This window comes from Zophobihabitans entericus (genome assembly GCF_011745665.1).
GTDB classification, from domain to species: Bacteria; Pseudomonadota; Gammaproteobacteria; order Enterobacterales; family Orbaceae; genus Zophobihabitans; species Zophobihabitans entericus.
Genome location: NZ_CP050253.1, coordinates 461,374 through 519,044 on the forward strand (window position 1 = coordinate 461,374; position 57,671 = coordinate 519,044).

The window sequence follows — 57,671 nt, forward strand, 5'->3', positions numbered from 1 at the left end:
ATTTTTCTTTTTGATTAAATTGATATGGCGATCAATGTGCAGGCTGGTCTCTATATGGAAGCTGATGCTTTGTACACCAATGCTTAACATCTCATTAATAAAATACTCGTTGTTCAAAGACATAATATGCACGTCTAATTCCATATTGGTGAGATCGCGAATTTTTTTAATGGTATCCACACCCAGCGGCATACTCGGACTGAAGGCTCCATCGATCACATCAACATGTAATGTTTTGATTCCAACGTTTTCCAACTCTTGAATACTGGCTTTTAATGCAGAAATATCTGCACACATAATGGATGGAGATAAGGTTATTGCACGACTGTTCATGATTTTTGCCCCTTACTTAAAATTCTTAAATAGCGATTTTGATAAAACCAGATATGCTAATTAAAAATTAAATCGCAACTTATCGCAATATAAATTGTTTATTATTTCGAATTTTGTGATAAGTTTCACAATTCATTTAAAATGGAAATTATGATATTATTGGAGCCATTGTTAATATACATAAGGAAGAACAGAGGTATATTATGGAATCAATTACCGAATATAGACGAAATAAAATAGCCCAACTTATCGCATCAAGAGAAAATATTAAAGTTGGGGAATTGGCAAAAATCTTTCAGGTCTCAACTGAAACCATCAGAAAAGACTTAATCTTTTTAGATAGTAAAGGGATTGTGAAAAAGAGTCATGGTGGTGCCATCATCAATGAAGCGAACTTAAAAAGTTCCGTTGAAAAGCCGTTATCGATAAAAGAACTTGAAAATAAAGAGTATAAAAAGCGTATTGCGATGCACGCTTTGAGTTTAATCCCTCCTAATGCGTCATTCTTTATTGATTCAGGGACAACTAATAACTTTCTGGCAGAGTTGCTTGCTCATGAAAAGGGTATGAATATTTTTACCAACTCTATTCCGGTTGTGAATATGTTGGCTGATAGTGATAACAATATCTATATTCTGGGTGGAAAGCTGAAAGAGCAGAGCCACTGTATTGTAGGTAACTGGACGTTACAACTACTGGAAAACATTCAGCCGGATATTGCGTTTTTGGGATCAGATGCGTTCAAGAATTCCCTTGGGCCTTGTACTGCCTCGTTTGAAGAGTCTGGTATTAAATCGAAGATTGTAGAGAAATCAGAAAAGGTGATCGTCCTTGCTGATAGCAGTAAGTTTAATAATTCTGGTCTGTTCACCTTCTGTGACTGGAGTAAGATTGACTTGCTGATTACGGATAACCGTGTGAGTAAAAAAGATCTTAAACAACTTAATCAGGTTACCACTGTTGTGACAGTTTAAACATGATGGCGTTTTATGAATCGTTTATTTCAGTTATTTGTTAGTACTGTTTGCCTGCTGGTCTTTCCTGTTGCTGCTGAGCAAATAGCTCATTCCTCGCTTTCATTACAAAGTGTGGCTGCGATTGCGGAACAAGCAGAAGTTGCTCATCTGGAGGAAAACCCGGCAGACTATACTCAGATTATCTTTCGTGTTGAATCAGAAGATGAAACACAGTTTAGTAGTGAAATGGTGATTAATCGCATAAAGCAGGAAAATATCTATTTCTTTGTCGGAGAGATGAAATTAAGTATTGATCCCAACCATTCGTATTTAATTAACTCACTCACTGAATCAGAGTTTATTTACTCTTTTACTATTAAAAATGGCGATTTATTGTTACCCGATGGGCTTGATCCGCAAATTGCGGTTATTCATCGGGCACTTTTTGAGCGTTTAAGTGAATCAATTAAAGCTGCAATGCTGGATATGTCTGAAGATACGGACTGGTACGCATGGCAGCCGGTCTATCTGAATATGAGTGTGAATATCTCTGATGTTGTTATTGATGATTTTGATTGCTCAGTTATGACTCTTGAGGAGTCAGGATTTACGCCAGCAACAATTAAACGTTATTTTGAACTGAGTACAGACTATTCTTATGTAGATACTTATCATATCAATGATTTTGATGTCTATGGTTGCTGGGTGATTGGTACTTTACATAATCATGGGCAGGAAATGATGTTCTCGATTGACACTGGCGGAATTGGCTCAATTGGAGGACGCAGGGTTGGTTGTGCTGAACATCGTTGTGACGTATTAAATATCGATTTAGGTACTGATGGAATGTTATCTCAATAAAAAGGCGGATTCTCCGCCTTTTTCGTTACTGTTATTCTTCTCTGTTTTTTATTAATAACAAATATTCATCGATCTCTTCTGCAGAGTGTTCTTTCTCCCGATACTCTGAAGGTGGGCAACCTTTTTGCAATTTAAATGCCCGGTTAAAGGCTTTCATATTGTTGTAACCCACTTCAATCGCAATCTGCGTGATCGGATTATCTGTTGCGATCAAAAGTCCACAGCTATAAGAGATCCGGATTTCCCGCAGGGCGTCAGTAAATGATTCCATTAAATTATATTTGATAATTTTATGCAGATTAGACACACTCATGCCCAGCTGCTGGGCGACCTCTTCTGGCGTAATATCATTCATAAAGTTTTTATGCAGATAATAGAGAATTGGCCAGACCTGATTACTTTGCATTAAGTAACCTGCTTTACCTTCTGACTCTGCCCAGTGTTGTTTGCGGTACTCGTCAGGCGTAATTCCTTTAATATTTTTAAAGGTTCGGTAAAAATTCTGCACAGAATTAAAACCAGTATTTGAGACAATATATTTAATCGTTGGTGCTTTAAGTGCCAGTAAAATACAGGCGTTACGAATACGAATATTAGTGAGTAAAGAGGTAAAATTCTGTCCGGTATAGCCGATCAATTGCTCGTTCAGGCTTCTGGTATTGACTCCAACATCTTTACTAACCTTATCGATAGAAATGTCATCGGCAAAATGCTTATGAATATAACGAATCGACTCAAGTACTGCTTTATTGGTTTTGTTACCTGTGATTTTTTTAGCAGACTTTTTATTAGCATGACGAGTCTGAATCTCAGAAAAGTACATCATAAACTCAAGGAGTTTTAGATATAACTTAGTTTGTTTATTAACACCTTCTGAGGTAAAGACTTTATACATTTGATTGAAAATATTACAGACCTCATCAAATTGTTCATCATTGAGTGTCAGGCAAGGTTGAAAGTTTGGATGTAGTAGCATCTCTTTAGACTTTTCCCAGACGGAGGCAAACTGAAGATAGTCTTCCATTGAAAACTCACAAATAAAGCGAGTAATCTCTTTTTTCATCGGGGTATAAATAGTATGAAAGTGCCAGGGAGCAGTGACGGAGATATGTCCTTTCTTAATGGGATATTGCTGCCCATTAATAATTTCCACACCTTCCCCGTCAAGGATCAGGCTGATTTCAATGAAATCGTGTCGATACAATGGAAAGTTATCAACCATTTTTTCATAATTAATGTAACAGCTGGTACCAAACTCATTAAAGAACTCATCATCTTTATAGTACAAAGGGATTTTTGACATCTTAATGTACCTTATAATAATTATTGTTAATAAAAGTATAGAATATGTCCCATTAAAGTAAATATAAATATGAAAAATATTACCTCGATTGTTAAAAACTAACGATAAAGTAATCATGATAATCACTCAGTTTTATGCGATCTTGTCCAATCTCAGTAAGTCAGCTGTGTTATTGTTACTCTCAATATAAAGACTTGAAAATACCTATAATAAACTTGTTCTATTTTTTACATCGTAAATGATGTCACAAACTCATTGTATTTGTGTGGTGTGATCTGATACCAAAAAGATAAGGCCTCCCCATAGATGTATTTTCCCAAGTTTTAGTGCTTTTTCGTTGCGCAATGATGACAAATTACAGTCACTTGTAACTAGTTATATCAGTCTATAAGACAAATCGGATACTTTTGAATGTAAGGTATCTGCCAATGAAAAGATAGCAAATATACCAGTTTAAAAATTACAAAAATTTTAATTTAAGAGGTAGATTATGCGAAGAACTAAAGACGGTGTTATACAGGCGATCACGTCAGGGATACTGTGGGCATCTTACTCCATCACACTATTTAGTGTACTTAGTCCGTTCAATGGTGATACCGGCACGCTTGATAGCGCTAAAGGGATTATGTTTATTATCCTTTCGGCAATTGGTATTGCCTGGATTGATGCACTGATTACTGGTGTATTTGAAATTGGCTATTGTTATCAACAAGGCAAATTTAAAACATTCTTAAAAGAGCTCAAAAGCCCTTCATTATTTAAAATCATGCCGGCAGCGTTATTTGCTGGTCCTCTTGGTTTAGTACCTTTTGCTATTGCCAGCCGCTATTCTGTGAGTGTGGCGATGTCAATTACTGCGTTTTATCCGGTACTTGGTTCGATTATTGCCTTGTTCTGGTTTAAAGATCGCCTGTCTCCAGTTAAGTTCTTAGGTATCTTATTTGCGGTATCAGGGATTGTGGTTATTTCCGGATTCTCTGGTCTGCATATTATTGGTATTGTGCTGGCGATTGTTGCTTCTGTGGGCTACTCACTGGAACTGGTGTTTGGTTATCGCTTGATGGCAGAAGATGTTGACCCGGTTGTTTCTTTAGCCTTGAAACAAGTATCGGCGATTATAATTTATACCATCATGATGATTATTCTGCTGGTGATTCCAGGTAACTTTGAATTCTTCACAAACCTTGTTTCCATGATCGATTTCAATACTGAGTTTGATTTCACTCATGGCGTGCTAGGTAATACTACATTTATTATTTTAGTGTTCATTCTGGCTTCATTCTTTAATGCTGCTGCTTACGTGTTCTACTTCAGAGGTATGAATAATGCCGGTGTAAGTACTGCAAGTAGTTTAAATATCGCTTACGGAATCTGGACTATTATTATTTTAGCTTTACCTCCGTTCTTTATGACTCCGGCTATTTCAAGTGTGATTGGTGCGGTTTTAACTTTCACCGGCTCGGTTATCGTGATCATCGAATCCAATCGACTTGAGAAGAAATATAAAAGTTAATGAGTTTTATTTAATTTGAATCTATAAATTTTTAATCTATAAATATAGGGGTATTAAAAATGGGAAGACTTACGAATAAAGTAGCAATTATTACCGGTGCAGCACAAGGTATTGGTGAATGTACAGCGCGTATCTTCATTAAAGAAGGGGCAAAAGTTGTTATTGCTGATTTAAATGAAGAAGCTGGCAAGAAAGTAGCAGCAGATTTAGGTGCTAACGCAGCATACTTTAAGTTAGACGTATCTAACTATCAAAACTGGGTTGATTGTGTCGCATTTACTAAAAAAACGTTCGGTAAATTAACCACATTAATCAATAATGCGGGTATTTCTTATCGTAAAGATATCGCAGAAACGACTATTCAGGAATGGGATCGTACTGTTGCGATTAACCAAACTGGTGTGTTTTATGGTATGCAAGTTGCGATCGCTGAAATGCGTACTAATGGTGAAAAATGTTCAATCGCTAACGCATCTTCAATTGAAGGTTTAGTCGCTGAAGCAGCATTCTTCGCTTATTGTGGCGCTAAAGGTGCAGTAACGCTAATGACTAAAGCTGCGGCACTTTACTGTGGTGAACAACGTCTGAAAATTCGTGTGAACTCAGTTCACCCGGGCTATATCATTACGCCAATGGCTTATGATGATGCAAAACAAAATGGCCAAACAATTGATGAATATAATGCTGAATTCATCAAAAAACATCCAATTGGTTATTTAGGTGAGCCGGAAGATATCGCTTATGGTTATGTTTACCTGTCTTCAGATGAAGCAAACTTCATTTCAGGTACTGCATTATCAATCGATGGTGCTTATACAGCACAATAAGAGTTATTTTATAAAATCTATAATTAATGTTTCTTTTTATTTCATCCTTTTGTGCCAGCTTGCTGGCACTTTTTTTGGCTTTCAGAATAAAATAATGTGTAGGTTTAAGAGTATTCAACTAATCTTGTTTTGCTTTCATGGCATGTTCTTTGGCTGTTAAAGAGATCACTTCAATTGTAATCACAGTAACTGGTCTGACATCACTTTCTGATAGGGTAAAAGTCTTATCCGGAACATTCTTACGCATGAGTTGTAGTAAGGTCGAAATCTTCTCTTGCGGATCAGTAATGAGTGTCGCTTGGCCCTGACCGATAATACTGGAATAAGAATAAGAGTACATGCAGGCTTTGTCTGCGGTAATAAGCTGGTGATTGGTATCTACTTCAAATCCAATCGATGGGTTTTGTTGAATCAGGTTGAGCTTTTTGCCTTGATTGGCCCCATGAGCATAGAGTGTAATATGTTGATTTTCATCCTGCTGATACCAGAAATTAACCGGCACAATATAAGGATATTGGCCATCATGCAGCGCTAAACGTAAAACATCAGCCTGATTTAAGATATCAGTAATCTTATTAATGTCTTTAATTTCACGGTCTCGTCTGCGCATAATGATTATCTTTTTAATTCATTTAAATAGTCTTTATTTATACTCCTTTTACAACTGAACCGCAAAACATCTGTTTATTATTTTATTTAACTGAATTTGGGTAAAACAGCTATCCGAATTATCTATTTATGATATGATGTGCCGGCTTTTAACTTTTTGATTTTTCTGAGTAAATTTTTTGTTTTGTTCAATAGATAAAACTATCATTAAAAGTGAAGAAATACATTAAAAGGTTTAATTAATTAGTCTGTTTTATTGTCTGCAGCTCAATCAGATTTTATGTTGGGATTACATTGAATTGCAGATAACTTAGTTAACATATTGATATAACAAGGTTATCTTTATATGCAGAATCAATCATCATCTATTTTCATCAATAGTAAATTCGTTTTTTTTGGTGCTACCTTATGTTGTATTTTGTGGGGCAGTGCTTATCCTGCGATCAAAAACGGGTATGAACTATTTCATATTGCAGCAGATGATATTCCGGGTAAATTAGTTTTTGCTGGTTATCGTTTTCTGTTTGCCGGCCTTTTGCTATTACTCTTTGCTAAAATTGTGAATAAAAGTTCACTGAGCCTGCCACGTAGTATGTATCCACGAGTTGCCTTACTTGGCTTAACACAAACCGCTCTACAATATACTTTCTTTTATCTTGGGCTGGCTTATACAACTGGTACGAAAGGCTCCATTTTAAATGCGACAACGACCTTTTTTAGTGTTTTGCTCGCACACTATTTATATAAAAACGACCGTTTGAGTATGAATAAAACAGTCGGTTGTCTGATCGGTTTCCTTGGTGTGATGATTGTGAATATCGATCCTGCACATTTTGATTTTAGTTTCACCTTAATTGGAGAAGGTTCTGTTATTCTGGCAGCCTTTATCTTATCTGCGGCAGCAATTTATGGTAAAAAGCTCTCTCAGTCTGTTGATTCAGTGGTATTAACTGGTTATCAGCTTGGTTTGGGAGGTTTGATTTTAGGTGTTGTGGGTTACTTATTTGGTGGCACATTAGCTGGCTTAACGATGACCTCTTTCCTGCTGATGGTGTATTTGGTGTTATTGTCTTCCGTCGCTTTTGCACTCTGGACTGTATTATTAAAATATAACCGTGTTAGCGTTATTGCTCCATTTAACTTTTTAGTGCCAATTTCAGGAGTAGTATTATCAGCCATGTTCTTGAACGAAAATATTTTTGCCTGGAAAAACTTAATCGCCTTAGTTTGTGTTTGTGCAGGTATTTGGTTGGCAAATAAGGTGTCTGATAAAGCAACGAAGTAAAGCAAAAAGCGCCATTTTAGCTAAGATTAAGATTTTTGTGCGGATTCTTGTTTATCTGTGGATTGGTCTATGATAAATTGTGCGTCTGTAGAATTTAATGATTTAACATAGAGAGCACAGGAGAATAAAACTCATGTTACAAGAAAAAATGGTTGTTAAAAACAGCACTGGGCTTCATGCTCGTCCGGCAACAATGCTTGCAAAACTAGCTGGCCGTTATGAGTCTGCAATTTCACTTGTTTATAACGAAAAAACAATCAAGCTAAAAAGCATGATGGGTTTACTTGGCGCTGGTATCAAAGGTGGTTCTGAAGTTGAAATCATCTGTGATGGCGCAGACGAAGCTGCAGCAATGGCTGAAATCAGAGAATTATTTGCAACAGGTTTTGGTGAGTAATTAATTCCTATAAATCTTTGCATTTTGAGATAGATAAATAGGTCGAAGTTTTCTTCGGCCTATTTTTTTATTGACCGTAATCAATCCCTTGTGATTTTCTGTAAACATAATATAATCGCGATTGACCCCATTCCCATAAAAATTGATACTTATAAGGGCTATTATGAAACGCTTTGTAACTTATTTCTCTTTCTTTTTTCTCAGTTTGCTCATGGTTGGATGCCAAAATATTACCCAATATGCACTTTCAGAACAGTTGGTAAATCACTATCTGCAAAGCGCGGCCAGTCAAAATGTACAAAAATTTAGTGCTGCTAATATGCTGGATATTGATTTGTCTTTTGATAAATTAAATATCGATATTGGTCGTAACGAAGCTAACGTTGTTGAATTATCTGGTACAGCTAAAACACTAATTACTTCTCTGATTGGTTCACAAAATGCTGATCTTTCTTTAGAACTGAAAGGACTTCCAAACTTTGATCAACAAACCGGTGCGGTTTATTTGAAAAATCTTGAACTGGTAAGTTATAAATTGAATTCAAGTTTAGGGACTATTAATACTTCAACATTTTTACCTTATTTAAATCAGGCGCTGCAACTCTATTTCAATGAGAATCCGGTGTATGTGCTGGATAAGAGCAACCCAATGGAAAGACTAGCTCTGGCGACATCTTCAAAAATGTCAGTTGAGAAAGGGCAGTTTGTTTTCTCCTGGTTATAAATCTTAATTTTCATTAAAAAAGCGTGGCTAATGACCACGCTTTTTTTATTTTCATAAAAATATTAAAAATAAATCTTTATTTATTTCAAATGACTAGATGATTTTTTTAAATTATTTAGTATTTATTTTTCTCTTTAATATTTGCTTAATTATTTTCCTGTTAAATGTAAATCATCAAAGCACAAGAGACTGATATTAAACAGGAGATATAAATTATGAAAAAAATCGTCGCATTAGTAACTGTATTAGCTTTAGTCGGCACCGGAACGGCTTATGCAAGATCGCATAACGGTCCAATGAATCACAATGGTTATAATCAAGGCTACTGCTCAAATAACATGAATCACTCAGGTATGAATCATCGCGGAATGAACCATCAGGGTATGATGAACCAAGGTGGTGGTTTTATGAATCCAAATGGTGGTAGTCCGATGGGTGGTTTTAATGGTCAATCAGCAGCTGTTAAGACAGTTGAAGCAGCCAAACAGCTTAGTGATAATTCCCGAGTGTTATTACGTGGCTATATCACGCAAGCATTAGGTGATGAGATGTACACGTTTAAAGATGACTCAGGCACAATTAGTGTTGAGATCGATAACCGTGTATGGCGTGGACAAAATGTTGCAGCAACAGATTTAATTGAGATCTACGGTAAAGTGGATGTGAACAAATCATCAACTGATATTGAAGTAAAACGTCTGATTAAATTACCACCAGTAGCACAGCCAAAATAAGTTGTATGCTGAAAAGTAATGCAGATTGGTAAGATAAGAAAATAAAAGGGCTCATTTATGAGCCCTTTTAGATTATGTATAAAACTTGTTTTAGTGAGTCTTTTTTCTAAAACGAATAAATTTTAGGTAACTGATTAAAGTTTGGTTGAACCAAATGCACCTTTCCAGTCACTTTCAAATTTTTCAATCGCGGCATTTACTGCCGGATCAGCAATAAATAGTTCTGCTACGTCAACAGGTAGTGTCACTGACTCACAACCAGCAAGTAAGCAGTCAAGTGCCTGACGTGGAGTACGGAAACTTGCAGCGAGCACCATTGAGTCCGGAGCGTGTAGTTCAAGTAGTTGTTGTAATTCACATACCATACCAATACCATCACCACCTTGTGCGTCAACACGGTTCACGTATGGTGCAACATATTTAGCACCAGCTAAAGCTGAAAGTAAGCCTTGCCCTGCACCATAAACAGCAGTACCAAGTGTTGGAATACCGAGTTTAGTTAACTCTTTGATAGCGACTAAGCCTTCTCCAGTTACGGGTACTTTAACAACGATAGTTTTAATATGGTTACGTAGTTTTTGCGCATCTTCGATCATTTGCTCTGCGGTATTTCCCATTGTTTGGGCAAATAGCTGACCTTTGTCACCCAAAATATCCTGTAGTTCAGACAATACATCAAACACCGGACGACGCTCTTTAGCGACAATACTTGGGTTGGTAGTGACTCCTTGAATAGGAAGAATACGGTTTAAACGCTTAACAGCAGCAATATCAGCGGTATCTAAATAGAGTTCCATAACAAGCCTCATGTTTTGATTAAAAATTAAAATTCTTTCGTTCGAAAGTAATTCTATATAAATAAAAAAATAAATAGACAAATTAGATGCAATTCTGTGATCTGTTTCACAAAAAATTTTTATTATTGGGAATAAGGATAATTGAGATATTAAGAATATTTAGTATATATAAAATTTCTTCAAATAAATCAAAGGGTTATAAGATAGTGAATTATTTATAACCCTTTGATTTTATTGTATTATTTCTGTTCTCTGGCAATCGCACGATAACCAATATCATGACGATAGAAGCAATCCTGCCAGTGAATTGATTTTATTTGCTGATAGGCTTTTTGCTGTGCTTCAAGCACTGAGTGGCCCAGCGCAGTGACACACAGTACACGCCCACCGTTGGTACAGACCTTACCATTTTTAAGTACAGTACCAGCCTGAAATACTTTACAGTCAGAGCTTTCCTGAGCATTCAGACCGGTTATCTCATCACCACTGCGATAATCGCCCGGATAACCACCGGCAGCCATAACAACCCCAATCGCAGGGCGTGGATCCCAGATCGATTTTTGAGTATTGAGCTTACCGTCCACGGCGGCCAGACAGAGTTCTACCAGATCAGATTCCAGACGCATCATAATTGGCTGCGTTTCTGGATCACCAAAGCGACAATTAAATTCAATCACTTTTGGGTTACCAGATTCATCGATCATCAGACCAGCATATAAGAAGCCGGTGTAAACGTGACCTTCTGCTGCCATACCATTGACGGTTGGATAGATAACCTGTTGCATCACTTTATCAAATACAGCATCAGTCACCACGGGAGCTGGGGAATAAGCACCCATACCGCCGGTATTTAAACCGGTATCGCCATCACCAACACGTTTATGATCCTGACTGGTTGCCATTGGTTCAACGTTTTTACCGTCAACCATGACAATAAAGCTGGCTTCTTCACCGGTTAAAAACTCTTCAATCACAACGCGGTGACCTGCTTCACCAAAAGCATTGCCTGCCAGCATATCGTGGATAGCGTCTTCTGCTTCTTTGAGTGTCATTGCAACAATGACGCCTTTACCGGCAGCTAAGCCATCAGCTTTAATCACAATTGGTGCACCTTTTTGACGCAGATAAGTCAGCGCAGGTTCAATCTCAGTAAAGTTTTGATATTCAGCCGTTGGAATTTTATGACGGGCTAAAAAGTCTTTAGCAAAGGCTTTAGAGCCTTCAAGCTGCGCTGCTGCCTGAGTCGGTCCAAAGATTTTTAGTCCGGCCTGACGGAATTTATCCACCACGCCAATAACCAGAGGCGCCTCTGGCCCGACAATCGTTAAATCAATTTTTTCTTTTTGCGCAAAACTGAGCAAAGCGTCAATATCAGTGACCTGAATATCAATATTCGTTAAGCCGGGTTCTGTTGCTGTACCTGCATTGCCTGGCGCGACAAACACGTGTGACACACGCGGTGATTGTGCTACTTTCCAGCCCAGCGCGTGCTCACGTCCACCATTACCAATAATTAAGATTTTCATTTAAGACCTCTTTGAGTAATTAGTGACGGAAGTGGCGCATATTAGTGAAAATCATCGCGATGTTATGTTCATCCGCTGCCTGAATCACTTCATCATCACGAATTGAACCGCCCGGCTGAATCACACAAGTAATGCCAACCGCAGCTGCTGCATCAATACCGTCACGGAACGGGAAAAATGCATCAGATGCCATAACCGAGCCGGCCACTTGTAGATTTTCGTCCTGTGCTTTGATACCGGCGATTTTAGCCGAGTAAACGCGGCTCATTTGGCCGGCGCCAATCCCAATTGTCATGTTATTTTTAGCGTAAACAATAGCGTTGGATTTAACAAATTTAGCGACTTTCCAGCAGAACAGGGCATCAGCCAGTTCTTTCTCTGTTGGCTGGCGTTTACTTACAATTTTAAAATCACCCTGAGTGACCATGCCTAAATCACGATCCTGAACAAGCAGTCCACCATTGACGCGTTTAAAATCCAGCCCGGCAACACGCCCGTGCCAGTAGCCACAGGCCAGAACGCGGATATTCTTTTTCGTGGATAGCAGTTCAAGGGCATCTGCGGCAATTTCTGGTGCGATAATCACTTCAACAAACTGACGATCGATAATAGCTTGTGCTGTTTTAACATCCAGCTTGTGATTAAAGGCGATGATGCCACCAAAAGCGGAAGTTGGATCGGTTTGATAAGCTCTCAGGTAAGCATTTAAGATAGAATCACTGGTTGCCACGCCGCATGGATTGGCATGTTTAACAATCACACAAGCTGGTTCTTTGAACTCTTTGACACATTCAAGTGCTGCGTCGGTATCGGCGATATTGTTATAAGACAGTTCTTTACCTTGCAATTGTATTGCTGTTGCTACTGAAGCTTCATTAATGTTCTCTTCCACATAGAAGGCTGCTTGTTGGTGGCTGTTTTCACCGTAGCGCATATCTTGTTTTTTGATAAGTTGCAGATTGAAAGTACGTGGGAAGTGGCCAGAAGGTTTGTCAGTTTCGCCAAAGTAAGGAGGCACTAACTTACCAAAGTAATTGGCAATCATACCATCGTATTGAGCCGTGTGTTCAAAGGCTTTGATTGCCAGATTAAAACGATAATCAAGCGTGAGTGAGCCTTGATTTTGGTCCATCATATCGATGATAAGTGAGTAGTCACTACTGTTTACTACAATCGCCACGTCTTTATGGTTTTTCGCGGCTGAGCGTACCATCGTTGGACCGCCAATATCGATGTTTTCTACCGCATCGGCCAAAGTACAATCAGGTTTAGCTACCGTTGCAGCAAATGGATAGAGATTAACAACCACCATATCGATAGGCTTAATTGTGTGTTGTTCCATAATGGCATCGTCCTGACCGCGACGACCTAAAATTCCACCATGAACTTTTGGATGTAACGTTTTAACACGCCCGTCCATCATTTCAGGAAAACCGGTATAGTCAGATACTTCAGTGACAGGGACATGATTGTCCATAAGTAACTTAGCGGTACCGCCGGTTGAAAGTAACTCAACATTTCTTTGTACAAGTGCTTTGGCAAATTCAAGAATGCCCGTTTTATCCGACACACTGAGTAGTGCACGGCGAATAGGACGATGCTGTGACATGTGGAATATCTCCAAAATAGAGTATAAGAGCAGAGTGGGTTAGGTCACATTATACTTAAACTTCATGGAAATGTTTAGAATTTTATCTAAGGTAAATATTTAACTATATGAATAAAAATGAGAAATTTTAATTTAAAGTAATAATAAAAGTAGGGGTATTACTAAAGATTGAAAAATTTAATAACGATCGTAAGCTGATTAGCTATACCGATCATTATTAAATATCAAATAGTTACTGCTATTAATGTTTCAGTGATATACCGATTTTTATGGTCGCTGCTACATTTCTGGCACATAGACGTAAGTTATCTGCTGCTGTTTTTGGATCAAGGGCTTCTTTTAATGTGGTAATTTTATTTAACACACTATAGACCGCGGTAATACCGTAAGGATACACAATTTCAACTTTATCACCTAAGCTACCGGCAATCGCAATCACTGGTTTTTGGTGACGTTGTGCTAGCTTAGCAACGCCAACCGGTACTTTGCCATTAACACTTTGATTATCAACTCGACCTTCGCCAGTAATCACCAGATCAGCGTTTTTAATTAGCTCTTCAAGCCCCAGCATACCTGTGATGATTTCAATGCCCGGTTTTAAGGTTGCATTTAAAAAAGCCAGTAATGCAATACCCATACCGCCTGCTGCACCAGTGCCCGGAACAGTTGCGACATCAAGACCTAAATCGCGTTTAATAATGTCAGCAAAATGTGACAAGTTTTGATCAAGTTCTTTGATCATGTCAGGCGTTGCCCCTTTTTGTGGACCAAAGATAGCTGAAGCGCCATTTGGGCCAGTAAGAGGATTAGTGACATCACAAGCTGTATCAATCTGGCACTCTTTAACACGTGGATCTAAACCTGAAATATCAATTCTGTCTAAATCTGCCAGTGCTGCGCCACCAAAGCCTATTTGCTTACCTTGCTTGTTGAGTAATTTCACGCCTAATGCTTGCAGCATACCGGCGCCACCGTCGTTAGTTGCACTACCACCGATACCAATAATACAATGCGTAACACCTTTACTCAGTGCATCTTTAATCAGTTCGCCAGTACCATATGAGGTTGTTATTCTGGGATCTCTTTTTTCTACAGGTACACGTTCCAGCCCACTTGCTGCTGCCATTTCAATAATAGCACGGTCTTTATCACCTGAAAGGCCATAAAACGCTTGTCCTTTTTGACCTAGTGGATCAGTAATTTCAATAGTAATTTTAGTGCCTTTAAGGGCATCCACCATTGCATCTACTGTACCTTCACCGCCATCAGCGACAGGGAGCAAAATGTACTCAGCAGAATCAAAAACTTCAGCAAACCCTTTTTTAACTTCCTTAGCTACTTCTAATGCACTCAGGCTTTCTTTAAAAGAGTCTGGAGCGATAACAATTTTCATATCTAACCCGCTAAAATTAAGTTGAGCATAGTGGCGCTATGCCCAACATGTTTTTATTATTTGATTTCAGTTTTAGCTAACTTCTCGTAGTAACAAGCAAGAGCACTGTGGTCTGATGTACCGTGACCATCAGCACGTAATGCCTGCATCATTTCCATAACAGCGGCTGTTAATGGCAGTGATGTACCGATTTCATGAGAGGTATCTAACGCATTTTGTAGATCTTTGATATGTAGATCAATACGGAAACCTGGTTTGAAGTTACGGTTTAAAACCATTGGTGCTTTAGCGTCAAGGACAGTACTTCCTGCCAGACCGCCACGGATTGCTTGATATACAAGCTCAGGGTTTACGCCCGCTTTAGTTGCAAGAATCAATGCTTCTGACATTGCAGCAATGTTTAGAGCAACAATAACCTGGTTAGCAAGTTTAGTTACGTTACCCGCACCGATTTCACCAGTATAAACAACAGAACCTGCCATTGCTTTCATAATGTCATAGTATTTATCAAATACTGCTTTCTTACCACCAACCATGACAGATAATGTACCGTCGATAGCTTTTGGTTCACCACCACTTACCGGAGCATCTAGCATATCTACGCCTTTTTTCTCGACTTCAGCATAGATTTCACGGCTTGCCAGTGGAGCGATTGAGCTCATATCGATAATAACAGTACCTGCTTTAGCACCTTCCATCACACCATCTTTACCAAGTACGGCTTCTTTTACGTTAGGTGAGTTTGGAAGCATAGTGATGATAACATCACACTCTGCCGCTACTGCTTTAGCTGTTGCTGCACTTTTAGCGCCAGCTGCAACAACGTCATCAACAGCTGCTTGATTTCTGTCACAAACAACCAGTGAGTAACCTGCTTTCATCAGGTTTTTACTCATTGGTTTACCCATAATACCCAGACCGATAAATCCGATTTTCATTTACATATTCCTCTTTGTTTATGGTGATAAATAATATATCGCTATATTATTTTAAATATTTATCCGCTAATGCTTGCGTGCCTGAGCGGAAGACACCTAGATCACTACCTACACCAACAAAGGTAGCACCCATTTCTAAATAACGACGCGCATCGGCTTCAACCGGCGCTAAAATACCACACGCTTTACCTTGTTTTTTACATACATCAAATACGTGCTGGATAGCTTTTTGTACTTCAGGATGACCTGGTTGACCAAAATAGCCAAGACCTGCAGATAAGTCACTTGGACCAACAAACAGTAGGTCAACACCATCAACAGCGGCAATTTTTTCCACATTTTCAATCGCTTTTTTGCTTTCGATTTGTACCATTACTGCGATGTTGTCATTAATTTTGCTGAAATAATCGGTAATTGTGCCGTATTGGTTACTACGGTGAGAAACAGATACACCACGAATACCTTGTGGTGGGTAACGTGTTGCGGCAACTGCTTTTTTAGCTTCTTCTTCTGTTTCAACAAACGGAATTAAGAAGTTGTAGAAACCAATATCTAAAAGACGCTTGATCAGGACCGGATCGTTCCAGGCAGGACGAACAACTGGCGCACTTTTGCTATCTTTTAGAGCCATAAGTTGTGGAGCAAATGTTAATACATCATTTGGTGCATGTTCACCATCTAGTAATAACCAGTCAAAGCCTGCACAACCTAGCACCTCAGTTGTGATCGGGCTGCCAAGAGCTGCCCAGCATCCGAATAACGTTTTTCTATTCAGAATGTCCTGACGGAGCTGGTTATGGCATGTTGTTGATTTCATAAGAAGTTACCCTTAAGTGTGAGAGATAAACCCCAAAATGAGGTTTATCGATTTTTCCTAAATTAACGAACTAAACACGGTTTTTTGTTATCAAATGTCCAGTTTGGAATTAGGTATTGCATCGCCATTGCGTCATTACGTGCACCTAGGCCCATATTTTTGTAAAGCTCATTAGCTTTCATTATCTGATCCATATCGATTTCAACACCAAGACCTGGTTTTTTAGGAACCTGCACCATACCTTTAACGATTTGCAGAGGCTCTTTAGTCAGACGTTGATTACCTTCCTGCCAGATCCAGTGAGTATCAATTGCAGTGATGTTACCTGGTGCAGCAGCTGCTACATGAGTAAACATTGCTAAAGAAATATCAAAGTGGTTGTTAGAGTGAGAACCCCATGTTAAGCCCCACTCATGACACATTTGTGCAACACGAACAGAACCGTTCATAGTCCAGAAATGTGGGTCAGCCAGTGGAATATCTACTGATTGTAGAGAGATAGTATGGCCCATTTGACGCCAGTCAGTTGCAATCATGTTAGTTGCAGTTGGAAGACCAGTCGCGCGGCGGAATTCAGCCATGATTTCACGACCAGAATAACCTTGCTCTGCACCACACGGATCTTCTGCATACGCTAATGTGTCTTTTAAGTATTTACCAATACGGATAGCTTCATCAAGCATCCAGCCACCGTTTGGATCCAGTGTTACACGCGCTTTAGGGAACGCTTTTTTGATCGCGATAACTGCTTCAGCTTCGTCTTCAGCGCTTAGTACGCCACCTTTTAATTTAAAGTCATTAAAGCCATATTTTTCATAAGTCACTTCTGCCAGACGAGCAATCGTGGCTGGTGTAAGTGCTTCTTCATGACGCAGACGATACCAATCACATGGATCGTTTGGCTGGCTTTGATATGGAAGATCAGTTTTCTTACGATCCCCTACATAGAATAGGTAGCCTAACATTTCTACTTCGTCACGTTGCTGACCGTCACCAAGTAATGAAGCAACTGTTACGTTTAAGTGTTTACCAAGCAGGTCAAGCATTGCTGCTTCAATACCTGTTACAACGTGAATTGTGGTACGCAGGTCAAATGTTTGTAATCCACGACCACCGGCATCACGATCAGCGAACTGATTACGTACTGCGTTCATGATGTTTTTGTATTCACCGATTTGTTTACCAATAATTAGCGGCTTAGCATCTTCTAATGTCTTAGTGATTTTCTCACCGCCCGGGACTTCACCCACACCAACATTACCAGCATTATCTTTCATGATAACGATGTTACGTGTGAAGTAAGGGGCATGAGCACCACTCAGGTTTAGTAGCATACTATCGTGACCAGCTACAGGAATTACTTGCATCTCTTTAATGATAGGGGTAGTCATATTGTAAATCTCCCAAATTTAACTTTATTTTAATTGTAATATATCGAATAAATAAATCTTAACGAACCATTGCCGGGCGTTTACGATCAAATTTCCAACCTGGTATTAAATATTGCATTGCAACACCGTCATTACGAGCACCGGTCGGTAAGCGTTTATAGAGTTCGTGAGCTTTCTCAACTTGTTGCATGTCCAGCTCAATTCCAAGTCCTGGTTTACCATTTAAGGCAATTTTACCGTTCTTGATTTGTAATGGTTCTTTAGTCAGGCGGTCAGTGCCTTCCTGCCAAATCCAGTGTGTATCAAGTGCGGTTGGATTACCCGGTGCAGAGGCACCAACGTGAGTAAACATTGCTAAGGAAATATCAAAATGGTTGTTAGAGTGACAGCCCCAGGTTAAGCCCCATTCATCACAAAGTTGAGCAACACGGCTGGCACCAGTTAGTGTCCAGAAGTGTGGGTCAGCCAGTGGAATGTCGACAGCTTGTAACATGATAGAGTGACACATCTCTCGCCAGTTTGTAGCAACCATGTTTGTTGCTGTTGGCAGACCTGTAGCACGGCGGAATTCTGCCATAATTTCACGGCCAGAATAACCATTTTCTGCACCACATGGATCTTCTGCGTAAGTGAGTACGTCATGCATGTTCTTACATAGATCAATGGCTTCGTTTAATGACCATGCACCATTTGGATCAAGAGTAATACGTGCATCCGGGAAGCGTTTTTTAAGCTGAGTTACGGTATCAATCTCTGATTCACCTGCCAGTACGCCGCCTTTCATTTTAAAATCTTTAAAGCCATAACGATCTTTGGCGGCTTCTGCTAAACGCACTACAGATTCAGATGTCATTGCTTGTTCACGACGGATGCGATACCAGTCATGTGAACCTGTCATTGGTTGTTGATAACCAAGGTCAGTCTTTTTATCGTCACCGATATAGAATAAGTAACCAAGAACAGTCACTTCATCACGTTGTTTACCTGGTCCAAGTAGTTCTGCTACCGGAACATTTAATAGTTGACCCATTAAATCAAGAAGTGCTGCCTCAAGTGCTGCTACAGCATTAACACGTAGTTCAAAAGTCCATGCGCCACCGCCAAAAGTATCATAGTCGGCATTGATGTAGCCTTGGTGCATGTTATTAACCAAACGGTTAAGAATGGCAACAGGTTGACCAACCACATGTGGAATTGCTTCTTTTAAGGCGTTTTCAATTGTAGTACCACCGGGAGCTTCACCTACACCGGTATGGCCAGCGTTATCTTTTAAAATGACGATGTTACGAGTGAAGTAGGGGCCATGAGCCCCTCCAACGTTCATAAGCATACTGTCAAAACCTGCTACAGGGATAACTTGCATCGATGTAATTACAGGAACTGATTGTGTACTCATTACTTACTCCCCAAATTAACTGAATTAATTCGCTATCGTAAAATCAAATTAGCCTTTAAGTTCCATACGTTTGATAGGTCCAACGATGAATAAGTAGCTAAATGCAGCGATAAATGCGTGAACCGCAACAAATACAAGTGCCCATTCAAAACGGCCAGTCGCTTGTACGATATAACCGATAGCAACAGGAGAAATAATACTTGAAGCATTACCACACATGTTGAACAGACCACCCGCTAAACCACTGATTTGTTTTGGAGCAGTATCAGCCATTACAGCCCAACCAAGTGCACCAACACCTTTACCAAAGAACGCCATACCCATGAAGACGATGATCATAGTAATTGAGTCAACATAGTTACAGAACACCATACTCATCGAGAATAACATACCAAGTACGATTGGCGTTTTACGAGCAATAGATAGTGAGTTTGTTTTTCTCATTAAGAAGTCAGAGAATACACCACCAGTAAGGCCACCTATGAAACCACAAATTGCAGGGATTGCCGCTAAGAAACCAACTGTTTTAATATCAATACCACGTTCTGTTGCTAAGTAGATTGGGAACCAGGTAATGAAGAAGAAGGTTAATACGTTGATACAATATTGACCAAGATATACACCAAGTAACATTCTGTTTGTTAATAATTGACCTAAATAACCAATTTTTGGCCCCTGATTTTTGCCATCAGCTTTCTTCTGATCCATGTCAACTAAGCCACCACCATCAGTGATGTACTGAACTTCTGCTTCGTTAGCAAGAGGGTGATCTTTAGGGTTGTGAAGCATGTATAGCGCAAAGAAGCTGATAATAATACCAATACCACCCATGAAGAAGAACACTGATTGCCAGCCATATTCATGTGTTAACCAGCCCATGATCGGTGCAAAGATTACTGTTGCAAAGTATTGTGCTGAGTTAAAGATGGATACTGCTGTCGCACGTTCTTTAGCCGGGAACCAGGCAGCGGTAATACGGCTGTTACCCGGGAATGAAGGTGCTTCTGCTAGTCCCATTAAGAAACGGAAGGTGAAAAGCATGATAAGTGCCCATGCACCAATGAAGAAATGTACTGTACCTTGTAATAAGGTAAATACTGACCAGAAGAAAATACTTAAGAAGTAAATTTTCTTTGAACCAAAGCGGTCAAGTAACCAACCACCCGGTAACTGACCAATTACGTAAGCGATACCAAATGATGACATTACCCAGCCCATCGCAGCAGCGTCGAAGCCGAGTTCACCACTCATGCTTTTACCAGCGATACCAAGCGTTGCACGGTCCCCGTAGTTGATTGCTGTCACGATAAATAGGAAAACAACCATCATCCAGCGAACATTAGTCCGCTTCTGTTTTTGTATTGTGTTTTGGGTCTCAATACTCATAACTGTGTTACTCCAAGATAAATTTATTAATGTTTAATTTTTTTTATTTCAAATTATATATATTTAGTTTTGTACTTTTGTTCTTCGTTGTAAATTGCTGTAAACCTTAAGCCTGTTAGCTTAGTCAAACAGTTTAGTAAAAACAGATGCACTAACTTGATAAGCTGATTAAGAGTATAAGGGATGGCAAAATAAAACATCATTGTGCATAGTTACAAAAATATCGTAAGAAGATGATTAATTATTTAGGCGATTGTCGATAATGGTGAAACCTGTATCACATTCTGAGTCAATTTTTGAAATTATCGATTTATTAATTTTTGGGGACATGGTTTGATACGTTCAAGAAGTTATATTAGGCACTATTTATAATAATTAAAAATTGTAATTAATCATTGGAGTAAGTGTAGATGACAAAGCAAAACGAAGAAAAGCCTCTGTATATCAAAGTGCATAATTCAGATAATGTCGCCATTGTTGTCAATGAAGGTGGTCTGTCTGCAGGTACGGTATTTTCTGATGGCCTCACTTTAATCGAACATGTACCACAAGGCCATAAAGTGGCTTTAGTGGACATCCCAAATGGCAAAGAATTTGTACGTTATGGTGAAATCGTTGGTTATGCCATTGGTGATGTTAAACAAGGTAGTTGGGTGCATGAGGGCGTAACGAGTATGCCAAAGGCACCAGAACTACATGAGTTGCCTATTGCGACTAAAGTTCCGGCACCATTGCCACCACTTGAAGGCTATACTTTTGAAGGTTATCGTAATGAAGATGGCTCTGTAGGAACACGTAACTTGCTTGGTATCACGATGAGCGTAAACTGTGTTTCTGGTGTGGTTGAATATGTGACTAAAATCATCGAGCGCGATTTACTGCCAAAATATCCAAATGTTGATGGTGTTGTGCCGTTAACTCACTTGTATGGTTGTGGCGTGGCAATTGATGCACCGGCTGCTGTAGTACCAATTCGTTCTATTCATAATCTGGCTAAAAACCCTAACTTTGGTGGAGAAGTGATGGTGGTTGGTTTGGGTTGTGAAAAGTTACAACCAGAACGTTTACTGAAAGGCACACCAGATACGATTCCAATTAAGTTACTTGAAGAAGATGATGTTGTTATTTTGCAGGATGAAAATCATCGTGGCTTTAAGTCAATGGTTGATCATATTTTGCGTGTGGCAGAACGCCATTTAGAGCGTCTGAATAAGAGAAAACGTGAAACTGTACCTGTATCTGAACTTGTGGTTGGTATGCAGTGTGGCGGTAGTGATGCGTTCTCTGGTGTGACGTCTAATCCGTCAGTCGGTTTTGCTTCTGACTTGCTGGTTCGTTGCGGTGCAACGGTGATGTTCTCAGAAGTAACAGAAGTTCGTGATGGTATTCATTTATTGACGCCACGCGCGGCAAATCAAGAAGTTGGACAAGCACTGATTCGCGAAATGAAGTGGTATGACGACTATCTTGGTTCAGGTAAAGTTGACCGCAGCGCCAATACCACGCCGGGTAATAAGAAAGGTGGTTTGAACAATATCGTTGAAAAAGCGATGGGTTCAATTGCTAAGTCAGGTACGAGTGCAATTGTTGAGGTGTTATCACCAGGTCAGCGCCCGACAAAACGTGGTCTAATTTTTGCCGCAACACCGGCGAGTGACTTTGTATGTGGTACACAGCAAGTCGCTTCAGGTATTACTGTTCAGGTATTTACCTCTGGTCGTGGTACACCTTATGGGCTCGCAATGGTTCCGGTGATTAAAATGGCAAGTCGCAATACGATTGCTGATCGCTGGTTTGACCTTATGGATATCAGCGCTGGTGATATCGCACTTGGCAAGAAAACGATCGATGATGTGGGCTGGGAATTATTCCATATGATTCTTGATGTGGCCAGTGGTAAGAAAATTCCATGGTCAGATCATTGGGGTCTGCATAATCCTCTGTCAGTATTCAATCCGGCGCCTATTACCTGATTATTACTTTCTATATGTGAGAAAATAGCCGATGTTGTCGGCTATTTTTTTGTTTGTTGGTATTAGCAGGGTTTTAGGGCGGGGAGCACGCCCCGCTAGCGTGTTTTTTTGGTGTGGCTGCTTATTCTGTGAGACTTGATGGCCTACCGCACCCCATAGGCACCCGCTCGAGGACTCGCTAAGACCTATGAGGTACGCTCTCCATCAAGTCAGTATGCGTTTTATTAATCTAAAGAAAAGACGCGTGCTGTTTCCGTCAACGGTACCTTGATTGATGGAGACCCTATTCCAGAGGTCTTAGCGAGTCCTCGAGCGGGCGCCTCTGGTGTAGGGTAGGCCATCAAACCCACTAAGCCTGCCACCTCACCCAAAAGATCACGTATGCGGGGCGTGCTCCCCGCCCCAACACCATGTTGATAACCTGCCCTCCTTAAAAATAAAACTTCAATCCTCGTCATTTTTAATAAATTCCGTTAACATAGCTGCCAAAATAATAAGTCTGAAAAAATACTGTAACTAATTATGATAGTTTTCTCTTCAATACAGATTCGTCGTGGTGTGAATCTGTTACTCGATAATGCGACAGCAACCATTAATCCCGGTCAAAAAGTTGGACTAGTGGGTAAAAATGGTTGTGGTAAATCGACGCTATTTTCCCTGATTAAAGGTGAACTGACTGCTGATGCGGGTAGCTTTTCTGTTCCGCAAAACTGGCAAATGGCTTGGGTAAATCAGGAAACTCCCGCACTTGATATACCTGCGATTGAATATGTGATCGATGGTGACAGAGAGTACCGTCAGCTGGAAGCCCAGCTTGCAAAAGCCAATGAACAAAATGATGGTAACAAGATTGCTACTGTGCACGCACAGTTTGATACGATTGATGCATGGACTATTCGTTCCCGCGCTGCCACGTTATTGCATGGCTTAGGCTTTTCAAACGAACAGCTGGAACAACCAGTCAAATCATTCTCTGGTGGCTGGCGGATGCGTTTAAATCTGGCACAGGCATTACTTTGTCGTTCAGATTTATTATTACTGGATGAACCAACGAACCACCTTGATTTGGATGCAGTAATCTGGCTGGAAAAGTGGCTAAAAGGTTATACCGGAACGTTGATGCTTATTTCCCATGACAGAGATTTTCTTGATCCATTAGTGAATAAAATTGTTCATATCGAACAACAGACTCTATTTGAATATAGCGGTAACTACAGTTCGTTTGAGCAACAGCGTGTGACTAAACTGGCTCAGCAGCAATCTTTATTTGAACATCAACAACTTAAAGTTGCTCATTTACAAAGTTATATCGATCGCTTCAGAGCAAAAGCGACCAAAGCGAAGCAAGCGCAAAGCCGCATTAAAATGCTTGAACGTATGGAGCTGATTGCACCGGCGCATGTAGATAACCCATTCCACTTTAGCTTCAGAGCACCGGATAGTCTGCCAAGTCCGTTACTGATGATGGAAAAAGTGGTTGCGGGTTATGGTGATAAAATTATTCTGGAACAGATTAAACTGAATTTGGTTCCAGGTTCCCGTATTGGTTTACTGGGTCGTAATGGTGCTGGTAAGTCAACTCTGATTAAACTACTGGCTAGTGAACTTGAGCCCAAAAATGGTGTGATTAATCTGGCTAAAGGGATTAAGCTTGGTTACTTTGCACAGCATCAACTGGAAACTCTCAGAGCTGATGAATCCCCGTTATGGCACTTAGCTAAACTGGCACCGACTAATACTGAACAAGAACTACGTAATTATTTAGGTGGCTTTGATTTCCGTGGTGATAAAGTCACAGAGCCAACTAAAACATTCTCTGGTGGTGAAAAAGCCCGTTTAGTGTTAGCACTGATCGTCTGGCAAAGACCAAATCTCTTGCTGCTGGATGAACCGACCAACCATCTGGATTTAGATATGCGTCAGGCATTAACGGAAGCCTTGATTGATTTTGAAGGGGCTATGGTCGTTGTATCCCATGATCGTCACTTATTGCGCTCCACAACAGATGAGTTTTATTTAGTTCATAATCATCGTGTAGAACAATTTGAAGGTGATTTAGAGGATTACCAGAAGTGGCTGGCTGAGGAGCAAAAAGCGGAGCAGGTATCTGATTCTGATGACTCGACATCACAAGCTGAAACGGTACGTTTTAGTGCTCAGGACAGAAAAGAACAAAAACGTCGTGAGGCTGAACTGAGAACTCAGAGTCAGCCTTTACGTAAAAAGCTGACTCAGTATGAAACACAGATGGCAAAACTTAATCAAACTCTGTCTGATTTTGAAAAAAAACTGGGTGATAGTGAGCTTTATGATGTTTCCAGAAAAGAGGAATTAACGGCGTTATTGCTGCAGCAAAGTCAACTTAAGACCGAACTGGAAGATGTTGAATATGCTTGGTTTGAGGTGCAGCAGCAGTTAGAGGATTTGTTGCAGGAATAAAGAGGGTTTTAGGCGGGGAGCACACCCCGCTGGCGTGTTTTTGGGGTGAGGTGGTAGGTTCTGTGGGTTTGATGGCCTACCATACACCAGAGGCGCCCGCTCGAGGACTCGCTAAGACCTCTGGAATATGGTCTCCATCAAATTCAACAATGGTATTTAAGACCAAACTGTTATTTGTCTTTTAAATTATTTATTCTTTAATTTTTTCTTAAAAGCGCGACTCTGTCGCGCAACTAAAGATATTGTAATGTTAATAACACACTGAGCACTCTAATTCCCCAAGAAAACCATCTACCAACTCACCCCAAACCCAAGCCCATAACTGGTATTACTTGAGTTTCCCTCTTTAGTCCTGTCTTTATCTTTAGTAAATGTTGAATGTAGTGAAAACCAATCTGTCACTTTATACGTTAGCCCCAGCGTGGCACTAAAATCGAGAGAAACCTCATCATTAAATGTTCGACCAATTTCCCCATTGGTGAAGAAACTAATTGATTTGCCATCTAAGAAGCGTTGATAGTTCCAGCGAACAGAACCCAGTGGGTGGGTTGAACTCTCGTCATTGCGGTAAGTCATTTCCTGATAATTAATAAGCAGCGCCAGTGAGAACGCACCTAACTCATCATCCCAAAGCTGATAACCCGGACCTGTACCGATGCTTCTTTTAGCAGCGATGTCTTCAATCCAGTCATGCTTATATTGAGCCGTTGCCTGCCAGAAGAAGTAAGGATTGATAAATTTATCCAGACTGTAATTAACTGAATAATAGTGCGTACTAACGTTATCATCTTTAATACTTTGCCGGTAATTACCTAAAAAGTTATGACGCCAGCGCTCATATTTACCGGTTAGGCCCACATCAAGCACATATTGTTCCGTAGTCTTGGTACCTTTGTCGTAAAAGAATCCACCTTTGATATAACCATCAAATTCAACTTCTTTGAGGATTGGTAGCTCTTTTTCTCTAAACAAAATCAGGTCATCATTAATCTGTAGCGGGGTATTTTCAATACCGTTTGATGTGATCACCATTCCCTCATTTTCAGACGGAAGGATTTTCTCTGCCGGGCGCTTATCAGCAAAAAAATCCAGTTTAACAAAGCTGGGAGCATCAATAGAAAAGGTTTTAATATGTTTAATATCCAGCGTAATTTCACCAGCATATTTAGTATCGATGACCAGTTTACTGTTATCGACTATCTGGATTTTACCTGAAAGAATATCGCCATTTTTTACCCATACGGTATCCGCAGCAGCATAACCAGCAGCTAAAAGAAGCAGGTAAACAATTTTATTTAGTTTCATTTAAGCGCAATTTTAGATTTTAATTTCGGTATCATTTTGAATGTTGTACGGACACAATTTTCGCAGAATATTTAAAAAAGATAGTAGCGCAAGCGAGTGAGATCAAGGCTATTTACAGAAATGTCATGCTCCTGTTAGCTTTTTATCATTTGCTCAATAAAATGACTGACTATATAGAAGAGATAAAATTAAAGGGCTTGACGCCCCTTAATACTAATTTGTTTTGAATAAACGCTCAATATCGCTGACATATTTACGATCAGCCAGAAAGATAATCAGATGGTCATTGTCTTCCACCACAATGTCTTTATTGGCAATCAATACGTCATCATCACGTACAACGGCACCAATAGTTCCACCAGGAGGTAAACGAATTTCAGAGATTGGACGACCGACAACACGTGATGTATCTTTATCACCATGCGCGATAATTTCAATAGTTTCGGCAATACCCTGACGCAGAGAAACTACATTCACAATATCTGACTGGCGAACGTGGCTGAGAAGAGCCGAGATCGTGGCATGTTGAGGCGAAATAGTAATATCGATCATACTTTCCCGGATCAGCTGTAAATAGGCATTACGCTGAATCAATACAATCACTTTTTTGGCACCCATTTGTTTGGCAAGCATGGATGACATGATATTACTTTCGTCATCGCTAGTGACAGCAATAAACAGGTCAGTCTGCTCAACCTGTTCTTGTGACAACAGTTCCTGATCGGAAGCCTCGCCGTGCAGAACAATAGTATTGGTGAGCTGGTCAGCGATAAATTCGGCTTTTTGAGAATTACGCTCGATCAGCTTAACCTGATAATCATTTTCAAGGCGTTTAGCCAGTGACACTGCGATACTACCACCGCCAATGATCATGACTCGTTTATAGGGTTTTTCCAGACGTTGTAATTCGTTTGTAACTGCTTTGATGTTGTCAGGTACTGTAACAAAATAGATTTCATCACCGGCTTCAACAACTGTTGAGCTGATCGGTCTGATAAATTTACCCTGACGATAGATACCAACAATTTTAGCATCTGCATGTGGTAGATGTTCTTTTAAAGCTGAGAGTTCATCACCAACCAGAGCACCGCCATAGTAAGCAGTCACAACCACTAACGCTACTTTGTTGTCACTAAACATAGCGACTTGCAAAGCTCCTGGATATTGGATTAAACGACAGATCTGATTAGTAATGAGTTTTTCCGGAGAAATAATATGATCAATGGGAATAATGTCTGGTGAAAATAGCGGATAATCATCATCATTATATTCTGCAGAACGAATACGGGCGACACGCTTGGGAATATTGAATAATGAGTGTGCTAGTTGGCAAGCGAGCATATTGGTCTCATCAGAGTTGGTCACTGCCACCAACATGTCAGCATCTTTAGCGCCAGCATTGTTGAGAATATTAGGGTAGGAGCCCTTACCGTAAATCGTTTGTAAGTCAAAACGATCTTGTAGAGCTTGAAGGGCTTCTTGCTCCTCATCAACAATCGTAATCGCGTTTTCACTATCTGTTACCAGATATTCAGCTAAAGTACTGCCAGTTTGTCCTGCGCCCAGAATAATAATCTTCATGGTTATGCTACTTTTCCAATTGATTCACAAGATACTTGGTTAGGGTTGTACGAAACCAATCGCATAATAGACTTTATTTAGTGTTGCTTGTGCCCGGTTACGTGCTTTTTCTGCACCTTCACGCATCACTTGTTGTAGGTATTTTTCATCACTACGGAACTGATGATAACGCGCTTGTAACTCAGTTAGCATACCTGCAACTTGTGAAGCCACTTCCGTTTTTAAGTGACCGTACATTTTGCCTTCAAACTCTTGTTCTAACTGAGCAATTGTTTTACCAGTTACACCAGAAAGAATATCCAGTAAGTTAGACACACCGGCTTTGTTTTCTAAATCATAACGCACCATTGGTGGTTCATCAGAGTCAGTCACTGCGCGTTTAAGCTTCTTCTCTACTGACTTAGGATCTTCCAATAAACCGATGACGTTGTTGCGGTTATCATCAGATTTTGACATTTTCTTAGTTGGATCCTGCAGAGCCATCACGCGTGCGCCTGATTTTGGAATAAATGGTTCAGGGACGGTAAAAATATTGCCATACAGTGCATTAAAGCGTGCAGCAACATCACGGGATAATTCAAGATGTTGTTTTTGGTCTTCCCCAACCGGAACCTGATTGGCCTGATAAAGTAAAATATCTGCCGCCATCAGAACCGGGTAGCTAAATAAACCGGCATTGATGTTTTCTGAGTGACGAGCTGATTTATCTTTAAATTGTGTCATACGGCTCAGTTCACCAAAATAGGTGTAGCAGTTGAGTACCCAGCTAAGCTGAGTATGCTCAGGCACATGTGACTGAACAAAAATAGTGCTTTTCTTCGGGTCGATACCGCAGGCTAAATACAGCGCTAAAGTGTCTAGCGTGGCTTTGTGTAGTGCAACAGGATCTTGTCTTACAGTAATGGCGTGTTGGTTAACAATACAGTAAATGCAATCATACTCATCCTGCATTTTTACCCATTGACGTAAAGCACCCATATAGTTACCAATCGTCAATTCACCTGAAGGTTGTGCACCACTAAATACAATAGGTTTACTCATAAAACGTGCCTTTTAAAATTAATTAGGTTATTCGTTGCGTTATTTTGTTGGTTCTGCTCTTGGCAACGGTAAAATAGATAAAATTTCATCAAAACGGTCAAATAGAAAATCAGGTTCACTACTGGCTATCGATTCGCCATAGTTATAGCCATATGATAGCCCAACTGTCGGGCAATGTGCATTTTTAGCAGCTGAAATATCATTACGGGAATCGCCCACAAATAGCAATTGGTCATGATAGAGACCAAATGTTGCCATGACCTGATAAAGTGGTGCCGGGTGTGGTTTTAATTTAATGACGTCACCACCGCCAAGGCAAAGCGAAAAGTAAGATTTAATTCCTAAAGATTCCAGTAAAGAGGGCAAAAACTGTGCCGGCTTATTGGTCACTAACGCTAATGGGTAGCCATTTTCTTGCAGAGTACGTAATGTCTCTGTGACATGCGGGAAGAGCTTGGTACCTTCATCAATCGTTTGGTCATAGTATTTATCAAACAGAGCCCGAGCTTTAGTAAATAACTCGTCAGGCGCATTAACTTGTTTGAATACTCTTTGCACCAGAACATCGACACCATTACCGACCCAGTTTTTAACTTGTTCATCAGTCACGGTCGGAAGATTAAGTTCTTTTAGCATTAACTGAACAGCAAGCGCAAGTCCGGGGGCACTATCAACCAGCGTACCGTCTAAATCAAATGCGATTGCCTGAATCTGATTAAGTGAATGAGATTTTTGCATCGTTTTGCGCCTGTTTTTTGACTACTTCTGATCGACTGAACGTAGTTCAGCGCGCATTTTATCAATGACTTGTTTGTAGTCATGACCAAAAATAGCTGAACCGGCTACAAACATATCAGCCCCTGCGGCGGCAATTTCTGCAATGTTCTCAGCTTTAACGCCACCGTCTACTTCTAAACGAATATCACGGCCACTCTGGTCGATTAACTTTCTGACTTGCTTTAGTTTATCAAGCGTTGATCGAATAAACGATTGACCGCCAAAGCCCGGATTAACACTCATAAGTAGAATTAAGTCTACTTTATCCATGACGTAATCAAGGTAGCTGAGCGGTGTCGCGGGATTAAAGACAATGCCCGCAGTACAACCGTTATCTCTGATTAGCTGTAATGAGCGATCTAAATGAATGGTGGACTCCGGATGAATAGAAATATTATTTGCTCCGGCTTTGGCAAAGGCTGGAATCAGCTCATCAACTGGTGTGACCATTAAATGCACATCAATTGGTGCTGTAATACCATAATCACGTAGCGCTTTACAAAACATTGGGCCCATGGTCAGATTTGGGACATAGTGATTATCCATCACATCAAAATGAACCACATCAGCGCCAGCTGCGAGTACTTTTGCTGTATCTTCGCCTAAACGGGCAAAATCAGCAGAGAGAATTGATGGAGCAATTAAATAGTTTTTCATCAGTGACCTCTATCTAAGGTGACGATATATCACTTAGCGATATAGCGCCAAAAGTTCATCTATTTTATTTCTTCCGTCTCCGTTACGACTGATTGAACGTCTTGTCTCTACGCTAAAAATAGTCGCATTTTTATACCAGACGCGGGTATTTTCAGTATCGTTATTGGAAATTAAAACAGGTACTTGATATTTTGCGGCAATTTTTTCAGCTAATAAAGCTAAATTTTTCTGCTGCACATTACTAAATCCATTGGCGTAATAAGCGGTAAAATTAGCACTATCAGAAAGTGGTTCGTAAGGAGGGTCGCAGTAAACGACAGATCCTGTACGCGCTTTTTTCATCGCCTTTTCATAAGATGTACAAATAAACTGAGCGTTCTTGGCTTTTTCAGCAAAATAGTGAATTTCACTTTCCGGAAAATAGATCTTTTTGTACTGGCCAAAAGGAACGTTAAATTCCCCGCTGCTGTTATAACGACAAAGTCCATTGTAACAATGACGATTCAGATAGAGAAATAGCAGAGAACGCTGATATTCACTGTCACTTTGATTAAATAAATCACGTAGTTCATAAAAAGCCGGAGCGGTATTATTCTGTTCTGTAAACAGGAGCTTTGCATCCTGAATAAATTTTTGCGGTGAACGCTTAATAATCTTAAACAGAGAAATTAAGTCCTGATTAATATCAGAAAGAATGTAGCTCTCATAATTGGTATTGAGGAATACAGAACCGGCACCAACAAAAGGCTCAATGAGTTGCTCGCCTTCCGGTAGACATTTAGTAATTTTTTCAACTAATGTGTATTTCCCACCGGCCCATTTTAGAAAAGCGCGATGTTTTTTCAAATTTTGCTCCTAAAGCGAAGCACTACGGTGCAGAAATGCAGAGTATTAATCATCATTTGGCCTGTTTATCCTTTTGTACCGCCAGGCCAGATTTAATCCATGGAGAGTTCGCTTTTAATGCATCTGGCAACGCTTGTATCGCTGCTTTAGCATCATTTTGATTAGCAAAATCACCCTTGATTAAGACAAACCAAGGGTCTTGCCCTTTACGGGTTTCATAAACTTGATAGTTAGAAATCTGATATTTCTTAGCAAAGTCGAGTAGGTTTTGCAAAGAAGATGAAGCACTCAACTGAATAGTGTAGTGAGTGGTTGATAAATTGGTCGTTAATGGTTTTTCGTTATGCTCATAATTAATGTCAGTTGGTTTACTGCCTAACTGAATACGAGCAGGTGTATCAGACGTCCCGGTCTTATTGAGCTCTAATATTTTTTGTTCTATTTGGTCAGTAATCTCACCCGGAATTTCTAAACGTTCCTGATGATTACTGCTCTCTTGTGGTTTACTCTGGGTTGGATCACGAGAGATTGGTGCAGGCTCAATGGCTGTATAATTGCCATTTGAGTTGGTAGCGGTATTTGTTTCACCTGATTCAGTTGTGCCGTCTGTTACCTGTTCTGTATTTTCACCGGTGAGTAGATTATCTGATGGTGATGTATTTTCTGGTGCCGGAGAGCGGAAAACAAAATAACTTGCCAGTAATAGTAAGATAAAGGCAATCAGAATAATAATGATGATGCGCTTACTGAAATGGATGGAAGAGAGCCGTTCAGCCATAGGATTGTGTGATTTTGATTCAGTAACGGTGTAGCGGTCTTCTTTCTCCGCCCGCATAGAATCTGTATCGTGCTCACTCATCATGCTCTCCTACATATAAAAAGCCCAAAAAATTCAGTAATATCAGAACTGTAAATAGAATTATATCTGTTCTATTTGTTCGATGATATAGCTAGCAACACCTTTTGCGCTTTGTTCGTCCGTTTTAATTGTGATATCAGCGATCTCATCATACAAGGGATTACGTTCCTTGGCGAGTTCTTCATAACGAGAACGAGGTGTATTCGCACCTTGTAACAGCGGGCGACGTTTATCTTTTTGCGTTCTGGACATCTGCTTTTCAATGGTCGTTTCAAGATAAACCACGATGCCACGTGCAGACAGACGGTTACGCGTCTCTTTAGACAGAATAGAACCACCACCTGTAGCAAGAACCACGCCTTGTTTTTCGGTCAGTTCGTTGATGACTTTTTCTTCCCGAACTCTAAAGCCTTCTTCACCTTCCAGATCAAAAATCCACGCAATATCTGCACCGGTGCGTTTTTCAATTTCCTGATCTGAATCGAAAAATTCCATGCCCAATTGTTGTGCTATTTGTCGACCAATAGTGCTTTTACCTGCCCCCATTGGGCCAATAAGAAAGATGTTTCGCTTCTCTGCCATTGTAATATCGTCAATATGTTGGTTAATTAATGCTTATAAAACAATACTATAAGCTTCTTTTTCTGATCCTCGTCAAAAGAACAAAAATTTAAGAGAGCAATTATCGCAAGACTTCAAGCCTTTTGTAAAGCCCTTTGGTTGTAAATCAACTAATACCTGCCTGATGCAAATCATGTATATTTAGTGCCCCAACCAGTTCACCATGAGCATTTACTACCGGTGCAGCACTAATATTGTGATCATGTAGTGATTTAATTGCTTCAGCTGCTTTCCAGTCTGCCGGTAATCGATAACCTGGTGAGGTCATCACTTGTTTAATTGGATCCTGCAATGTGCCATTTTTGAGTAATAAACGACGCAGGTCACCATCAGTGAAAACACCAATAATCTTATGTGCACTATCACAAACTGCTACCAGGCCAAGACCCGTTCTGCTCAGTTCCAGCATCGCTTCAAATACGGTAGCTGTTTCGGGTATGTAAGGCACTCGATCGCCAGTACGCATGATATCTCTGACGTGGTTAAGCAGTCTTGCCCCAAGGCTCCCAGCTGGGTGAGAGCGAGCAAAATCCTCTTCGCTAAACTCACGAGCACGCATTAAAGTGATTGCTAAGGCATCACCCATTAGCAAGGTATTCGTTGAACTCGACGTTGGTGCCAGGCCCATTGGACAGGCTTCTTTTTCAATATTAATATCCAGTACGCTGTAAGCAGCTTCAGCAAGTGGTGAATCTTTACCGCCGGTAATGGCAATAACGGGTACATTCATCGATTTTAAGGTTGGCAGAATCATATTAAATTCTTTAGCCCGACCAGAGTAAGAGATTAGCAGTGCAATATCATTAGGTTCGATCATCCCCAGATCACCGTGTAGCGCTTCAGATGGATGCATAAAGAAAGACGGTGTTCCTGTACTGGCAAGTGATGCAGCAATTTTTTTACCGATATGACCTGATTTACCAATTCCTGAAACCACTACTTTACCTTTGGTAGACAGGATTAATTCACAGGCTCGAACAAAGTCATCACCTAAACGGCCCGGCAGCTTTTGTGCTTCATAGAGTTCAAGTGCTAATACTTCACGACCATACTGCAATAACTTTTCTTTATTCGTTGGGTTCATTTCTTTATGCCTTTATCGATGAGAATTAACTGAAGATGTAAACGCCTGATAGTGTACCAAAAAGTGTAATAAAATCAAACCGTTATAATATATTTAACCCTTTGATTTTATTGAAGAAATTATTTGAGGCGTAAATGAAACTGCACGAAAAATGCATAGTTGTTGATAAATGAGTAAATCCTGTTCATAATGTTTACGACCTTGACTCGGGGTGCTGCTTGCCAGCTGAGAAATACCCGTTGAACCTGATCTGGATGATACCAGCGTAGGGAAGTCTCCTGTTTATGACAGTTCTTCCCCGGTAATTTTATTAAGGAGAGAATATGTCAGCCATTATTCCTTTCGCCGAACCATTTACATCGCAGCAAGCTGTGATTTATCAACAACAATTACGTGAGAGAAGACCTCTGGTACATTGTCTGACTAATGATGTGGTACAAAATTTTACTGCAAATGTGTTACTTGCTATTGGTGCATCGCCTGCCATGGTGATCGCACGGGAAGAAGTACGAGACTTTGTTGTTGTAGCCGATAGTTTGCTTATCAATATCGGGACTGTGAATCATTCGATTATCGATAGTATGCTGCTGGCTGCTGAATCTGCTTATCAGACTAAAACGCCCTGGGTGCTAGATCCTGTGGCGGTTAGTCCTATTCTTACTTATCGTACTGAACTGGCCAAACAGCTGTTATCGTTTAATCCAACAGTTATTCGTGGTAATGCCTCAGAAATTTTGGTTCTGGCGGGTGAGAAGTCATCCGGTAAAGGGACAGATAGTTTAGATAGTACAGATTCAGCTTTACAGGCCGCTCAGGAACTGGCGATAAAATATCAAACGATTGTCGCGGTAACGGGTGCGATTGATTACGTGACAGACGGGAAAACGACTTACGCCATTCACGCTGGTGATGAGATGTTAACACGAGTAACAGGTACTGGCTGTGCGTTGTCAGCTATGGTGGCTGCTTTTATTGGCAGTAATGAAGATTCTTTATCAGCAGCGGCAGCAGCCTGTTTATCAATGTCACTGGCTGGTGAGCGGGCAAATAAAACACAAGGACTTGGCACATTTATCTTTAGTGTGCTGGATCATCTTTCTTTAGATTCTTAGGTGAAAATGATGAAAAAACAATTGGATTTATCACTTTATTTAGTCCTTGATCCTGTTTTATGTGGCGGTATTGAGGGGATGGTTCGTACTACGGATCTTGCTGTCAAAAACGGCGTGACGGCGGTCCAGCTCCGATCTGAGCATTCGTTAAATCGCAAGCAGTGGTATGAAGCCGGTCTGGCTTTAAAGCAGTTGCTGAGTTCAACGTCGGTCCCATTATTTATTAATGATCAGGTTGATGTTGCTTTAGCGGTTGATGCTGATGGTGTGCATGTCGGACAGAGTGATTTACCTGTGGATGTGGTTCGTCGTCTGATTGGCGCTGACAAATTTTTGGGACTATCAGTGTCTAATTTAGCAGAGCTTAATAATGTGCCGTGGAATCTGGTTGATTATTTAGGCATTGGTCCGGTCTTTCCAACCACTTCAAAAACTAATGCAGCACCAGCGCTTGGGGTTGCAGGTTTACAAACTCTTGTTGCACAAAAATGTTGTCCGGCTGTTGCAATTGGTGGAATCAACTCATCTAATTTGGCCCCAGTGGTTCAAACGGGTGTTGAGGGTGTGGCTGTCGTATCAGCAATTTGTGGGCAGGTAGATATTGCACAGGTAACTAAACAGCTGATGACTCAAATAAGTGGAGCAAAATAATGACAACTCTTGCATTAACAATAGCGGGTTCTGATCCTAGTGGTGGGGCAGGAATTCAGGCAGATCTAAAAACGTTTTCTGCTTTAGGTGCATATGGTATGTCAGTGATTACGGCGTTGACAGCACAAAGCACACAGGGTGTTGACGATGTGTTTGCGGTACCCCCTGAATTTGTTAAAGCCCAGTTTGCTTCTATTATTAAAGATATTCAGATCGACAGTCTGAAAATTGGCATGCTGATGAATAAAGAGATCGTGCTGGCTGTGAGTGAACTATTAAAAGCCAGTTCTGTCCCCATTATTGTGCTGGATACGGTGATGGTGGCTAAAGGTGGTCATCCGTTACTCAAAACAGATGCGGTGGACGCTATTCGTCAGCGTCTTTTACCTCTGGCAACAGTGATTACTCCAAATCTGCCTGAAGCCGCTGCACTACTTCAGTGTGATGAAGCGATAAGTGAAGAACAGATGCAGGAGCAAGGCAAAGCATTATTGCAATTAGGTTGTAAAGCTGTCCTGATGAAAGGTGGTCATTTATCTGGAGCAGAGAGCCCGGATTATTTGATCACTCCGGAGCAAATTTTACGTTTAACCGCGCCGCGTATTCAGACTACAAATACTCACGGAACAGGTTGTACCTTATCTGCGGCTATTGCTGCCTTGTTACCACAAATGCCGTTGATCGAGGCAATCAAAGAGGCTAAAAACTATTTAAGTGGTGCGATCGCTCATGCTGATGATCTACAAATTGGACAAGGGATTGGACCTACACATCATTTTTATCAGTGGTGGTAATAAGAAATACTGGAAGCAACAAGAGAAGTTATTCACGCTAATTAGTTAATAGGGTATACTTTTTGGCAATTGACCCTGATGGATAAGTGGAATGAAATATACTGATTTTAGAGATTTTCTTGAGCAGCTGGAAGAGTTAGGTGAGTTAAAGCGTATTACCTATCCGGTTGATCCCCATTTAGAGATGACAGAAATTGCTGATCGCGTACTGCGTAGTGAAGGTCCGGCGCTCTTATTTGAAAATCCGGTGGGCTACTCCATGCCAGTCTTGTGTAATCTGTTTGGCACGACTAGACGCGTGGCACTGGCGATGGGGCAGGAGGATATTTCTGCACTGCGTGATGTGGGGCATTTACTGGCTTTTTTACGTGAGCCTGAGCCACCAAAAGGGATTAAACAATTTTTTGAAGTTCTGCCAAAATATAAGCAAGTGCTGAATATGCCGGTTAAACGTCGCTCGTCTGCGCCTTGTCAGGATGTCGTTTTGACCGGTGATGACGTTGATTTAATGCAGGTTCCGGTTATGCACTGCTGGCCTGATGATGTTGCTCCGCTGGTCACCTGGGGACTGATTATCACCAAAGGCCCTTATAAAGAGCGTCAAAATTTAGGTGTGTATCGTTTGCAGCGCTTAGCTAAAAATAAGCTCATTATGCGCTGGTTATCTCACCGTGGCGGGGCTCTGGATTTTCAGGACTGGTGTAAAGAACATCCGGGAGAGAAATTCCCAGTAACAGTGGCACTGGGCGCTGATCCGGCCACTATTTTAGGTGCTGTGACACCTGTTCCGGATACGTTATCTGAATATTCATTTGCCGGTTTACTCCGTGGCCATCGTACCGAAGTGGTTAAATGTCTGTCTAACGATCTTGAAGCACCCGCTAGTGCAGAGATTATTCTAGAGGGGTATATCGATCCTGAAGAAACGGCACTGGAAGGTCCTTATGGTGATCATACCGGCTATTATAATGAAGTGGATCGTTTTCCGGTTTTCACCATTACTCATATGACACGTCGTAAAGATGCCATTTACCATTCAACTTATACTGGTCGTCCGCCAGATGAGCCGGCGGTGATGGGGCTGGCACTGAATGAAGTGTTTATTCCAATTCTGCAAAAGCAATTCCCTGAGATTGTGGATTTCTATCTGCCGCCGGAAGGGTGCTCTTATCGTATTGCGATCGTGACGATTAAAAAGCAATATGCAGGTCACGCTAAGCGTGTGATGATGGGTGTCTGGTCTTATCTGCGTCAGTTTATGTATACCAAATTCGTCATCGTCTGTGATGATGATATTAATGCTCGCGACTGGAAAGACGTCATGTGGGCCATCTCAACCCGTATGGATCCAAAGCGTGATACAACGTTTGTAGAACATACTCCCATTGATTATTTAGATTTTGCCTCACCGGTATCAGGTCTTGGTTCTAAGATGGGGCTCGATGCAACATCGAAATGGCCGGGTGAGACAACCCGTGAGTGGGGACGTATCATCAAGAAAGATCCTAAAGTGGTTGAAAGGATTGATGAGATTTGGAGTGAGTTGGGGTTAGATTAAATCTCCATTAGTTATGTGCGTTGTATTGGCATGGGTTTACGGCGGGGAGCTCGCCCCGTCTTACGTGTGTCTTTTGGTGTTGTTGCCTATTCCGTGGGACTTGATGGCCTACCGCACCCCATAGGCACCCGCTCGAGGACTCGCTAAGACCTATGAGGTACGCTCTCCATCAATCATAGCTTCATCGTTCTCACCAAAGAACACGAACAGCGGGGCGTGCTCCCCCGCTAAAACACCCTGCTAATGAATACACAGAAACAAAAAATATTAACTCAAATACGGATGCTGACTCACCAGCTCTTCACGTTTCTCCTGTAACTCCTCGATCTTCTCTTCTATCGCTCCAACACGCTGTTCAATATATTCGTAGTGCTCTTCAAGCAGTTCCTGTGCTTCTTCCTCGTTTGAAGCGGCTGGTAGTGACCCTTTTAACGGACGGTTGGCGCTTTCACGTGTGGTCAGAATCGCCACCATACCAATAATTGCAGCGATCATTAAATAGAATCCCGGCATCAGTAAGTTATGGCTTGCCTCCGTTAACCAGGCCAAAATCAACGGCGTAGTACCACAAAAGAATGACACTGCAATATTAAATGAAACAGCCAGCGCGCTATAGCGCACGTTTGTTGGGAACAGGGCGGGTAAAGTTGAGCCCATACTGCCGGTAAAGAGATTAAGGAAAATCGCTAAAATAAATAAACCGATAAAGATATTCACTACCGAACCAGTGGTAATTAAATAAAAACACGGTACAGCCAGTAAAAATAATCCAATACAGCCAGTAATAATAATGGGACGTCGACCAAATTTATCACTCAAAATACCAATAATAGGTTGCATAAACAGCATACTGATCATAATTACGATAATCAGAAGTACACCATGATCCTGAGAGTAATTTAAATTATATGAAAGATAGTTAGGCATATATGTCAGTAAGGTGTAATAAGTCACGTTCATGACAATCACGAGACCAAGACATTTCAAAATCGAGCGCCAGTAAGTGGTAAATAGCTCTTTGAGTGGCACTTTAGCAGGCTCAAAATCATCAGAATTATCTTCATTATTTGATTGATTATCCAGATGTTGCTGAAATGTTGGTGTTTCATCTAACTGATGACGAAGGTAAAAACCTAGCAGACCGAGTGGCCCGGCAAACAGAAATGGAATACGCCAGCCCCAGTCAACCATCTGTTCAGACGTTAACATGACAGAAAGTAAAGAGACAAAACCAGCACCACACAAGAATCCGGCAATAGAACCAAAATCTAACCAGCTGCCCATAAAACCACGTTTCCTGTCCGGAGAATATTCAGCTACAAAGATTAATGCTCCGCAGTATTCACCACCGGTTGAAAAGCCTTGTGCGATACGAGCAATAATAAGTAACAGTGGAGCCAGAAAACCAATCGACTGATAACTGGGAATTAAACCAATACAAAATGTACTGACTGCCATAATAATGATGGTGACCGATAAGACTTTATGACGTCCATATTTATCACCTAAGCGCCCAAAGAAGAGCCCGCCTAAAGGTCTGGCTAAAAAGGCGACGGCAAAAGTTGCCAGTGTAGCAATAACCTGTAATCCACCAGATGCACCAGGAAAGAAAACATGGCCGAGCGTAATAGCGACAAAGCCATATATACCGAAATCAAACCATTCCATAGCATTACCAAGCGAAGCCGCGACAACGGCCTTTTTCAGTTTTTGTTCATCAATGATAGTAATGTCGTCGATACCTATTCCATTATTTTGTGTATCAGCTGATTGTAGTTCCATAATTTAAAATTCTCTTTGATAGTAAATAGAACATACACATGAGAATGTGATTGATGTAAGCAGAAAGCAGCAATGTTCTATTTCAAGTTCAGACAAACGACTTGCACGACGTAAATACAAAAGATATTTAAGTGTTAAATCTGTGCAAATAAGTCAGTTTGCTTATTTAATATTGATTTTTGATTAATCAAAAAATGAAAACAACGATATAAATATCGTGTTATTTATGAGCGAAATACATCGCAAAATGTTGTGTTCATAATGAAAATTTCACTATGAAGGAATACAATATATCACAAAATTGATATAAATTGAACCTTGGAATATTTATAACTCTATGAAAATATGAATTATTTTAATTTATATCATTAGAAGTTATATAAAAACAAAGGGTTATCATTCATAAAAAATATCTATTAATTTCAATATTTAAGTGGATAATTATCTATAAAATAAATCCATGTTATCAGAGATTATTTGCTTTAATGGGCAAAATAATTATCCTCTTGCAATTTGAATTGATTTATAAGATAATCTTGCCCTCATTTAACTTAGGGGAGCTGTCAAAAGCGTTCGTACCCGAGAAGAGGAAACTAAAATGGCAAAGAAAGTACAAGCCTACGTTAAGTTGCAAGTTGCAGCTGGTATGGCTAACCCAAGTCCACCAGTTGGTCCAGCACTTGGTCAACAAGGTGTGAACATCATGGAATTCTGTAAAGCATTCAACGCTAAAACAGAAAGCATTGAAAAAGGTCTTCCTATTCCAGTAGTTATTACTGTGTATGCTGACCGTTCATTCACATTCGAAACTAAAACTCCACCAGCAGCAGTTCTGTTAAAGAAAGCAGCTAAAATCAAGTCTGGTTCTGGCGAGCCTAACAAGAAGAAAGTGGGTAAAGTGACTAAAGCTCAAATCCGTGAAATCGCGGAAACTAAAGCTGCAGATATGAATGGTGCAACTATTGAAACGATGATGCTTTCTATTGAAGGTACTGCTCGTTCAATGGGCTTGGAAGTGGAGGGATAATCGAATGGCTAAATTAACCAAACGCGCTAAACTCATCCGCGAAAAAGTTGATGCAACTAAACAGTATGAAATCACTGAAGCAGTGACTTTATTAAAAGAATTAGCAACAGCGAAATTTGTTGAAAGTGTCGATGTTGCAGTCAATCTTGGTATTGATGCTCGTAAATCAGATCAAAACGTACGTGGTGCGATTGTACTTCCAAATGGTACAGGTCGTAGCGTTCGTGTTGCTGTATTTACTCAAGGTGCAAATGCAGAAGCAGCGAAAGCGGCAGGTGCTGAATTCGTTGGTATGGAAGACCTTGCAGAACAAATTAAGAAAGGTGAAATGGGCTTCGATGTTGTTATCGCATCTCCAGATGCAATGCGTATCGTTGGTCAGTTAGGTCAAATTTTAGGTCCACGTGGTTTAATGCCAAACCCTAAAGTTGGTACTGTTACACCAAACGTTGCTGAAGCAGTTAACAATGCTAAAGCTGGTCAGGTTCGTTACCGTAATGATAAGAATGGTATTATCCATACTACTATCGGTAAAGTTGACTTTGACACAAATAAATTAAAAGAAAACTTAGAAGCGTTACTTGTTGCGTTAAAACGTGCAAAACCTGCTACTTCTAAAGGTGTTTACATCAAGAAAGTTAGCCTGTCTACAACGATGGGTGCAGGCTTAGCGGTTGATCAAACAAGCTTAAGCGCAACTGTATAGTTTATTTATACAGAATAAGTTTTACCAAACCGGTTGGTGTCTGGCCTTATTCCAGACCCCGTCCAAGACCGTAGGTGTAGTTGAAAAATTACTTAATTTTCCTACGTAGACGGTGACAGAACCAAACATTTATTTTAATTCGATAGATATAAATTGAAATAAACTGGACCTCTGCTCACCGTAGTAACGCTAGTAACACGAAACAGTTAGTTCTATAATGAATTGTTTTTATGATACTGGCAAAAGTGAGTCTAGGTGTAAACCTAGTTTAATCCAGGAGCAAAGCCAATGGCACTAAATCTTCAAGATAAACAAGCAATTGTTGCTGAAGTTACTGAAATCGCCAAGGGTTCGCTGTCTGCAGTTGTTGCGGATTCTCGTGGCGTTACTGTAGATAAAATGACTGCATTACGTAAGTCAGCTCGTGAAGCGGGTGTTTATGTACGTGTTGTGCGTAATACTTTATTACGTCGCATCGTAGAAGGCACACCTTATGAGTGTCTGAAAGATACGTTTGTTGGTCCTACTCTGATTGCATTTTCTAAAGAGCACCCAGGTGCTGCAGCGCGTATTTTTAAAGCGTTTGCAAAAGACAATGCTAAATTTGAGATTAAAGCAGCAGCCTTTGAAGGTGAGTTGATTACTGCGGCAAACATTGACCGCTTAGCAACATTACCAACTTACGAAGAAGCATTAGCTCGTTTGATGTCGACCATGAAAGAAGCCGCAGCAGGCAAATTGGCTCGTACTCTTGCAGCAGTTCGCGATCAAAAACAAGCTGCTTAATAGCGCTGTGTTTATTGCGATTTAATGTTTTAAGTTTTATATACAACATAATAACTTGTAAATTTAGGAATATTAATTATGTCTATCACTAAAGAACAAATTTTAGATGCAGTTGCTGAAATGTCTGTAATGGACGTTGTTGAACTAGTATCAATGATGGAAGAAAAATTCGGTGTTTCTGCAGCAGCAGCAGTAGCTGTAGCAGCAGCTGGTCCAGCTGAAGCAGCAGAAGAGAAAACTGAATTTGACGTAGTATTAACTGCAGCTGGCGGTAACAAAGTTGCTGTAATCAAAGCAGTACGTACTGCGACTGGCCTAGGCTTAAAAGAAGCTAAAGACCTTGTTGAATCAGCTCCTGCTGTTGTTAAAGAAGGCGCTAGCAAAGATGATTCAGAAGCTCTTAAGAAAGCTCTTGAAGAAGCTGGTGCATCTGTCGAACTTAAATAAGTTTGATTTAAATTTAGCAGTCTGAAAAGGCTGATGGCTGGTGATTTTCTTATCACCAGCCTTTTTGCGCTGTATGGGTATATCAAAAATTATTACGAAAATAGTGATTTAAGATATATCAAACTAAAACCTAATCAATTGATATTACACATATTTTCGAGAAGGTGTCAGAAATCAAGTGTCAGATGCATAGACATTTTATTCTCTGATGGATTTTAATAATGTTACATGACATGTCTTAAGCGTGTCAGGTCACAGATCAGCAAGTTGAGGAACCAATGGTTTACTCCTATACCGAGAAAAAGCGAATTCGTAAGAATTTTGGTAAACGTCCACAAGTGTTGGATATACCTTATCTTCTTTCTATTCAACTTGATTCGTTCCAGAAGTTTATTGAACAAGATCCTGAAGGTCAATATGGTCTGGAAGCGGCTTTCCGTTCTATCTTCCCTATAAAAAGTTATAGTGGTAGTGCTGAACTACAATATGTGAGTTATAAACTCGGTGAGCCTGTTTTTGATGTTAAAGAATGTCAAATTCGTGGAATCACGTATTCAGCGCCACTTCGCGTTAAATTACGCTTAGTCATTTATGATAAAGATGCGCCAGAAGGCACTGTTAAAGACATTAAAGAACAAGATGTCTATATGGGTGAAATTCCTTTAATGACAGATAACGGAACATTTGTTATTAATGGTACTGAGCGTGTTATTGTATCCCAGCTACATCGTAGCCCTGGTGTATTCTTCGACAGCGATAAAGGTAAAACACACTCTTCAGGTAAAGTGCTATATAACGCACGTATTATCCCTTATCGTGGCTCATGGCTTGATTTTGAATTCGATCCAAAAGACAACCTGTTTGCACGTATTGACCGCCGTCGTAAATTATCTGCGACGATTATTTTACGTGCACTTGGTTATGATACAGAGCAAATTCTTGATTTATTCTTTGATAAAGTAACGTTTGAAGTTGCTAAGTCTAAGTTAAAAATGGAGCTTGTACCAGATCGCCTGCGTGGTGAAACTGCTCTGTTTGATATCGAAGTCAAAGGTAAAGTTTATATCGAGAAAGGCCGTCGTATTACTGCGCGCCATATTCGTCAGTTAGAAAAAGACAATATTACAAAAATAGAAGTTCCTGTCGAATATATCGTTGGTAAGATTCTGGCTAAAGATTACACCAATTCAAGTACTGGTGTCGTGATTGCTCCGGCAAATACCCCAATTACTTTAGAATTATTGGCAGAATTAACTGGTGCTGGCTTCAAGAAAATTGAAACTCTGTTCACTAATGATTTAGACCACGGTCCGTATATGTCTGAGACATTACGTAATGACCCGACAACTGATCGTTTAGGTGCGCTGGTTGAAATTTATCGAATGATGCGCCCAGGTGAACCACCAACAAAAGATGCTGCAGAGTCATTATTTGATAACCTATTCTTCTCTGAAGAGCGTTATGATTTATCGGCTGTAGGTCGTATGAAATTCAACCGTTCACTAGGTCGTGAAGAGACAGAAGGTGCGGGAATTTTATCTAAAGAAGATATCGTTGATGTACTGAAAAAACTGATCGATATTCGTAACGGTCACGGTGATGTGGATGATATCGATCACCTTGGTAACCGTCGTATTCGTTCTGTTGGTGAAATGGCAGAAAACCAATTCCGTATCGGCTTAGTACGTGTTGAACGTGCAGTGAAAGAGCGTTTATCTCTTGGTGATCTTGATGCGCTTATGCCACAAGATATGATCAATGCGAAACCTATTTCAGCAGCAATTCGTGAATTCTTTGGTTCAAGTCAGTTATCTCAATTTATGGATCAAAACAATCCATTATCAGAGATTACTCACAAACGTCGTATTTCTGCTTTAGGCCCTGGTGGTTTAACTCGTGAACGTGCTGGCTTTGAAGTACGTGACGTACATCCGACTCACTATGGTCGTGTATGTCCAATCGAAACGCCTGAAGGTCCGAATATCGGTCTGATTAACTCGCTTTCTGTTTATGCTCGTACTAACGAATATGGTTTCTTAGAAACTCCATACCGTAAAGTGGTTGATGGCACTGTAACAGATGAGATTCATTATTTATCAGCTATTGATGAAAGTGCTTATGTTATTGCACAGGCTAACTCTAACTTAGACAACAAAGGTCGTTTCAGTGAAGAGTTAGTGACTTGTCGTGAAAACGGTGAGTCTGGCTTATATAGCCCTGAACAAGTTAACTATATGGACGTATCAACACAACAAGTCGTTTCTGTTGGTGCTTCACTTATTCCATTCCTTGAACATGACGATGCGAACCGTGCTCTAATGGGTGCGAACATGCAACGTCAGGCCGTTCCAACACTGAAAGCGGAAAAACCGTTTGTTGGTACAGGTATGGAGCGCGCTGTAGCGGTTGACTCAGGGGTTACTATCGTTGCAAAACGTGGTGGTACTGTTCAATACGTTGATGCATCACGTATCGTTGTTCATGTTAATGAAGACGAAATGTATGCAGGCGAAGCTGGTATTGATATTTACAATTTAACTAAATATACCCGTTCTAACCAAAATACGTGTATTAACCAAATTCCATGTGTGGCTTTAAATGAGCTAGTTGAACGTGGTGATGTGCTTGCTGATGGTCCTTCAACAGACCTTGGTGAACTTGCACTTGGTCAAAACATGCGCGTGGCATTCATGCCATGGAATGGTTATAACTTCGAAGACTCGATTCTTGTTTCTGAACGTGTAGTGATGGACGATCGTTTTACTTCAATCCATATCCAGGAATTATCATGTATTTCTCGTGACACTAAACTCGGTGCTGAAGAGATTACTGCTGATATTCCAAACGTGGGTGAAGCTGCGCTATCTAAATTAGACGAATCAGGTATCGTGTATATCGGTGCAGAAGTTCAAGGTGGTGATATCCTTGTTGGTAAAGTAACACCAAAAGGTGAAACACAACTTACACCAGAAGAAAAACTTCTACGTGCGATCTTCGGTGAAAAAGCCTCTGATGTTAAAGATACGTCTTTACGTGTACCAAATGGTGTTTCTGGTACAGTTATTGATGTTCAGGTCTTTACTCGTGATGGCGTAGTAAAAGATAAACGTGCACTTGAAATCGAAGATATGCAACTGAAAGAAGTGAAGAAAGACTTGACTGAAGAACGTCAAATTCTTGAAGCAGCTCTTTTCTCGCGTATTCGTGAAGTATTGATTTCTGGTGGTATTGCTGCCGCTAAACTTGACGTATTATCTCACGATAAATGGTTAACAATTGGTCTGTCTGATGAAGATAAACAAAATCAGTTAGAACAACTAGCACAACAATATGATGAAATTAAAGCTGAGTTTGATAAAAAACTTGAAGCTAAACGCACTAAGATCACCCAAGGTGATGATTTACAACCAGGTGTACTGAAGATTGTTAAAGTGTACTTAGCGGTGAAACGTCAAATTCAACCGGGTGATAAAATGGCGGGTCGTCATGGTAACAAAGGTGTTATCTCTAAGATTAACCCAATTGAAGATATGCCATATGACGAAAACGGCCAACCGGTTGACTTAGTACTAAACCCGTTAGGTGTTCCATCACGTATGAACATCGGTCAGATCCTTGAAACCCATCTTGGTATGGCGGCAAAAGGTATCGGTGATAAGATTGATGCAATGCTGAAACAACAGCAAGAAATTGCTAAGTTACGTGCATTCATCCAAAAAGCTTATGATCTTGGACTTGGTGTTGGTCAGAAAGTAGATGTTAAATCATTTACTGATGAAGAAGTGATGACACTGGCACAAAATCTACGTAATGGTATGCCACTTGCAACACCAGTATTTGATGGTGCAAAAGAAGCAGAAATTAAATCATTACTAGAGCTTGGCGATCTTCCAACGTCTGGTCAAATTACGTTATTTGACGGACGTACTGGTGAAGCGTTTGAACGTCCTGTTACTGTTGGTTATATGTACATGTTGAAACTGAATCACCTTGTTGATGACAAGATGCATGCGCGTTCAACCGGTTCATATAGTCTGGTTACACAACAACCACTTGGCGGTAAAGCGCAATTTGGTGGTCAGCGTTTCGGTGAGATGGAAGTATGGGCACTTGAAGCTTATGGTGCTGCTTACACACTACAAGAAATGCTTACTGTTAAATCAGATGACGTAAATGGTCGTACTAAGATGTATAAAAATATTGTGGATGGTAATCATCAAATGGAACCTGCGATTCCGGAATCATTTAACGTATTGTTAAAAGAAATTCGTTCGCTAGGTATCAATATCGAGTTAGACGAAGAGTAATTCGTCTGACCCGATAAAATGATTATTATCTACAGGGGTAACTCATTGAAAATATGCAATAAAATCAATAGGTTATCTGATTGGTTTAACTCCACAGGAGCCAATTCGTGAAAGACTTATTAAAGTTTCTAAAAGCACAAACTAAAACTGAAGAGTTTGATGCAATTAAAATTGGACTAGCGTCACCAGACATGATTCGTTCATGGTCTTTTGGTGAAGTTAAGAAGCCTGAAACTATTAACTACCGTACCTTTAAACCGGAACGTGATGGTTTATTCTGTGCTCGAATTTTTGGGCCAGTTAAAGACTATGAATGTCTGTGCGGTAAGTACAAACGTTTAAAACACCGTGGTGTGATTTGTGAAAAATGTGGTGTTGAAGTTACTCAGACTAAAGTACGTCGTGAGCGTATGGGTCATATTGAGCTTGCTTCTCCAACAGCGCACATTTGGTTCTTAAAATCACTACCGTCTCGTATCGGTTTATTACTTGATATGCCACTACGTGATATTGAACGTGTACTTTATTTTGAATCATTCATGGTGCTAAATGGCGGCATGACTAATTTAGAACGTGGTCAGATTTTAACTGAAGAGCAATACCTTGATGCACTTGAAGAATTTGGTGACGAATTCGACGCGCGTATGGGTGCAGAAGCGATTCAGGAATTATTACGTAACCTTGATGTTGCTGGTGAGTGTGATCAACTTCGTGATGAGTTATCGATTACTAATTCAGAAACTAAACGTAAAAAACTGACTAAGCGTATTAAAATTTTAGAAGCATTCACTCTCTCTGATAATAAACCAGAGTGGATGATCTTAAATGTGCTTCCGGTTCTTCCACCAGATTTACGTCCACTCGTACCACTTGATGGTGGTCGTTTTGCGACGTCTGATCTGAACGATTTATATCGTCGTGTGATCAACCGTAATAACCGTTTAAAACGCCTGTTAGATTTAGCAGCACCAGATATTATCGTACGTAACGAAAAACGTATGTTACAAGAGTCTGTGGATGCGCTACTTGATAATGGTCGTCGTGGCCGTGCAATTGCCGGTTCTAACAAACGTCCTCTGAAATCACTTGCTGATATGATCAAAGGTAAGCAAGGTCGTTTCCGTCAAAACTTACTTGGTAAGCGTGTTGACTATTCAGGCCGTTCTGTAATTACCGTAGGTCCATACTTACGTCTACACCAATGTGGTTTACCGAAGAAAATGGCACTTGAGCTATTCAAACCATTTATCTACGGAAAACTTGAGCGCCGTGGTTATGCAACAACCATCAAAGCAGCGAAGAAAATGGTGGAGCGTGAAGACGCAATTGTTTGGGATATCTTAGATGAAGTGATTCGTGAACATCCGGTATTATTAAACCGTGCTCCGACACTACATAGACTAGGTATTCAGGCATTTGAACCAATTTTGATCGAAGGTAAAGCTATTCAGTTACATCCACTCGTTTGTGCGGCATTCAACGCCGACTTCGATGGTGACCAAATGGCGGTTCACGTTCCATTAACGCTCGAGGCTCAACTTGAAGCTCGTGCATTAATGATGTCAACCAACAATATCCTTTCTCCTGCAAGTGGTGAGCCGATCATCGTTCCTTCACAGGACGTTGTTTTAGGTCTTTACTACATGACACGTGATCGTGTGAATGCAAAAGGCGAAGGCATGGTCTTAACGGGTCCTAAAGAAGCAGAAAAACTGTATCGTTTAGGCTTAGCAGAACTTCATGCTCGTGTGAAAGTGCGTATTACTGAACACACACAAAATAGTGCAGGTCAATGGGAGACAACAACGTCTTTAGTTGATACCACTATTGGTCGTTCAATTTTATGGCTGATCATTCCAAAAGGTTTACCGTTCTCACTTGTGAACCAGCCTTTAGGTAAAAAAGCGATCTCTAAAACATTAAATACTTGTTATCGTCAACTAGGCATGAAACAAACTGTTATTCTTGCTGACCAAATCATGTATACCGGTTTTGCTTATGCGGCACGTTCTGGTATCTCTGTTGGTATTGACGATATGGAAATCCCAGCTAAGAAAGTTGAAATCATTGCAGAAGCTGAAGCTGAAGCAGCTGAAATTCAACAACAGTTCCAATCAGGTCTTGTTACAGCTGGTGAACGTTATAACAAAGTTATCGATATCTGGGCTGCTGCTAACGAACGTGTTGCAAAAGCGATGATGGATAACTTATCTGTTGATATGGTCAAAAATAGTGAAGGTAAAGAAGAGAAACAAGCTTCTTTCAATAGTATCTATATGATGGCCGATTCTGGTGCTCGTGGTTCTGCAGCACAGATTCGTCAGTTAGCAGGTATGCGTGGTTTGATGGCTAAACCAGATGGTTCGATCATCGAAACACCAATCACGGCAAACTTCCGCGAAGGTCTGAACGTTCTTCAGTACTTTAACTCCACCCATGGTGCGCGTAAAGGTTTGGCCGATACAGCATTAAAAACAGCAAACTCTGGTTACTTAACTCGTCGTCTAGTTGACGTGGCACAAGACCTTGTGATCATCGAAGACGACTGTGGTACGCTTGAAGGTGTTGTCATGACTCCGGTTATTGAGGGTGGTGATGTTAAAGAACCACTACGTGATCGAGTTCTTGGTCGTGTAACAGCAGAAGACGTATTAAAACCAGGTACTGCAGATATTCTGATTCCACGTAACGTGTTACTTGATGAACACTACTGTGATCTTCTTGAAGAAGAGCTGATCGACAGTGTTAAAGTACGTTCAGTGGTATCTTGTAATACTGATTTTGGTGTGTGTGCTAAGTGTTATGGACGCGACCTTGCTCGTGGTCATATCATCAATAAAGGTGAAGCGGTTGGTGTTATTGCAGCACAATCAATCGGTGAACCGGGTACACAGTTAACGATGCGTACGTTCCATATCGGTGGTGCGGCGTCGCGTGCGGCAGCTGAATCAAGTATTCAGGTTAAAAACAAAGGTAGCATCAAACTAGACAGAGCGAAATTTGTTGTTAACCCAGAGAAGAAATTAGTTATCACATCTCGTAATACAGCGCTAACTATTATGGATGAGTTTGGCCGTATGAAGGAAACGTATAAGATTCCTTACGGTACGATTCTATCTAAAGGTGATGGCGCTTCAGTTACAGCGGGTGAGACAATTGCTAACTGGGATCCACATACCATGCCTGTTATCGCTGAGGTAGGTGGTTTTGTTCGCTTTATCGATATGGTTGATGGTCAAACTATCACGCGTCAAACCGATGATTTAACTGGTCTATCTTCTATCGCAATCCTTGACGTTGCAGAGCGTACTGGTCTTGGTAAAGATCTGCGTCCAGCAATTAAAGTTGTGAATGCTAAAGGTAAAGATGTGTTTGTAACTGGTTCTGAACTGCCAGCTCAATACTTCTTACCAGGTAAAGCATTAATTCAGTTAGAAGACGGCGCGCAAATCAATCCGGGTGATGTTCTTGCACGTATTCCACAAGAATCTGTAGGTACTAAAGATATCACCGGTGGTCTACCACGCGTAGCAGATCTATTTGAAGCACGTAAACCAAAAGAGCCAGCAATTCTTGCTGAGGTTGATGGTGTTGTATCATTTGGTAAAGAAACTAAAGGCAAACGTCGTCTGATTATTTCTCCGCTTGATAACTCTGAGCCGTACGAAGAGATGATTCCAAAATGGCGTCAGCTAAACGTGTTCGAAGGTGAAGAAGTGTCTCGTGGTGACGTGATCTCTGATGGTCCTGAGTCTCCGCATGATATTCTACGTTTACGTGGTGTAAATGCTGTAACTCGTTATATTGTGAACGAAGTGCAGGAAGTTTACCGTTTACAAGGCGTTAAGATCAACGATAAACACATTGAGGTTATCGTTCGTCAAATGCTGCGTAAAGCAACAATTATTCATCCAGGTAATACACGCTTCTTAGAAGGCGAACAACTTGAAGTTGCTCGTATTAAGATTGTGAACCGTGAACTTGTTGCTCAAGGTAAAGAGCCAGCAACGTATACACATGACTTGTTAGGTATTACTAAAGCATCTCTGACAACAGAATCATTCATTTCTGCAGCATCGTTCCAGGAAACAACTCGCGTGTTAACTGAAGCAGCAGTAGCAGGTAAAAATGATGAATTACGAGGCCTGAAAGAAAACGTTATCGTTGGTCGTCTGATTCCTGCTGGTACAGGTTATGCATACCATAAAGAGCGCTTACGTCGTAAACAACGTGAAGCAGGTCTTGAAAGTATGGAACCAAGCATCACAGCAGAAGAAGCAACCGCGAATATGGCAGAGCTTTTAAATTCTGCGTCTGATGACTAAGAGTTAATTCTTTTTGTATGAAAAAACCGCCTTTATGGCGGTTTTTTATTGTCTGGTGATTGTTATAAGAAGGATTTTGGGTTTGTCGTTTAGGCGGGGAGCACTACCCGCCCAAATCCCCTGCTAAATACAAACGCAGAACAATAACTCTCCCCTCTATTGTCCAATCTGGTAGTTATCCTTATACTATGTGGCACTCCATTGGACTGGAAAATAATACGATGATGATACCCTGGCAAGATCTCGATCCTGATACCTTACAAAATGTGATTGAATATTTTGTGTTACGAGAAGGGACTGATTATGGTTCAGAAGAGAAAACACTGGATGAAAAGGTTCAGGATGTAAAGTTGCAGCTACAACAAGGTAAAGCAATGCTTGTCTGGTCAGAGCTACATGAAACACTTGATATCAAGATAAAGTAAGATTTGCGTAAATTTGAAGTTAATTCGGTTGTATAAATCATGTTATAAATTTGGTATAGTATCCAGATGGCACAGTTTATGTGCTGATATTGAATGAGGGACTTTTAATGATCATTGGCAAACAGCAATCAGATACAACACTAGAGTGGTTTCTATCACATTGTCATATCCACAAATATCCCGCTAAAAGCACATTGATCCATCAGGGTGAAAAAGCTGAGACACTTTACTACATCGTAAAAGGTTCCGTCGCAGTTTTAATCAAAGATGATGAAGGCAAAGAGATGATCCTCTCTTACCTTAGTCAGGGTGAATTCCTTGGTGAAATTGGTTTATTCGAAGAAGGCATGGAGCGCAGTGCTTGGGTAAAAGCGAAAACGAGTTGCGAAGTCGCTGAAATTTCTTATAAAAAGTTTAAACAATTAGTTCAGGTTAATCCTGATATTTTAATGCGTTTGGCTGGCCAAATGGCTAACCGCTTACAAGTGACATCTGAGAAAGTAAGTAATCTGGCTTTCCTTGACGTTGCTGGTCGTATTGCTCAAACATTATTAAATCTGGCTAAGCAGCCGGATGCTATGACTCACCCTGATGGTATGCAGATCAAAATTACCCGTCAGGAAATCGGTCAAATCGTTGGTTGTTCTCGTGAAACTGTCGGTCGTATTTTAAAAATGTTAGAAGAACAACATCTTATCTCGGCTCATGGTAAAACCATCGTTGTCTACGGTACACGTTAATTATAAAAATTTAATGAAATCAATAAGTTATAAAAATGTAACTTATTGATTTTATTAGAGAAATTATTTTGGTCTTCTCGTGCTACCTCATGAAAATCATTTCCCCCTAAAAGCACCTTATGCTAACATAGCCAGACGTCAGTTATTGTTTTAATTTTGCTCATTTCACGCTCACTAAGGACAAGCATGCCTAAAGGTAATATTCAGGGTCATACACCAAGACATGTTGCAATTATCATGGATGGTAATGGTCGTTGGGCGAAGCAGCGTGGGCAATTACGAGCGATAGGACATCGTGCCGGTTTAAAGGCTGTGCGTAACGCTGTAAAGTTTGCCTCGCAAAAACAAATTACTGCTCTTACCTTATATGCATTTAGTAGTGAAAACTGGAATCGACCAGAGAAAGAAGTCGATGCCCTGATGTCGCTTTTCATCTATGCCCTCAACCATGAAGTCAAAAAACTCCACAAAAATAATATCCAGTTACGTATTGTGGGAGATATTTCTCGTTTTAGTGCCCAGTTACAAAATATGATTGAGAGCGCCCAAAAACTGACAGCGAGTAATACTGGTTTAAAATTAAACATTGCAGCCAATTATGGTGGGCGCTGGGATATTGTGAATGCCGCAAAATGTCTGATTGAGGATGTACAAGGGCAGAAGCTTTCTGCCGATCAGGTAGATGAAAACAGTTTTAAGCAATATTTATGTTTGAACAATTTACCCGAAGTCGATCTGGTGATTCGTACGGGTGGTGAATACCGGGTGAGTAACTTTTTACTCTGGCAGATTGCTTATGCCGAGATGTATTTTACTGAAGTACTCTGGCCGGATTTTGATGAGATGGTATTCCAGTCGGCAATTAATGAGTTCATGGAACGTGAACGCCGATTTGGTGAAGTTAATACTGATAATGATTCTTAGGAGATAGTGTGTTAATACCTCGTTTACTGGCAGCCTTAGTGTTAATTCCTTTAGTTGTTATTGTACTGTTCTTTTTACCGCTGAATATTTTTGCTGCGGTGATTATTCTGGTTTGTGGTTTAGCGGCCTGGGAATGGGCTCAATTTTTAAATATCAGACAAACCAATAGTCGCTTAATTTTTGCAATTATCTGGGTTGGTGCACTTTGTGCCATGTATTATGGTTTGTCGCCTATTGCCTTTTCTAAAGCCTGCCAGTTTGCTCTGATTTTATCACTGGTGTGGTGGTGTATCGCGCTTGTGTTAGTGATTGCTTACCCCGGTTCGGCAAAATCATGGCAAAAATCGACGGTAACTAAAGTATTATTCTCGATTGCGACACTTTGGCCATTCTTTGTCGGTATGATCGTGTTACGTATGAATGCTTATGAATACAATCCTTATGTTGGCGCTACATCATTGCTTTATGTATTAGTTTTAGCTTGGGCTGCTGATTCGGGTGCTTATTTTGCCGGTCGTTTATTTGGTAAGCATAAATTAGCACCAAAAGTATCACCCGGTAAAACATGGGAAGGCTTTATTGGTGGGCTGATTACTGCTCTTATTATCGCAGTGTTAGCATCCATTTACTTATTTAACACCGTACCGTTTACAAAGGTGATGATCGGCTCCTTTGTGGCGATTTTAGTTTCAGTACTTGGTGACTTAACTGAGAGTATGTTTAAGCGTGAAGCAGGAATTAAAGATAGCGGACATCTGATCCCGGGACATGGCGGTGTACTTGACCGTATTGATAGTCTGACTGCAGCGGTTCCTGTTTTTGCTGCTTTGGTATTTCTGATTTTGTAGAGTCATGTTTTGTAGGATAATGCAGTGATCTGGACGACAGTTTTATTTCTAATCACAATTAGTATTCTGGTTGCCATCCATGAGTTTGGTCACTATTGGGTTGCGCGCCGTTGTGGGGTAAAAGTAGAGCGTTTTTCTATTGGTTTTGGACCGACAATATTTAAGTATAAATCCAAAAGCGGTACTGAATTTGTATTATCCATCGTACCACTTGGTGGCTACGTAAAAATGCTGGATAGCCGGGTGGATGACGTTTCAGATGAAGAGAAACAGTACGCATTTGATCAGCAGAGTATTGCTAAGCGTGCAGCGGTTATTAGTGCAGGTCCTATTGCCAACTTTATTCTGGCATTTTTGATTTACTGGGTGATAGCTCAGGTTGGAATTATGACTTATCCGGTCAAAGTTGGTCAAATATTACCCGGTTCGGTGCTTTCCAGTACAAATATTCCACAAGGTTCGGAACTAAAATCAATTGCAGGCATCAAAGTTAATGACTGGCGCGATGTTCAACTCGCTTTAGTGGGTGAAATTGGGCAAAATAGTATGGCAATTGAATATGTTCCGGCCGGACAAAATACGCCAGTGACTGAGCAGGTGAATATCACTGACTGGAATGTTGATCTGGATAAGGAAGATCCGGTGACAGCTCTTGGCCTTGTGCCACAAAGATTAAAATTATTGCCAATTTTGCGTGAAGTGATATCTGGTTCTGCGGCTGATAAATCAGGACTGCAAGCAGGAGATAAAATCATCTCTTATAATGGTATCACCTTAAATGACTGGGATAATTTTGCTAGTACGATTGAAAAGGGCGATACGATGTCGCTCAATGTGGAACGAGAAGGAAGAACGTTATCACTTAAGCTAACGCCAGAGATGAGAACGGTGACTGGGCAGGATGGCCAAACGATAGAGCGCGGCTTTGCCGGGCTCACACCAAGTACGGATGCGGTGGTTACACAATATAATCCGCTTTCTGCTGTATGGCAGGGCGTGAAACAAACAGGTTTTATGATGAAAGTGGTGGTAAAATCCTTTTATCAATTAGTTACTGGTGCACTGAGTCTGAAAAATTTATCAGGTCCTGTCACTATCGCAAAAACTGCTGATCAGTCGGCAAGTTATGGTATAGTGTCTTACTTATATTTTTTAGCGTTCATTAGTATCAGTTTAGGTATAGTGAATTTAATTCCACTACCAATGCTTGACGGCGGACATTTGCTGTTCTTGTTAGTGGAAAAGATTAAAGGAAGCCCGGTTTCAGACCAAATCCAATCTGTTTTTTATCGGATTGGATTTGTTTTGTTAATGATGGTTATGGGTATTGCATTATTTAACGATTTCTCACGTTAGACGTGAATTAGGATGAGGCAACAAACGATGGATGAGCTTGTTCGATGAAAATAAATAAATTGCTCATGGTGTCCCTTTTATTAGGTGGAGTGTCTACATATAGCGTACCAACTTACGCGGAAGATTTTGTCGTCAGAGATATTCAGTTTGAAGGATTACAGCGGGTAACACTTGGGGCGGCACTGTTAGATATGCCGGTTCAGGTTGGCGACTTGGTGAGTGATGATGATCTTGGTCATATTATTCAATCTCTGTTTGCCAGCGGTAGCTTTGAAAATATTCAGTTAGCGCGTGAAGGTGGAACGTTAATAGTCTCTGTACAGGAACGCCCAACGATTGCCAGTATTACTTTGTCTGGTAATAAAACGGTAAAAGATGAAACCTTAATGTCTAACCTTGATGGTTCTGGTGTGCGTGTGGGGGAATCTTTGGATCGCACCACACTTTCAGGTGTTGAAAAAGGCTTGGAGGAATTCTACTACAGCATTGGTAAATATAATGCACAAGTGAAAGCTGTTGTCACACCACTTGCTCGTAACCGTGTTGATTTAAAACTGGTTGTTGCCGAAGGTACATCTGCTCTGATTGAACAAATCAATATTGTTGGTGCTGACTCTTATTCTTCTGACGAACTCATTTCTCGTTTCTCACTGCGTGATGAAGTGCCGTGGTGGAACTTCATTGGCGATCGTAAATATCAGAAACAAAAATTAGCGGCTGACTTAGATGAGTTAGAGAGTTTCTATTTAGATCGTGGTTATGCGCGTTTCTCTATTGATTCTACTCAGGTGAGCTTGACGCCTGACAAAAAGGGTATTTATGTCACCATTAACGTGACAGAAGGTCAACAATACAAACTTTCTGGCGTAGAAATTAAAGGTAACTTATCCACTCACGGCGAAGAGATGAATCAAATTGCGGCCGAAAGTCTGACAATTGGTGATCTATATAGCGGTAAACGTATTACTGAGCTGGAAGATAAGATTAAAACCATGCTGGCAAACTATGGTTATGCCTTCCCGCGTGTTATCACTCAGCCAAACATTAAAGATGAAGACGGTACTGTGCAATTGGTGATGTTTGTTGATGTGGGTAATCGTTACTACGTGCGTAACATTAGTATCACTGGTAACTCAGTGACCAGTGATGAAGTTCTGCGTCGTGAACTACGTCAGATGGAAGGTGCGTGGCTTGGTAGTAGTCTGGTTGAAAAAGGTAAAGAGCGTTTAAATCGTTTAGGATTCTTTGACTCGGTTGAAGTTGAAACGCAGCGTGTACCGGGTACAGAAGATCAGGTTGATGTTACTTATAAAGTATCAGAACGTAATACCGGTAGTATCCGTTTTGGTATCTCAATCGGTACTGATAGTGGTTTAGGTTTCAATGCGGGTATCCAGCAGGAGAACTGGCTTGGTACGGGTAATAGTGTTGGTTTTGACGTCAATACGACTAATACTGATAAAACGGCAACACTTTCTATCACCGATCCTTATTTTACAGTTGATGGTGTGAGTTTAGGTGGACGTATTTTCTATAACACCTATAAGTCTGATGAAGATGACGATATCTCTGTCTACTCCAGCAAAACTTATGGTGCTGGTACAACACTTGGTTTCCCAATCAGTGAAAATAACTTTATGCGTTTTGGCTTAGAATATGCCAACCATAAATTAACAGATATGAATCCACAATATAGCATGTGGCGTTATTTCCGTTCTATGGGTGAAGATACTTCCAAAAATAAATCGTTTACTTTCTCAACTGATGACGTGGCAATCACTGCATACTGGGGATATAACTCCCTTGACCGCGGTTTCTTCCCGACAGAAGGTGTACGTACCAGTCTGAACGCAAAGATAACTGCGCCGGTGTTTGATAATCGTTACTATAAATTAACGTTAGATG

Annotated in this window: 48 protein-coding genes and 1 riboswitch (2 of these 49 only partly in view); of the genes, 26 read left to right on the forward strand and 22 right to left on the reverse strand. The window is 40.5% G+C overall.

All coding sequences use genetic code 11. The annotated features are described in order from the left end of the window. Positions 1-333 carry the 5' end (the start) of a ribulose-phosphate 3-epimerase gene (locus tag IPMB12_RS02110; RefSeq protein WP_166914485.1) on the reverse strand. It extends 360 nt beyond the left edge of the window, so only the first 333 of its 693 coding nucleotides appear in the window; the start codon lies at positions 331-333; its stop codon lies off the left edge, out of view. A 203-nt stretch (positions 334-536) separates the two neighbouring features. On the opposite strand from IPMB12_RS02110, the gene IPMB12_RS02115 reads away from it, so the two are divergent. Together IPMB12_RS02115 and IPMB12_RS02120 are read left to right on the forward strand one after the other, a co-directional pair. Next, a complete protein-coding gene (locus IPMB12_RS02115; protein ID WP_166914487.1) occupies positions 537-1,307 on the forward strand; it encodes a DeoR/GlpR family DNA-binding transcription regulator in 771 nt (256 codons plus the stop codon). 15 nt (positions 1,308-1,322) lie between these two features. Further along, a complete protein-coding gene (locus tag IPMB12_RS02120; protein WP_166914489.1) occupies positions 1,323-2,150 on the forward strand; it encodes a hypothetical protein in 828 nt (275 codons plus the stop codon). Between the two features lie 31 nt (positions 2,151-2,181). Here IPMB12_RS02120 and IPMB12_RS02125 read toward each other — a convergent pair whose 3' ends face one another. Continuing rightward, positions 2,182-3,453 (reverse strand): AraC family transcriptional regulator, encoded by a 1,272-nt coding sequence (locus tag IPMB12_RS02125; protein WP_166914491.1) that lies wholly within the window; start codon positions 3,451-3,453, stop codon positions 2,182-2,184. A gap of 490 nt (positions 3,454-3,943) precedes the next feature. Here IPMB12_RS02125 and IPMB12_RS02130 point away from each other — a divergent pair, with 490 nt between their 5' ends. Both IPMB12_RS02130 and IPMB12_RS02135 read left to right on the forward strand, forming a co-directional pair. After that, on the forward strand, positions 3,944-4,966 hold the full coding sequence (locus IPMB12_RS02130; protein WP_166914493.1) for a hypothetical protein: 1,023 nt from the start codon (positions 3,944-3,946) through the stop codon (positions 4,964-4,966). A gap of 59 nt (positions 4,967-5,025) precedes the next feature. Continuing rightward, positions 5,026-5,793 carry a glucose 1-dehydrogenase gene (locus IPMB12_RS02135; RefSeq protein ID WP_166914495.1) on the forward strand — a complete coding sequence of 256 codons (768 nt, stop codon included), beginning with the start codon at positions 5,026-5,028 and terminating at the stop codon, positions 5,791-5,793. A gap of 118 nt (positions 5,794-5,911) precedes the next feature. Here the strand turns inward: IPMB12_RS02135 and IPMB12_RS02140 are convergent, their stop codons facing one another. After that, positions 5,912-6,403: a pyridoxamine 5'-phosphate oxidase family protein gene (locus IPMB12_RS02140; RefSeq protein ID WP_166914497.1), complete on the reverse strand. Its 492-nt coding sequence runs from the start codon at positions 6,401-6,403 to the stop codon at positions 5,912-5,914. Between the two features lie 345 nt (positions 6,404-6,748). Here IPMB12_RS02140 and IPMB12_RS02145 point away from each other — a divergent pair, with 345 nt between their 5' ends. From IPMB12_RS02145 to IPMB12_RS02160, 4 genes are all read left to right on the forward strand, one after another. Further along, a complete protein-coding gene (locus IPMB12_RS02145; RefSeq protein WP_166914499.1) occupies positions 6,749-7,687 on the forward strand; it encodes a DMT family transporter in 939 nt (312 codons plus the stop codon). A gap of 133 nt (positions 7,688-7,820) precedes the next feature. Further along, positions 7,821-8,084, forward strand: a complete 264-nt coding sequence (locus IPMB12_RS02150) for an HPr family phosphocarrier protein (protein WP_166914501.1) — start codon at positions 7,821-7,823, stop codon at positions 8,082-8,084. Positions 8,085-8,247: 163 nt separating this feature from the next. Next, positions 8,248-8,808 carry a DUF1439 domain-containing protein gene (locus tag IPMB12_RS02155; RefSeq protein ID WP_166914503.1) on the forward strand — a complete coding sequence of 187 codons (561 nt, stop codon included), beginning with the start codon at positions 8,248-8,250 and terminating at the stop codon, positions 8,806-8,808. Between the two features lie 215 nt (positions 8,809-9,023). Further along, complete coding sequence (locus IPMB12_RS02160; protein ID WP_166914505.1) at positions 9,024-9,542, forward strand: NirD/YgiW/YdeI family stress tolerance protein; 519 nt, start codon at positions 9,024-9,026, stop codon at positions 9,540-9,542. 134 nt (positions 9,543-9,676) lie between these two features. Here IPMB12_RS02160 and fsa read toward each other — a convergent pair whose 3' ends face one another. The 9 genes from fsa to IPMB12_RS02205 form a co-directional block, all read right to left on the reverse strand. Then, positions 9,677-10,339, reverse strand: a complete 663-nt coding sequence (gene fsa / locus IPMB12_RS02165; RefSeq protein WP_166914507.1) for a fructose-6-phosphate aldolase — start codon at positions 10,337-10,339, stop codon at positions 9,677-9,679. 239 nt (positions 10,340-10,578) lie between these two features. After that, a complete protein-coding gene (gene purD / locus IPMB12_RS02170) occupies positions 10,579-11,865 on the reverse strand; it encodes a phosphoribosylamine--glycine ligase (protein ID WP_166914509.1) in 1,287 nt (428 codons plus the stop codon). A gap of 19 nt (positions 11,866-11,884) precedes the next feature. Further along, positions 11,885-13,474 (reverse strand): bifunctional phosphoribosylaminoimidazolecarboxamide formyltransferase/IMP cyclohydrolase, encoded by a 1,590-nt coding sequence (purH, locus tag IPMB12_RS02175; RefSeq protein ID WP_166914511.1) that lies wholly within the window; start codon positions 13,472-13,474, stop codon positions 11,885-11,887. Positions 13,475-13,715: 241 nt separating this feature from the next. Next, entirely contained in the window at positions 13,716-14,867 is a 1,152-nt protein-coding gene (locus tag IPMB12_RS02180; RefSeq protein WP_166914513.1) for a glycerate kinase, read from the reverse strand. Between the two features lie 56 nt (positions 14,868-14,923). After that, a complete protein-coding gene (garR, locus tag IPMB12_RS02185) occupies positions 14,924-15,805 on the reverse strand; it encodes a 2-hydroxy-3-oxopropionate reductase (RefSeq protein ID WP_166914515.1) in 882 nt (293 codons plus the stop codon). 46 nt (positions 15,806-15,851) lie between these two features. Beyond that, positions 15,852-16,622, reverse strand: a complete 771-nt coding sequence (gene garL / locus IPMB12_RS02190; protein ID WP_166914517.1) for a 2-dehydro-3-deoxyglucarate aldolase — start codon at positions 16,620-16,622, stop codon at positions 15,852-15,854. A 62-nt stretch (positions 16,623-16,684) separates the two neighbouring features. Continuing rightward, the gene (gudD, locus tag IPMB12_RS02195; RefSeq protein WP_166914519.1) at positions 16,685-18,013 is read right to left on the reverse strand and encodes a glucarate dehydratase; all 1,329 of its coding nucleotides are present in this window, start codon (positions 18,011-18,013) and stop codon (positions 16,685-16,687) included. 58 nt (positions 18,014-18,071) lie between these two features. Further along, positions 18,072-19,409, reverse strand: coding sequence for an enolase C-terminal domain-like protein (locus IPMB12_RS02200; protein WP_166914521.1), 1,338 nt, complete (start codon positions 19,407-19,409; stop codon positions 18,072-18,074). A 48-nt stretch (positions 19,410-19,457) separates the two neighbouring features. Then, positions 19,458-20,795, reverse strand: a complete 1,338-nt coding sequence (locus tag IPMB12_RS02205) for an MFS transporter (protein WP_166914523.1) — start codon at positions 20,793-20,795, stop codon at positions 19,458-19,460. Between the two features lie 410 nt (positions 20,796-21,205). Between IPMB12_RS02205 and garD the strand changes: the two genes are divergently transcribed. Together garD and IPMB12_RS02215 are read left to right on the forward strand one after the other, a co-directional pair. Beyond that, positions 21,206-22,768 carry a galactarate dehydratase gene (gene garD / locus IPMB12_RS02210; RefSeq protein WP_166914525.1) on the forward strand — a complete coding sequence of 521 codons (1,563 nt, stop codon included), beginning with the start codon at positions 21,206-21,208 and terminating at the stop codon, positions 22,766-22,768. 522 nt (positions 22,769-23,290) lie between these two features. Next, positions 23,291-25,207 (forward strand): ABC transporter ATP-binding protein, encoded by a 1,917-nt coding sequence (locus IPMB12_RS02215; protein ID WP_166914527.1) that lies wholly within the window; start codon positions 23,291-23,293, stop codon positions 25,205-25,207. 291 nt (positions 25,208-25,498) lie between these two features. Here IPMB12_RS02215 and IPMB12_RS02220 read toward each other — a convergent pair whose 3' ends face one another. From IPMB12_RS02220 to gutQ, 9 genes are all read right to left on the reverse strand, one after another. Then, positions 25,499-26,512: a DUF481 domain-containing protein gene (locus IPMB12_RS02220; protein ID WP_166914529.1), complete on the reverse strand. Its 1,014-nt coding sequence runs from the start codon at positions 26,510-26,512 to the stop codon at positions 25,499-25,501. Between the two features lie 213 nt (positions 26,513-26,725). Continuing rightward, complete coding sequence (trkA, locus tag IPMB12_RS02230; protein WP_166914533.1) at positions 26,726-28,093, reverse strand: Trk system potassium transporter TrkA; 1,368 nt, start codon at positions 28,091-28,093, stop codon at positions 26,726-26,728. A 39-nt stretch (positions 28,094-28,132) separates the two neighbouring features. Further along, positions 28,133-29,134 (reverse strand): tryptophan--tRNA ligase, encoded by a 1,002-nt coding sequence (gene trpS / locus IPMB12_RS02235; RefSeq protein ID WP_166914536.1) that lies wholly within the window; start codon positions 29,132-29,134, stop codon positions 28,133-28,135. A 39-nt stretch (positions 29,135-29,173) separates the two neighbouring features. Beyond that, a complete protein-coding gene (locus IPMB12_RS02240; RefSeq protein ID WP_166914538.1) occupies positions 29,174-29,872 on the reverse strand; it encodes a phosphoglycolate phosphatase in 699 nt (232 codons plus the stop codon). 21 nt (positions 29,873-29,893) lie between these two features. Continuing rightward, positions 29,894-30,568 (reverse strand): ribulose-phosphate 3-epimerase, encoded by a 675-nt coding sequence (rpe, locus tag IPMB12_RS02245; RefSeq protein ID WP_166914540.1) that lies wholly within the window; start codon positions 30,566-30,568, stop codon positions 29,894-29,896. Positions 30,569-30,601: 33 nt separating this feature from the next. Beyond that, positions 30,602-31,414 carry a Dam family site-specific DNA-(adenine-N6)-methyltransferase gene (locus tag IPMB12_RS02250; RefSeq protein ID WP_166914542.1) on the reverse strand — a complete coding sequence of 271 codons (813 nt, stop codon included), beginning with the start codon at positions 31,412-31,414 and terminating at the stop codon, positions 30,602-30,604. 52 nt (positions 31,415-31,466) lie between these two features. Next, on the reverse strand, positions 31,467-32,276 hold the full coding sequence (locus IPMB12_RS02255) for an SPOR domain-containing protein (RefSeq protein ID WP_166914544.1): 810 nt from the start codon (positions 32,274-32,276) through the stop codon (positions 31,467-31,469). 57 nt (positions 32,277-32,333) lie between these two features. Beyond that, the gene (gene aroK / locus IPMB12_RS02260) at positions 32,334-32,855 is read right to left on the reverse strand and encodes a shikimate kinase AroK (RefSeq protein ID WP_166914546.1); all 522 of its coding nucleotides are present in this window, start codon (positions 32,853-32,855) and stop codon (positions 32,334-32,336) included. A gap of 145 nt (positions 32,856-33,000) precedes the next feature. Next, the gene (gene gutQ, locus IPMB12_RS02265; protein WP_166914548.1) at positions 33,001-33,978 is read right to left on the reverse strand and encodes an arabinose-5-phosphate isomerase GutQ; all 978 of its coding nucleotides are present in this window, start codon (positions 33,976-33,978) and stop codon (positions 33,001-33,003) included. Positions 33,979-34,175: 197 nt separating this feature from the next. Continuing rightward, positions 34,176-34,267: riboswitch (TPP riboswitch) on the forward strand. Between the two features lie 34 nt (positions 34,268-34,301). Between gutQ and thiM the strand changes: the two genes are divergently transcribed. From thiM to ubiD, 4 genes are all read left to right on the forward strand, one after another. Then, positions 34,302-35,090 (forward strand): hydroxyethylthiazole kinase, encoded by a 789-nt coding sequence (gene thiM / locus IPMB12_RS02270; protein ID WP_166914550.1) that lies wholly within the window; start codon positions 34,302-34,304, stop codon positions 35,088-35,090. Between the two features lie 6 nt (positions 35,091-35,096). Then, positions 35,097-35,741, forward strand: a complete 645-nt coding sequence (thiE, locus tag IPMB12_RS02275) for a thiamine phosphate synthase (RefSeq protein ID WP_208293527.1) — start codon at positions 35,097-35,099, stop codon at positions 35,739-35,741. Then, positions 35,741-36,535 carry a bifunctional hydroxymethylpyrimidine kinase/phosphomethylpyrimidine kinase gene (thiD, locus tag IPMB12_RS02280; RefSeq protein ID WP_166914552.1) on the forward strand — a complete coding sequence of 265 codons (795 nt, stop codon included), beginning with the start codon at positions 35,741-35,743 and terminating at the stop codon, positions 36,533-36,535. Before thiE ends, thiD begins: the two co-directional genes overlap by 1 nt. Before the next feature lie 82 nt (positions 36,536-36,617). Beyond that, positions 36,618-38,093, forward strand: coding sequence for a 4-hydroxy-3-polyprenylbenzoate decarboxylase (gene ubiD, locus IPMB12_RS02285; RefSeq protein ID WP_166917660.1), 1,476 nt, complete (start codon positions 36,618-36,620; stop codon positions 38,091-38,093). A gap of 267 nt (positions 38,094-38,360) precedes the next feature. On the opposite strand, the gene proP is transcribed toward ubiD, so the two are convergent. After that, positions 38,361-39,875, reverse strand: coding sequence for a glycine betaine/L-proline transporter ProP (gene proP / locus IPMB12_RS02290; protein ID WP_166914554.1), 1,515 nt, complete (start codon positions 39,873-39,875; stop codon positions 38,361-38,363). A gap of 598 nt (positions 39,876-40,473) precedes the next feature. On the opposite strand from proP, the gene rplK reads away from it, so the two are divergent. From rplK to bamA, 12 genes are all read left to right on the forward strand, one after another. Further along, positions 40,474-40,902: a 50S ribosomal protein L11 gene (gene rplK, locus IPMB12_RS02295; protein WP_166914556.1), complete on the forward strand. Its 429-nt coding sequence runs from the start codon at positions 40,474-40,476 to the stop codon at positions 40,900-40,902. 4 nt (positions 40,903-40,906) lie between these two features. After that, entirely contained in the window at positions 40,907-41,608 is a 702-nt protein-coding gene (gene rplA, locus IPMB12_RS02300) for a 50S ribosomal protein L1 (protein WP_166914559.1), read from the forward strand. Positions 41,609-41,896: 288 nt separating this feature from the next. Then, the gene (gene rplJ, locus IPMB12_RS02305; protein WP_166914561.1) at positions 41,897-42,394 is read left to right on the forward strand and encodes a 50S ribosomal protein L10; all 498 of its coding nucleotides are present in this window, start codon (positions 41,897-41,899) and stop codon (positions 42,392-42,394) included. Positions 42,395-42,472: 78 nt separating this feature from the next. Then, positions 42,473-42,841: a 50S ribosomal protein L7/L12 gene (rplL, locus tag IPMB12_RS02310; RefSeq protein ID WP_166914563.1), complete on the forward strand. Its 369-nt coding sequence runs from the start codon at positions 42,473-42,475 to the stop codon at positions 42,839-42,841. Between the two features lie 278 nt (positions 42,842-43,119). Beyond that, positions 43,120-47,148: a DNA-directed RNA polymerase subunit beta gene (gene rpoB / locus IPMB12_RS02315; RefSeq protein WP_166914566.1), complete on the forward strand. Its 4,029-nt coding sequence runs from the start codon at positions 43,120-43,122 to the stop codon at positions 47,146-47,148. A 107-nt stretch (positions 47,149-47,255) separates the two neighbouring features. Next, positions 47,256-51,473 carry a DNA-directed RNA polymerase subunit beta' gene (gene rpoC, locus IPMB12_RS02320; protein WP_166914568.1) on the forward strand — a complete coding sequence of 1,406 codons (4,218 nt, stop codon included), beginning with the start codon at positions 47,256-47,258 and terminating at the stop codon, positions 51,471-51,473. Between the two features lie 221 nt (positions 51,474-51,694). Continuing rightward, the gene (locus tag IPMB12_RS02325) at positions 51,695-51,898 is read left to right on the forward strand and encodes a YheU family protein (protein WP_166917661.1); all 204 of its coding nucleotides are present in this window, start codon (positions 51,695-51,697) and stop codon (positions 51,896-51,898) included. Between the two features lie 107 nt (positions 51,899-52,005). After that, positions 52,006-52,638: a cAMP-activated global transcriptional regulator CRP gene (crp, locus tag IPMB12_RS02330; RefSeq protein WP_166914570.1), complete on the forward strand. Its 633-nt coding sequence runs from the start codon at positions 52,006-52,008 to the stop codon at positions 52,636-52,638. A gap of 186 nt (positions 52,639-52,824) precedes the next feature. Further along, positions 52,825-53,562: a polyprenyl diphosphate synthase gene (uppS, locus tag IPMB12_RS02335; RefSeq protein ID WP_166914572.1), complete on the forward strand. Its 738-nt coding sequence runs from the start codon at positions 52,825-52,827 to the stop codon at positions 53,560-53,562. A gap of 8 nt (positions 53,563-53,570) precedes the next feature. Continuing rightward, the gene (locus tag IPMB12_RS02340; RefSeq protein WP_166914574.1) at positions 53,571-54,410 is read left to right on the forward strand and encodes a phosphatidate cytidylyltransferase; all 840 of its coding nucleotides are present in this window, start codon (positions 53,571-53,573) and stop codon (positions 54,408-54,410) included. 24 nt (positions 54,411-54,434) lie between these two features. Continuing rightward, positions 54,435-55,766 carry a sigma E protease regulator RseP gene (gene rseP / locus IPMB12_RS02345; protein WP_166914576.1) on the forward strand — a complete coding sequence of 444 codons (1,332 nt, stop codon included), beginning with the start codon at positions 54,435-54,437 and terminating at the stop codon, positions 55,764-55,766. A gap of 44 nt (positions 55,767-55,810) precedes the next feature. Further along, positions 55,811-57,671: the 5' portion of an outer membrane protein assembly factor BamA gene (bamA, locus tag IPMB12_RS02350; RefSeq protein WP_166914578.1), read on the forward strand. 551 nt of this gene lie beyond the right edge of the window; 1,861 of the gene's 2,412 nt are visible here — the first part of the coding sequence; it begins with the start codon at positions 55,811-55,813; the stop codon falls past the right edge of the window.

What these genes read in the sequence shown, in the direction of transcription:
- garR (WP_166914515.1), bottom strand. Translation starts at nt 15,805, where the DNA reads ATGAAAATCGGATTTATCGGTCTGGGTATTATGGGTAAACCAATGAGT.
- IPMB12_RS02215 (WP_166914527.1), top strand. Translation starts at nt 23,291, where the DNA reads ATGATAGTTTTCTCTTCAATACAGATTCGTCGTGGTGTGAATCTGTTA.
- IPMB12_RS02150 (WP_166914501.1), top strand. Translation starts at nt 7,821, where the DNA reads ATGTTACAAGAAAAAATGGTTGTTAAAAACAGCACTGGGCTTCATGCT.
- purH (WP_166914511.1), bottom strand. Translation starts at nt 13,474, where the DNA reads ATGTCACAGCATCGTCCTATTCGCCGTGCACTACTCAGTGTGTCGGAT.
- garD (WP_166914525.1), top strand. Translation starts at nt 21,206, where the DNA reads ATGACAAAGCAAAACGAAGAAAAGCCTCTGTATATCAAAGTGCATAAT.
- thiD (WP_166914552.1), top strand. Translation starts at nt 35,741, where the DNA reads ATGACAACTCTTGCATTAACAATAGCGGGTTCTGATCCTAGTGGTGGG.
- aroK (WP_166914546.1), bottom strand. Translation starts at nt 32,855, where the DNA reads ATGGCAGAGAAGCGAAACATCTTTCTTATTGGCCCAATGGGGGCAGGT.
- rpe (WP_166914540.1), bottom strand. Translation starts at nt 30,568, where the DNA reads ATGAAAAACTATTTAATTGCTCCATCAATTCTCTCTGCTGATTTTGCC.
- trpS (WP_166914536.1), bottom strand. Translation starts at nt 29,134, where the DNA reads ATGAGTAAACCTATTGTATTTAGTGGTGCACAACCTTCAGGTGAATTG.
- rplJ (WP_166914561.1), top strand. Translation starts at nt 41,897, where the DNA reads ATGGCACTAAATCTTCAAGATAAACAAGCAATTGTTGCTGAAGTTACT.
- garL (WP_166914517.1), bottom strand. Translation starts at nt 16,622, where the DNA reads ATGAAATCAACAACATGCCATAACCAGCTCCGTCAGGACATTCTGAAT.
- IPMB12_RS02200 (WP_166914521.1), bottom strand. Translation starts at nt 19,409, where the DNA reads ATGAGTACACAATCAGTTCCTGTAATTACATCGATGCAAGTTATCCCT.
- IPMB12_RS02205 (WP_166914523.1), bottom strand. Translation starts at nt 20,795, where the DNA reads ATGAGTATTGAGACCCAAAACACAATACAAAAACAGAAGCGGACTAAT.
- rplL (WP_166914563.1), top strand. Translation starts at nt 42,473, where the DNA reads ATGTCTATCACTAAAGAACAAATTTTAGATGCAGTTGCTGAAATGTCT.
- IPMB12_RS02145 (WP_166914499.1), top strand. Translation starts at nt 6,749, where the DNA reads ATGCAGAATCAATCATCATCTATTTTCATCAATAGTAAATTCGTTTTT.
- crp (WP_166914570.1), top strand. Translation starts at nt 52,006, where the DNA reads ATGATCATTGGCAAACAGCAATCAGATACAACACTAGAGTGGTTTCTA.
- IPMB12_RS02240 (WP_166914538.1), bottom strand. Translation starts at nt 29,872, where the DNA reads ATGCAAAAATCTCATTCACTTAATCAGATTCAGGCAATCGCATTTGAT.
- thiE (WP_208293527.1), top strand. Translation starts at nt 35,097, where the DNA reads ATGATGAAAAAACAATTGGATTTATCACTTTATTTAGTCCTTGATCCT.
- IPMB12_RS02130 (WP_166914493.1), top strand. Translation starts at nt 3,944, where the DNA reads ATGCGAAGAACTAAAGACGGTGTTATACAGGCGATCACGTCAGGGATA.
- proP (WP_166914554.1), bottom strand. Translation starts at nt 39,875, where the DNA reads ATGGAACTACAATCAGCTGATACACAAAATAATGGAATAGGTATCGAC.
- rplK (WP_166914556.1), top strand. Translation starts at nt 40,474, where the DNA reads ATGGCAAAGAAAGTACAAGCCTACGTTAAGTTGCAAGTTGCAGCTGGT.
- IPMB12_RS02155 (WP_166914503.1), top strand. Translation starts at nt 8,248, where the DNA reads ATGAAACGCTTTGTAACTTATTTCTCTTTCTTTTTTCTCAGTTTGCTC.
- purD (WP_166914509.1), bottom strand. Translation starts at nt 11,865, where the DNA reads ATGAAAATCTTAATTATTGGTAATGGTGGACGTGAGCACGCGCTGGGC.
- gudD (WP_166914519.1), bottom strand. Translation starts at nt 18,013, where the DNA reads ATGACTACCCCTATCATTAAAGAGATGCAAGTAATTCCTGTAGCTGGT.
- IPMB12_RS02220 (WP_166914529.1), bottom strand. Translation starts at nt 26,512, where the DNA reads ATGAAACTAAATAAAATTGTTTACCTGCTTCTTTTAGCTGCTGGTTAT.
- gutQ (WP_166914548.1), bottom strand. Translation starts at nt 33,978, where the DNA reads ATGAACCCAACGAATAAAGAAAAGTTATTGCAGTATGGTCGTGAAGTA.
- IPMB12_RS02160 (WP_166914505.1), top strand. Translation starts at nt 9,024, where the DNA reads ATGAAAAAAATCGTCGCATTAGTAACTGTATTAGCTTTAGTCGGCACC.
- uppS (WP_166914572.1), top strand. Translation starts at nt 52,825, where the DNA reads ATGCCTAAAGGTAATATTCAGGGTCATACACCAAGACATGTTGCAATT.
- IPMB12_RS02140 (WP_166914497.1), bottom strand. Translation starts at nt 6,403, where the DNA reads ATGCGCAGACGAGACCGTGAAATTAAAGACATTAATAAGATTACTGAT.
- thiM (WP_166914550.1), top strand. Translation starts at nt 34,302, where the DNA reads ATGTCAGCCATTATTCCTTTCGCCGAACCATTTACATCGCAGCAAGCT.
- rplA (WP_166914559.1), top strand. Translation starts at nt 40,907, where the DNA reads ATGGCTAAATTAACCAAACGCGCTAAACTCATCCGCGAAAAAGTTGAT.
- IPMB12_RS02135 (WP_166914495.1), top strand. Translation starts at nt 5,026, where the DNA reads ATGGGAAGACTTACGAATAAAGTAGCAATTATTACCGGTGCAGCACAA.
- IPMB12_RS02325 (WP_166917661.1), top strand. Translation starts at nt 51,695, where the DNA reads ATGATGATACCCTGGCAAGATCTCGATCCTGATACCTTACAAAATGTG.
- IPMB12_RS02255 (WP_166914544.1), bottom strand. Translation starts at nt 32,276, where the DNA reads ATGATGAGTGAGCACGATACAGATTCTATGCGGGCGGAGAAAGAAGAC.
- fsa (WP_166914507.1), bottom strand. Translation starts at nt 10,339, where the DNA reads ATGGAACTCTATTTAGATACCGCTGATATTGCTGCTGTTAAGCGTTTA.
- IPMB12_RS02180 (WP_166914513.1), bottom strand. Translation starts at nt 14,867, where the DNA reads ATGAAAATTGTTATCGCTCCAGACTCTTTTAAAGAAAGCCTGAGTGCA.
- IPMB12_RS02115 (WP_166914487.1), top strand. Translation starts at nt 537, where the DNA reads ATGGAATCAATTACCGAATATAGACGAAATAAAATAGCCCAACTTATC.
- rpoB (WP_166914566.1), top strand. Translation starts at nt 43,120, where the DNA reads ATGGTTTACTCCTATACCGAGAAAAAGCGAATTCGTAAGAATTTTGGT.
- IPMB12_RS02125 (WP_166914491.1), bottom strand. Translation starts at nt 3,453, where the DNA reads ATGTCAAAAATCCCTTTGTACTATAAAGATGATGAGTTCTTTAATGAG.
- trkA (WP_166914533.1), bottom strand. Translation starts at nt 28,093, where the DNA reads ATGAAGATTATTATTCTGGGCGCAGGACAAACTGGCAGTACTTTAGCT.
- IPMB12_RS02120 (WP_166914489.1), top strand. Translation starts at nt 1,323, where the DNA reads ATGAATCGTTTATTTCAGTTATTTGTTAGTACTGTTTGCCTGCTGGTC.